Raw genomic sequence first — 56,238 nt, 5'->3', positions numbered from 1 at the left:
AAGCTGAAAGCCGCGTAATACGCGGCTTCAAGGTTGGTGGGCCCACACGGACTCGAACCGTGGACCAAAGGATTATGAGTCCTCTGCTCTAACCAACTGAGCTATAGGCCCCAGAGGTGGCCGGGATTATAACGAGGGTTTGAGGTGGGTGCCATCTGAAAGATCTGATAGTGCTATGCGAAGGAAGGTGGTGGCGAATTCCTCTGGCGGCAGGGGCAGGCTGACGATGTAGCCCTGGATCTGCTCGCAACCTTCGCAGGCGAGGAAGTTTTGTTGCGCCTGGTTCTCCACGCCTTCGGCAATGATGGTCAACTGCATGCTGCGCCCCAAGGCGATGATCGCGCGGGTGATGGCGACATCATGGGGGTCGTTCGGCAGGCCGCGAATGAAGGACTGATCGATCTTGAGAATGTCCAAGGGCAGGCGTTTCAGGTAGCTCAGGGACGAATAGCCGGTGCCGAAGTCGTCGATGGCCAGTTGCACACCCAGTGCCTTGAGCTGGTGAAGGATGGCCAAGGCTTCCTCGGCCTGGCTCATGATGAAGTTCTCCGTGATTTCCAGCTGCAGGTCCCCGGCCTTGAGCTGGTAGGTCTTGAGCAGATGCTCGATGCGTCTGGCCAGGTTGGGCTGGCGGAGCTGGGCGCCGGCGAGGTTGATCGACAAGGGGCCGAACGGCTCGTAGGCGCTCTTCCAGGCGTACATCTGCCGGCAGGCCTGCTCCAGTACCCAATCGCCCAACTGCAAGATGGTGCCGTTCTCTTCAGCCAGGTGGATGAACTGTTCCGGCGGGACGTCGCCAAGGGTGGGGTGACGCCAGCGGATCAAGGCCTCGGCGCCGACAAGGTTCTGGGTCTTGAGGCTGAACTTGGGCTGGAAGCACAAGCTCATTTCGTTGCGCTCGATGGCGCGGCGCAATTCATGTTCCAGAGCGATACGCTCGCTGGCCTGGGCGGTGAGGTCGCGGGTATAGGCCTCGACCCGGTTGCGGCCCTTGGCCTTGGAGCGGTACATGGCCGCGTCGGCGTTGCGGATCAGATTGGCGACATCGGTGCCGTCCTGTGGATAGAGGCTGATGCCGATACTGGCGCTCGTGAAGAACTCATGTTCCCCGGCCTCGAACGGGGCGTGGAAGCAGGCCAGCAATTTATTGGCGATGGCGCTGGCATCGCTCGGACGATGCAGGCCAGGCAGAAGGATGATGAATTCATCGCCGCCCAGCCGCGCCACGGTGTCCAGGTCGCGGACTTGCTCTTTGAGGCGCTGGGCGATGCCTCTGAGCAGCAGGTCGCCGACCGGGTGGCCGAGGCTGTCGTTGATGTGCTTGAAGCGATCCAGGTCAAGGAACAGCACCGCGCCTTGGCGGTTGGCCACCTGTGTGCAAGTGAGGGCGGCCTGCAGGCGTTTTTCGAACAATGCACGGTTGGGCAGGCCCGTGAGCGGGTCGTGATGAGCCTGGTAGTCGAGCTTGGCCTGGGCGAGCTTGAGGCTGGAGATGTCGGCGAATACGGCCACGAAGTGAGTGATTTCGTGGTCGCGATTGCGCACTGCGCTGATGGTCAGCCAGCCGGGGTAGAACTCGCCATTCTTGCGCTTGTTGTTGATCTCGCCTTGCCAGTGGCCTTCGGCGGTCAATTGATGCCACATGGCTGCATAGAAGGCGCTGTCATGCTGGCCGGAAGCGAGCAGGCGCGGGGTTTGCCCAAGGGCTTCGATCTCGCTGTAACCGGTGATCTCGCTGAAGGCGCGGTTGACGGCGCTGATGCGCTGGTCGGGATCGGTGATCAGCACGCCTTCGGCGGTGTTCTCGAACACGGTGGCGGCCAGTTGCAGTTTTTCCTGCATCAGGTGGCGCTCGGTGATGTCCCGGGCGATGGTCAGCATGCAATCGGTACTTTCGATCGGTAGCGGCCTTGCAGACAGCTCGCACAGACGAATCTGCCCGTCGCTGCGTCGAATATGGCAGCTGAAGTCCCGCACGAAACCGTCGCGTTGCAGTTGCTCGATCAGCCGCTTGCGTTCGTTGAGGTCGACCCAGATGCCCAGGTCCAGGGAGGTCTGGTCCAGGGCTGGATTGATGTCGTAGCCGGTCAGGCGGCAAAACCCTTCGTTCACTTCGAGCAACAAGCCGTCGCTCTGGCGCGACAACAATAGGCCGTCGGGGGAGGCATGGAAGGCCTTGGCGAACTTTTCCTCGGAGGTCTGCAATTGCTGCTGGGTTTCTTTCAGTTGGCTGATGTCGCGCACCGCCACGACCATGGCCCGGGTGCCGTCGAGGTCGAAGGTCTCGGCCGAGGTCAGGCCGGTGAATACCTGGCCGTTGCTGCGGCGAAAGCTCATTTCCAGGTTGCGTATGCCACCTTGCTGCAGGCGTTCGAGCAGGGCCGGCCCTGCGCCGGCCACGGCCCACAGGTCTAGTTCGGTCGCGGTGCGGCCGATTACTTGGCCGGGGCTCAGGCCGATCTGTTCCTCGAAGGCTTCGTTGACCTCCAGCAGGCAGCCGTCGCTGTGGCGGGCGATCACCAGGATGTCCGGGCATTGCTGGAACACCGAGGCGAACTTTTGCTCCGACAGGCGCAGGGCGTCCTCGGTGCGTTTGGTTTCGCTGATGTCGATCATCAAGCCCCGCAGCAATGGGCGGTGGCCGTGCTCGATCATGCTGACGATATTGCGCACCCAGAGGGCGTGACCGTCGGCACGGATCACCCGGTAGTCGAGGCTGTGGTCACGCCCGGCGGCGGTTTCGCTGTCGCAATAGGCTTGGGCCCAGAGCGCATCCTCAGGGTGCAGGATGCTGCGCCAGAAGCCGGGGCGTAGCCAATCGCTCAGCGGATAGCCCAGGAGGTCTTCGGCATGGGGTGAGACATAGCTGTAGGTGAAGTCGTTGGCATCGGCCTCCCAGGCGATGGCGGACAGGCTTTCGACCAGGCTGCGGTAGTGATACTCGCTGCTGCGCAGCTCCTGTTCGAGAGCGATACGCCGGGAAATTTCCGAACTCAGGCGGCGATTGATGCGGATGACTACCGCCAGGCCGGCAAGCAGCAGCAGGACCGCAGGCAGCCCGTAGAGCAGCATGTCGTTCCAGAACGACCGTTGATCGACCACATTGCCAACCCAGCGTTGCTGGATGTGGCTGATTTCAGCCGTGGTCATGTCGGCCATGACCTTGTCGAGAATGCCGACCAGAATCTTGTTGTCCTTCTGGACGGCCATGGCCAGTTGATAGCGGTAGGGCGTCTCACCGCTGACGTACAGGCCATCGAGCTTGAGCTGGCGCAGGGCCCAGATGCTCGAGGCGAGGTCGCCGACCACCGCGTCCACTTCATCTGTCGCCAGGGCCTGGAGGGAGGAGCTGACGTTGGGCAGCGCCACCAGGTTCAGGTCCGGGTGTTGGGTGCGCAGTAGTTCATGGGGGGCGTAGTTCTCCACCACGGCCACTTTCAACCCGTACAGGTCTTCCAGGGTACGAGGCTGCGGACCGCCTTTGTGGGCCAGGATGACGATGGGGAAGTCGAGGTAGGGGCGGGAGAAGGCGAGGTATTTCTGACGCTCCGGGGTCGACATGATGCCTGGAAGCACGTCGAGCCGATTTTCCTTGGCCTGTTGAAGCACCTCGGTCCAGTTGCTGGGCTCGATCGGTTTGAGCGATATGCCCAGACGCTCCTGGATCAGGCTGATGTAATCGGCGGCCAATCCCTGGTAACGGCCGTCTTGGTCGCGGAACTCGAAGGGCGGCCAGGAGGCATCGACGCCCAGGCGCAGGTGTGGGTGAGCGCTGAGCCAGGATTTTTCTTCATCGGTCAGGGTCAGGGCGCCGGCCGTTGTGTTCCACGCAAGCAGAATCAGCAACAGAAGGGCCGGCACAAAGGACATAGCGGCCTCTCATTCAGGTGGTCTGCCTTCGAGTGTAGACGGGCAATGGCCGAGCGGAGAGGCGATCGCGTCGGGATTGTCACTTGCCTGAAAAGAAAAACCCCGGCCTGGGCCGGGGTTTGTCATCACTCGTCGAGGAAGGAGCGCAGATGCTCGCTTCGCGTCGGGTGGCGCAGCTTGCGCAGCGCCTTGGCTTCGATCTGACGGATCCGCTCGCGGGTCACGTCGAACTGCTTGCCTACCTCTTCGAGGGTATGGTCGGTGTTCATGTCGATACCGAAACGCATGCGCAGCACCTTGGCTTCGCGTGCGGTCAGGCCCGAGAGCACGTCGCGGGTAGCTTCCTTGAGGCTTTCGACCGTGGCCACGTCGATCGGGGACTGCATGGTCGAGTCCTCGATGAAGTCGCCCAGGTGCGAATCTTCGTCGTCACCGATCGGAGTCTCCATGGAGATCGGTTCCTTGGCGATCTTCAACACCTTGCGGATCTTGTCCTCAGGCATTTCCATGCGCTCGCCCAGCTCTTCCGGCGTCGGTTCGCGACCCATTTCCTGCAGCATCTGGCGGGAAATACGGTTGAGCTTGTTGATCGTCTCGATCATGTGCACCGGAATACGGATGGTGCGCGCCTGGTCGGCGATCGAGCGGGTGATCGCCTGGCGAATCCACCAGGTGGCGTACGTCGAGAACTTGTAGCCGCGACGGTATTCGAACTTGTCCACCGCTTTCATCAGGCCGATGTTGCCTTCCTGGATCAAGTCCAGGAATTGCAGGCCACGGTTGGTGTACTTCTTGGCGATGGAGATCACCAGACGCAGGTTCGCCTCGACCATTTCTTTCTTGGCGCGCCGGGCCTTGGCCTCACCGATCGACATGCGACGGTTGATTTCCTTGATCTCGGCGACGGTCAGACCGGTTTCGTTCTCAAGGTCGATCAACTTCTGCTGGCAGGCGACGATCGCAGCGTCTTTCTCACCCAGGGCGGCAGCCCACTTGGTGTTGCGCTTGGACAGGTCACCGCTCCAGGTCTGGTCGGTCTCGTTGCTCGGGAACAGGCGCAGGAAGTCGGCGCGAGGCATGCGAGCGTCACGGACGCACAGCTGCATAATGGCGCGTTCCTGGGCACGCAGGCGTTCCAGGGCGCTGCGCACGCGCTCGACCAGAACGTCGAACTGCTTGGGCACCAGTTTGATGGGCATGAACAGGTCTGCCAGCGCCTGGAGGGCTTCGATGCTCTCCTTGCCGCTGCGACCGTGTTTCTTCAGAACCTTGCCGGTGGCCTGGAGCTGATCGGCGACGGCGCCGAAACGCTGGCGGGCGACTTCTGGATCCGGGCCGCTTTCGCCCTCGTCCTCGCTGTCGTCGCTGCTTTCTTCGCTTTCTTCTTCTTCGTCGTCGTCTTCCTTGGCGGCTGCGGCCTTGGCGCCGGGGATCGGCACTTCTTCGGTCGGCGCGGCAATGTTGTCGTCAGGGTCGATGTAACCGCTGAGGACATCGGACAGACGGCCACCTTCGGTGGTGACGCGATCGTATTCGCTGAGGATGTAGTCGACAGTCCCCGGGAAATGGGCGATGGCGCCCATGACTTCGCGAATGCCTTCCTCGATGCGCTTGGCGATTTCGATCTCGCCTTCGCGGGTCAGCAGCTCGACGGTACCCATTTCGCGCATGTACATGCGCACCGGGTCGGTCGTGCGGCCGATATCGGTTTCGACTGCTGCCAACGCTGCGGCGGCTTCTTCGGCTGCGGCTTCGTCGGTGTCGGCTTCCGCCAACAGCAGGGCATCCGCATCCGGAGCACTCTCGAATACGTTGATCCCCATGTCGTTGATCATGCGGATGATGTCTTCCACCTGTTCCGGATCTGAAATATCCTCAGGCAGGTGGTCGTTGACCTCCGCGTAAGTCAGGTAGCCCTGCTCACGACCACGGGTGATCAACTCTTTGATACGAGATTGCTGTTGCGCTTTTCCGGACATAACACCCTATCCACTGAAGGTCTTGGCGGGCAAAAAACAAGCCGAGGATTATACCCGAGCATGGACCTCACGCGCCAGATGAGGTCGGGGTTTGTGCGGGAACATTCCGGCTCAGCAGGGCGAGGAGCTGCGATTTTTCCTCGGTGCTCAACTCGCTTTGACGTGCTTTCCTGAGCAGATGTTCCAGGCTGCGCTCGCGTTGGCGGGCGGACAAGCTAGTTATAGTGTCGAAAAACTGTTGTTCAAGGTTGTCGGCATCGATCAGCCATTCCTTTTCCGCCAGGGCCCGCAGCAGGCGGCCTTGTTCGGTGCCGTGCCAGCGTGCGATCAACTGCATTGAGCTTAGCTTAGGATTCTTCTGTGCGGCTTCGATCAGGGCCACCAGCAACTGGCTGTAGAGATGCTCTTCGTCGGCAAAATGGCTGGCATCTTCCACCTTTCCGGCCAGCAACGGGTAATGCAGCAGGGTGCGCAGGGCCGACAGGGTCGGCGGCTCGACCGGCGCCGGGACACGCGGCGGCGCTTCGCCACGCTGGCCGTCGCGTTGCCAAGGCTTGCCGCCTTTCTTGTCCCAGGGCTTGCCCTCCCACGGTTTCTTTGCGCCCTTGTTCGGGGTCCATGGTCGCTGTTCCTGCTGGGCGGGCGCGTAGTCAGGCTGATGCGCATCGCTGTAGTCAGGGGCGTAGCTGGCCATGGCGTCATAGTCATAGCCTGGGTCGTAGTCCGGCACGCTGGGCGCTGGCGTGTGTTGTGCCAGTTGCTCGACCTGCTGAGGGTCGAGGCCGGTGATTTCCTTCAGGCGATTGCGCATGAGCTGACGCAAGTTGGCGCCCGGAATCTTTTCTATCAGCGGTGCGGCCAATGTGGCCATATGCGCCTTGCCTTCCAGCGAGCGAGGGTCTGCCTCGTTGCTCAATTGCTCGAAGAAGTAGTCCGCCAGCGGCTGGGCGTGCTGATTGATGCGCGCCATGAAGGCGTCGGTGCCTTCGGCGCGGACCAGGCTGTCCGGGTCCTCACCTTCGGGCAGGAACAGAAAGCGCGCCCGACGCCCGTCCTGCAGGCTGGCCAAGGTGGACTCCAGGGCGCGCCAGGCGGCCTTGCGGCCTGCCTGGTCGCCATCGAAGCAGAACAGGACACTCGGTACCACGCGGAACAGGCGTTTGAGATGCTCTTCGCTGGTCGCCGTGCCGAGAGTTGCCACCGCGTTGCGCAGGCCTTGCTGGGCGAGGGCGATGACGTCCATGTAGCCCTCTACCACGATGATTTCATCGAGGTTGCGGTTGTGTTTTCGTGCTTCGAACAGGCCGTAAAGTTCTTGGCCTTTGTGGAAGACCGGGGTTTCCGGGGAGTTCAGGTACTTGGGTTTGTCATCGCCCAAGACCCTGCCGCCAAAGGCGATGACCCTGCCGCGGCTGTCGCGGATCGGAAACATCACTCGGTCGCGGAAGCGGTCGTAGCGCTTGCCGCTCTCGGCGTTCTCGATCAGCAGGCCTGCGTCGATCATCACTTTCTGTTGCAGGCTGTCGGCACCCAGGTGTTTGAGCAGGTTGTCCCAGCCCGGAGGTGCGAAGCCCAGGCCGAAGTCGCGGGCGATCTCGCCCGACAAGCCGCGGCCTTTGAGGTAGTCCACCGCCGCTTTGCGGGTCGGGTGAGCGCGCAACGCCTGGCGATAGAACTCGGCAGCGGCTTCGAGCAGCGGGTAGAGCGGTGAGTCGGTGGGCTGGCGGGGCTTCTGCCCGCGGCGGCCTTCCTCTCGCGGTACTTCCATGCCCGCGGCGCGGGCCAGTTCCTCCACGGCCTGGGGAAAGTCCAGGTTGTCGTGGTCCATGATGAAGCCGAGCGCGTTGCCGCCGGCGCCGCAGCCGAAGCAATAATAGAATTGCTTGTCGGGGCTGACGGTGAAGGAGGGGCTTTTCTCCTTGTGGAACGGGCAGCAGGCGGAGAGATTCTTGCCGGTTTTCTTCAGTTGGACGCGCGAACTCACCACGTCGACGATGTCGGTGCGGTTGAGAAGGTCGTCAATGAAGCTTTGGGGAATCAGCCCGGCCATGGCAGTCTCGTCATCTGGCAGCTGGCAAGTCTAATCGCTACGCGCGGGTTCGGGGCGAGTAGTGCGGTGCGGGAAGTGTGAGGAAAAATGTGCTCGTCAGCCACGGAGGGCTCGTCAGTCACGACGTGCACGACTGGTCGAGGACCAGCTCTGACGTGTTCAGGCAGGTTGCCCCGGAGTTGTTGCAAGGGGCGCCTCGGGCATGAGCCTGAGGTTTGAAACAACCGCTGCCATCAACCCGGCACAGGGCCGGGCGGGGCAGAAGCTTTGCGTAGAACGCCTGTATTAGTACAGACGAACGGCGCGGCGCTGTTCGCGCTGAACCTTCTTGGCGTGACGCTTTACAGCGGCAGCAGCTTTGCGCTTGCGCTCGGCGGTCGGCTTCTCATAAAACTCGCGGCTACGAACTTCAGCCAGTACACCGGCTTTTTCGCAGGAGCGCTTGAAACGACGCAGAGCTACGTCGAAGGGTTCGTTCTCTTTAACTTTGACGGCTGGCATCCAGGGCTACCTTCATTCATTACCGGGGTAGACGTGCTCCTGGCAAAACAAAAAGGTGTGCTGGAGAACGTCGGTTTTCAAGGGTTGCGGATGTTAACCCTTAGCTGGCCGGAATGCAAAGCCTCTGATCGAAAACCGCTGGTCGGCATGGGGTACGAGGACTATCATGCGCGCCTTCGAATTCAGCCTCGACAAGGCACGGACCCATGCTAGTACTGGGATTGGAAACATCCTGCGACGAAACCGGCGTCGCATTATATGACAGCGAACGCGGCCTGCTGGCCGATGCACTGTTCAGTCAGATCGACCTGCACCGCGTCTATGGCGGCGTTGTGCCTGAGCTGGCCTCGCGTGATCACGTCAAGCGCATGCTGCCGTTGATCCGCCAGGTGCTGGCTGAGGCCGACTGCGTGGCTACCGAGATCGACGCGATCGCCTACACCGCGGGCCCCGGCCTGGTCGGCGCCCTGTTGGTGGGGGCTTCCTGCGCCCAGGCGCTGGCGTTCGCTTGGGACATCCCGGCGATCGGCGTGCATCACATGGAAGGCCATCTGCTGGCGCCCATGTTGGAAGAAACCCCGCCACAGTTCCCGTTCGTCGCCTTGTTGGTCTCTGGCGGGCATACCCAGCTGGTACGGGTCGATGGCATCGGCCAATACGAGCTGCTCGGCGAAAGCCTGGACGATGCGGCAGGCGAGGCGTTCGACAAGACGGCCAAGCTGATCGGCCTGAACTACCCCGGCGGCCCGGAAATCGCGCGCCTGGCCGAGAAAGGCGTGCCGGGGCGTTTCGTGTTCCCGCGGCCGATGACCGATCGTCCGGGCCTGGAATTCAGCTTCAGTGGTCTGAAGACCTTCGCCCTGAATACCTGGCAGCAATGCCGGGACGCGGGCGATGACAGCGAGCAGACCCGTTGCGACCTTTCGCTGGCGTTCCAGCAGGCGGTGGTCGAGACATTGACCATCAAGTGCAAGCGCGCGCTCAAGCAAACGGGCCTCAAGCGTTTGGTCATCGCTGGCGGCGTGAGCGCCAACAAGGCCCTGCGCGCCTCGCTGGAAACCATGCTCGCCAGTCTCCATGGCAACGTTTACTACGCGCGCCCCCAGTTCTGCACCGACAATGGCGCGATGATCGCCTATGCCGGTTGCCAGCGGCTGCTGGCCGGGCAACGTCAGGATCTGGCGATCAGCGTGCAGGCGCGCTGGCCGATGGAGCAGTTGTCGGCTGTGTGAGGCGGGGTATTGCCGGGCAGATCATTCAGAAATGTCGTTCGCGCCCGGCAAACAGGTCGCGTAGATTGCTGCGGTGGCGCCAGACGATGAGTACTGTAAGCACGGTGATGGGCAGCAGTGCCTCGGGCTCGCGCCACGCCAGCAATGGCAGCGTCAGTGGTGTGGCTATCAATGCGGCGAGCGAGCTGGTGCGGGTGAGGTAGAAGGTCAGCAGCCAGGCCGCGATGGCCAGCAAGGCGGCCGGGAAGTAGAGCCCCATGAGCATGCCGGCCGCGGTGGCCACACCCTTGCCGCCCTTGAAGCAGAAATACAGCGGGAACAGATGGCCGATGACCGCGCAAAGGCCGATCCAGGCTTGCTCTTGCAAGCCGAGGCCGGCCAGTTGGGCGAGCAGCACGGGCAACAGCCCCTTGCACAGGTCGCCCAGCAGGGTCAGGATCGCCAGCTTGCGGCCCGCCAGGCGTAGCATGTTGGTCGCGCCGGCATTGCCTGAACCGCTTGAACGCGGGTCCGGGCTGCCGCTGAGGCGGCTGAGGACGATGGCGAAGGACAGAGAGCCGAGCAGGTAGGCGAGCAGCGCCAATAACCAAAACATGCTAACTATTCCGGGCGAGGACGCCTTGATTCTAACGGCGCCAGTCGCCCTTGTCGTGCTGTGGAGAGAAGTGCTTGGACAGAGTGTTCATCGAAGGCCTGGAAGTCGATACCGTCATTGGTGCCTATGACTGGGAGCGGGATATTCGCCAGTGCCTGCGCCTGGACCTGAGTTTCGCCTGGGACAACCGCCCGGCGGCGGCAGGTGACGATCTGAGCCTGGCCCTGGACTATGCCAGCGTGAGTGCGCGTATCCAGGCATTCGCCGAGCAGGCCCGTTACGAACTGGTGGAAACCTTCGCCGAACGCCTGGTTGCGGCGCTGATGGAAGAATTCAACATCCCTTGGGTACGCCTGAAACTGACCAAGCCGGGCGCCGTGCCGGCGGCCCGTGGCGGTGTTGGCGTGGAGATCGAGCGCGGATGTCTTTAAGCACGGTTTACCTGGGCCTTGGCAGCAACATCGACCGACAAGCGCACCTGTGCGCCGGTCTCGATGCCCTGGCGGGCTGTCTGCAGGACATGCATTGCTCGCCTGTGTTCGAGAGCCAGGCGGTAGGCATCAAGAGCGGGCCTTTCTACAACCTGGTGGTGACCGGCAAGACCGACCTACCGTTGCTGGAGTTGGACCGTCGGCTCAAGTTCATCGAGGCGGACAACGGCCGCTACGCGCCTGAGCGCAAGGGCCTGCCCCTGGATATCGACGTGTTGATGTACGACGACTTGCTGGGGACGTTCAACGGCCTGGTGTTGCCGAGGGCTGAAATCCTCAAGAACGCTTTCGTGCTGTGGCCGCTGTCGTTGATTGCGCCTGAGTTGGTGCATCCCAGCGAGGGCAAGAGCATGGCTCAGCTGTGGCAGGAGGCCCGTATCGATCAAGTGCTGGCGCCTGTTCCGTTCGAGTGGCGCGGGTTGCAATTGACGCCTGCGTAGCGCCTCTAGCACCACGCTGTGTGAGCGCGGGTCCGCTCACACAGCACGCAATTCAGCGCTGCGTGTAGGCCTCGAGTGCCGTCAGGCGCGCTTGCTTCAGCGCTTCCCCCAGTGCCTGCCCCGTCAGGCCTTTTTCCACCAACGCCTTCACATCGACCGCCTTGGCCACTGCCGCCGCACCGCGCAGGTAGTCGGCCTGTGGATAGACCTGTTCGCCTCGGCTGAGCGCTTGCGCCTGGCAGGCGGCGATGAAGTCTTCGAAGCGCTGGGGGCGCCGATAGACGTCGAACTTCTGCAGCAACTCCAGTAAACGGGTCGCGCTCAGTTGCAGGGCTCCATGGCACAGAGCCTGGCATTCCACGACCAGCAGGGCCAGTTCCTGGCATTCCCGGGGCGCCTTGAAACGCTGGTTGAGTGCCTTGGCGTGGTTCAGGTCGGCAAGCTCATGCAGCAGACAGGCCCAGCGCACATTGAGCGGTTGCTGCGAGCGGGCTGCCTGTTCCAGCACTTGCAGGGTGTGACTTTGCTGTTGGTCCAGCAGCGCGTTCACCTCCGGCATCAGTACCTTCAGGGCGCCGCATTCACGTAGCACCTGGATGAACACCTGGGGTTGATCTTCCATCAACGCCCGCTCGATCTCCTTCCAACTGCGTTCGGCGGTCAGCGCCTGCAGCTCGCCCGATGCGCTGATCTGGCGCATCAGTTCGAGCGTTTCGTCGGCGACATGGAAGCCCAGCGGGGCATAGCGGGCGGCGAAGCGGGCCACGCGCAGCACGCGCAGGGGATCTTCGGCGAATGCTGGAGAAACGTGACGTAATAGGCGAAGATCGAGATCATTCTTGCCATGGTAGGGGTCGTACAGGTTGCCCTGTTCATCTTCGGCCATGGCATTGATGGTGAGGTCCCGACGGATCAAGTCCTCTTCTAGCGTCACCTCGGGGCTGGCATGGAAGGTAAAACCACCATAGCCCCGCCCGCTCTTGCGTTCGGTACGCGCCAAGGCGTACTCCTCGCCCGTACGTGGATGGATGAACACCGGGAAATCTGCCCCGACCGGGCGATAGCCCAGGGCCTGCATCTGTTCGACCGTGGCACCGACCACCAGCCAGTCGATATCGCTGACCGGGCGCCCGAGCAGGCGGTCGCGCACCGCGCCACCGACTTTGTAGATCTGCATGTAGAACCTCCATTACTGCCGACAGGATAACCTGTCGGCAGTAATGGAGGTGGCTCTCAGAGGTGGTGGACCACCGCCAGGTCCATGCGACCGTATTCGCCCGCTTCGCTCTGGTCGCCCCGGGGCGGCATGTGATGGGTTTTCATCACCTGGTCGCCTTGCACGGTTTCCAGGTGGATATCGAAGCCCCACAGGCGATGCAGGTGCTTGAGCACTTCTTCGGTAGAGTCGCCCAGCGGTTTGCGATTGTGTTGCTGGTGGCGCAGGGTCAGGGAGCGATCGCCGCGGCGGTCGATGCTCCAGATCTGCACGTTGGGCTCGCGATTGCCCAGGTTGTACTGGGCGGCCAGTTGTTCACGGATGATCCGGTAGCCGGCTTCGTCGTGGATCGCCGGTACCAGCAGGTCGTCGCGCTGGTCGTCATCGAGGATGCTGAACAGCTTGAGGTCACGCATCACCTTGGGCGAGAGGTACTGCAGGATGAAGCTTTCATCCTTGAAGCTGCTCATGGCGAACTTGAGGGTGGAAAGCCAGTCGCTGCCGGCGATGTCGGGGAACCAGCGTCGATCTTCCTCAGTAGGGTTTTCGCACATGCGCCGGATGTCCGTATACATGGCAAAGCCCAAGGCATAGGGGTTGATGCCGCTGTAGTAAGGGCTGTCGAAGCCGGGCTGGAAGACCACGCTGGTGTGCGACTGCAAGAACTCCATCATGAAGCCTTCGGTCACCAGGCCTTCATCGTACAGGTCGTTCATCAGGGTGTAGTGCCAGAACGTCGCCCACCCTTCGTTCATCACCTGGGTCTGACGCTGTGGATAGAAGTACTGGGCGATCTTGCGCACGATGCGCACTACTTCGCGCTGCCAGGGCTCGAGCAGGGGAGCGTGTTTTTCGATGAAATAGAGGATGTTTTCCTGCGGTTCGGCGGGGAAACGCACATCATCGCGCTCGTTGCCTTTTTCCGAGCCCTTGGGAATGGTGCGCCACAGGTCGTTGATCTGGCGTTGCAGGTGCTCCTCGCGCTCCTTCTGCCGGCGACGTTCTTCCTCGGCGGAGATGGGATAGGGGCGTTTGTAGCGGTCGACGCCATAGTTCATGAGGGCGTGACAGGAGTCGATGAGGTCTTCGACGGCATCGATGCCATGGCGCTCCTCACACTGGGCGATGTACTGCTTGGCGAACACCAGGTAGTCGATGATCGAGCTGGCGTCGGTCCAGGTGCGGAACAGGTAGTTGCCCTTGAAGAAACTGTTGTGGCCATAGCAGGCATGGGCGATCACCAGTGCCTGCATGCACATGGTGTTCTCTTCCATCAGGTAAGCGATGCACGGATCGGAGTTGATCACGATCTCATAGGCCAGGCCCATCTGACCGCGGCTGTATGACTTTTCCGTGCTGAGGAACTGCTTGCCGTAGGACCAGTGGTGATAGCCCAGCGGCATGCCGACGGAAGCATATGCATCCATCATCTGCTCGGCGGTGATCACCTCGATCTGGTTGGGGTAGGTGTCCAGGGCGTAACGCTCGGCCAGGCGGCTGATTTCGCGGTCATAGGCCTGGATCAGCTCGAACGTCCACTCGGACCCGGTGGAAATGGGTTGGCGTCTCTGCTCTCTGGCGGTCATGTGGCTAACCTGCGCTGGAAGAGTTCACGGAAGACCGGGTAGATGTCACCGGCCGATACCAACTGCTGCTGGGCGAAGGTATCTGGGAATGCCTCGCCGATGCGCTCGTATTCGTACCACAGCGCCTGGTGCTCGCGAGGGGTGATCTCGACGTAAGTGTAGTACTGCACATGCGGCATGATTTGCTTGGAGAGGATCTCGCGGCAGATCGGCGAGTCGTCGTTCCAGTTGTCACCGTCCGAGGCCTGGGCGGCGTAGATGTTCCAGTCGCTGGCCGGGTAGCGTTCGGCCATGATCTCCTGCATCAGCTTGAGCGCGCTGGAGACAATGGTGCCGCCGGTTTCACGGGAATAGAAGAACTCTTCCTCGTCCACTTCGCGCGCGCTGGTGTGATGGCGAATGAACACCACCTCGATGCGGTCGTAGTTCCGCTTGAGGAAGAGGTACAGGAGGATGAAGAACCGCTTGGCGATGTCCTTGGTGGCCTGGGTCATGGAGCCGGAGACGTCCATCAGGCAGAACATCACAGCCTTGGAGCTGGGGTTGGGCTGTTTGACCAGCAGGTTGTACTTAAGGTCGAAAGTGTCGAGGAAGGGCAGGCGGTTGATGCGTGCTTTCAGGCGTTCGATCTCGGCTTCGGTGGCCTGGATATCCGTGAAGTTGTCCGGCTCCTCGACCTTAAGGCGGGCGAGTTCTGCCTGGGCTTCGCGCAGCAGGGCGCGGCTGCTGCCGGTCAGGGCGATGCGCCTGGCGTGTGCCGAGCGCAGGGTGCGCACGATGTTGATGCGCGAGGGGTTGCCCTCGTTGGCGATGCCTGCGCGCACGGTCTTGAAGGTGTCGGCGCCGGTCAGGTGACGTTTGACCAGGTTAGGCAGCTCCAAGTCCTCGAACATGAATTCAAGGAACTCTTCCTGGGTGATCTGGAACACGAAATCATCCATGCCCTCCCCGGAGTTGCCGGCCTTGCCGCGTCCGCCACCCCCTCCGCCGCCCTGTGGCCGGGGGATATGCTCGCCTGCGGTGAACTCTTTGTTGCCGGGGTGGATAATGGTCTGTTTGCCGCCACGACCATGGTGCAGCACGGGTTCGTCGATATCACGACCCGGAATGCTGATCTGCTCGCCATGCTCCATGTCCATGATGGAGCGGCGGCTCACGGCCTCTTCGACGGCTTTCTTGATGTGCTCACGGTACCGCCGCAAAAAACGTTGGCGGTTGACCGTGCTCTTGTTCTTGCCGTTCAGGCGTCGGTCGATTACGTAGCTCATGGTCCCTCCGGTGACTGGATGCAGCCGCAAGCCTCAAGCTTCAAGCTGCAAGAATGAGCAGCCACCGCTGCCGCAAGCTGGGGCGCGAGCCTGAGCCCTGCGCCGTACAGCTTGCAGCGTGCGGCTTGTCGCTTGCCGCTTTATTGCGATTTCCTGACCCGCAGATACCATTCCGACAGCAGGCGAACCTGTTTGTCGGTGTAGCCACGTTCCACCATCCGGGTGACGAAGTCGTTGTGCTTCTGTTGATCCTCCTTGCTGGCCTTGGCGTTGAAGCTGATAACCGGCAGCAGGTCTTCGGTGTTGGAGAACATTTTCTTCTCGATCACCACGCGCAGCTTCTCGTAGCTCAGCCAGCTCGGATTCTTGCCGTTGTTGTTGGCTCGGGCCCGCAGCACGAAGTTGACGATCTCGTTGCGGAAGTCTTTCGGGTTGCTGATGCCCGCCGGTTTCTCGATCTTCTCCAGCTCTTCGTTGAGGGCGATGCGGTTGAGGATCTCGCCGGTTTCCGGATCGCGGTATTCCTGGTCCTGAATCCAGAAGTCTGCGTACAGCACGTAGCGGTCGAAGATATTCTGGCCGTACTCGCTGTAGGACTCGAGATAGGCAGTCTGAATCTCCTTGCCGATGAACTCGATGTAGCGCGGCGCCAGGTATTCCTTGAGGTAGCGCAGGTAACGCTCGCGCACTTCGGCAGGGAACTGCTCCTGTTCGATCTGCTGTTCGAGCACATAGAGCAGGTGCACCGGGTTGGCGGCGATTTCGTGCGGATCGAAGTTGAACACCTTGGAGAGGATCTTGAAGGCGAAGCGGGTCGACAGGCCGTTCATGCCTTCATCGACACCGGCCGCGTCGCGATACTCCTGGATCGACTTGGCCTTCGGATCGGTGTCCTTGAGATTCTCGCCGTCGTAGACGCGCATCTTCGAATAGATGTTGGAGTTCTCAGGCTCCTTCAAGCGCGACAGCACGGTGAACTGCGCAAGCATCTTGAGGGTGTCCGGTGCGCAGTGCGCTTTGGCCAGCGAACTGTTGATCAGCAGCTTGTCGTAGATCTTCACTTCGTCGCTGACGCGCAGGCAGTAAGGCACCTTGACGATGTAGATCCGGTCGATGAACGCCTCGTTGTTCTTGTTGTTACGGAAGGTGTGCCACTCCGATTCGTTGGAGTGGGCCAGCAGGATCCCGGAGTAGGGGATCGCGCCGAGGCCTTCGGTGCTGTTGTAGTTGCCTTCCTGGGTGGCGGTGAGCAGTGGGTGCAGGACCTTGATCGGGGCCTTGAACATCTCGACGAATTCCATCAGACCCTGGTTCGCCCGGCACAGCGCCCCCGAGTAGCTGTAGGCGTCGGCGTCGTTCTGCGGGAATTCCTCGAGCTTGCGGATATCCACCTTGCCGACCAGGGCGGAGATGTCCTGGTTGTTCTCATCGCCGGGTTCGGTCTTGGCGATGGCGATCTGGTTCAGTATGGAGGGGTAGAGCTTGACCACCCGGAACTTGGAGATGTCCCCGCCGAACTCCTGCAGGCGCTTGGTGGCCCAGGGGGACATGATGGTGTTCAGGTAGCGGCGCGGGATGCCGAATTCTTCTTCGAGAATGGCGCCGTCCTCGCTGGCGTTGAACAGCCCCAGGGGCGATTCGAACACCGGAGAGCCCTTGATGGCATAGAAGGGGACTTTCTCCATGAGCTGCTTGAGCTTCTCGGCCAGGGACGACTTGCCACCGCCCACAGGGCCCAGCAGGTACAGGATCTGTTTCTTCTCCTCCAGGCCCTGTGCGGCATGGCGGAAGTAGGAGACGATCTGGTCGATGCATTCTTCCATGCCGTGGAAGTCGGCAAAGGCCGGATAGCGGCGGATCACTTTGTTGGAGAAGATTCGCGACAGCCTGGAGTTCGTTGAGGTATCGACCAGCTCTGGTTCGCCGATGGCCAGCAACAGCCGTTCGGCCGCCGATGCATAGGCACTGCGATCCTCTTTGCACAGCTCGAGGTACTCCTGCAGCGAGAATTCTTCCTGGCGGGTTGACTCGAAACGTTGTTGGAAGTGGCTAAAAATGCTCATGACGTCACCTCGCTCGATACGTGGAGCCGACGCCGGATCAGTCAGCATGATGCTGGCATGCAACCGGGCTGGCCGATTGCTGTATACCCCCCAGAACACCCGTAGAAACGCTACCGATGACCCGCACGCCGGTGTACCGGCTCTCCCCTTTTTTGGATGGCCTGGGCTTAAGGATAGTTGGTTATACGGGAGGTCAAGGGCGCGAGGCCGAGAAGATACTCACGACCGTTCGTCAGGAAAGGCCCAAGCCCGCACGTGGCGCGGGCTGCGGGAAAATGAAAAAAATTATTCGGCGCCGCCTTGAGCGGTTTCGGCCGGGTAGGTGCTGCGCCACAGCTCGAAGCCGCCGTCGAGGCTGTACACCTCGGAAAAGCCCTGGCCCACCAGATAGGCCGCCGCGCTCTGGCTGGAATTGCCGTGGTAGCAGACCACCAGGGTCGGTGCATCGAGGTCGGCATTGCGGATGAACTCCGCGACCGAATGGTTATCCAGATGTGTGGCGCCGCTGATATGGCCGGCGGCAAACGCCTGTGGGTCGCGAATGTCGACGACCACCGCACCTTGCTCACGCAAGGCCAGGGCCTGCTCGGGAGGGATGCGCTTGAATTCGCTCATGGGGCGGTTTCCTTCGGGGCTGATCGTTAAGTCTAGTCGGTTATGCCGGTTGGCGTGGGGTGCCGTCGTCGGCGCACTCGCAGCGGTGGAATTCGCCGCTGTCGACGTTGTACAGGGTCATGGCGCCGCCCCATACACAGCCGGTGTCCAGGCCGATGACGTCGGGAACATCGACACGCCCTTCCAGGGCGGCCCAGTGGCCAAAGAGGATCTTCACATGACGTGAGCGTCGGTCCTTGTGGGCGAACCAGGGCTTGTAGCCCTTGGGGGCGGTATCCAGGCCTTCCTTGCTCTTGAGATCGAGCTTGCCCTCGGCGGTACAGAAGCGCATGCGGGTGAAGTAGTTGGTGATCACCCGCAGGCGGTCGACGCCGGTCAGGTTCTTGCTCCACTTGTTCGGTTCGTTGCCGTACATGCCATCGAGGTAGAGCTTCAGGCGGGTGTCGTCGCGCAGCACTTCCTCCACCTCGGCCGCCAGTTCCAGGGCCTTGCCCAGTGTCCACTGGGGCGGGATGCCGGCGTGGACCATGGCGATGCCGCGTGACTCGTCATAGTGCAGCAGCTTTTGCTGGCGCAGCCAGTCGAACAGCTGATCGGCGTCTGGCGCTTCGATGATCTCGCGCAGGGTGTCGCTCTTCTTCAGGCGCTCGACATTGTGCCAGGCCGCCAGCAGGTGCAGGTCATGGTTGCCCAGTACGCACACCAGCGATTGGCGGATCGAATAAAGAAAGCGCAGGGTCTCGAGCGACTCGGGGCCGCGGTTGACCAAGTCGCCCACCAACCACAGACGGTCCACCGCTGGGTTGAAGTGCACGCGTTCGAGCAGGCACTTGAGCGGCTGCAGGCAGCCCTGCAGGTCGCCGACCGCGTACACCGCCATCAGTGCAGTGCTCCAGGTACGGCCAGGCGGAACGGCGCGATGGGGGCGTCGAAGTGTTTGCCGTCCTCGGCGAACATCTGGTAGCTGCCCTGCATGGTGCCGACGCGGGTCGTGAGCACCGCCCCGCTGCTGTAGGTGTGGCTGTCGCCAGGCTCGATGAGTGGCTGCTGGCCGACCACGCCTGCTCCACGAACCTCTTCGACTTCCCCGTCACCATTGGTGATCAGCCAGTGGCGCGAGACCAGCCGGGCCTTGAGCGTGCCGTTGTTCTGCACCGTGATGGTGTAGGCGAAGGCAAAGCGGTCGTTGTCGGGATCGGATTGTTCTTTGAGGTAACGGGTCACGACGCTGACGTCGATCTGATAGCGGGGGTCTGACATGCAAAGGCCTTGGACGAGCGGACGCAAATACTGCAATGGTTGCAGTCTAGGCCATGGACAGGGCTGTAGGCCAGTTGTGTCGGGCTTGGCGTCGCTTGTAGACATTACCGGCCCTGTCGTAGGCGTATCCCACGACAGGTGGCGGTAAGGCGTCCTCAGCTGGCGCTTGGCTGTTCGGCCAACTTGTCGGCCAGGCGTACGAACGCCGCCAGGTCCAGTTGTTCCGGGCGCAGGCTGCCATCGACGCCCGCAGCCTCGATGGCCTGGCTGTCGAGCAGGCCCTTGAGGGTATTGCGCAGGGTCTTGCGGCGCTGGTTGAAGGCTTCGCGGACGACGCGTTCGAGCAGGCGCGGATCCTTGGCCGGGTGTGGCAGGGTCTCGTGCGGCACCAGTCGGACGATGGCCGAGTCCACTTTCGGTGGAGGATTGAAGGCGCCGGGGCCGACGTTGAACAGGTGCTCCACGCGGCAATGGTACTGAACCATGATCGACAGGCGGCCCCAGTCACCGCCACCTGGGCCGGCGGCCAAACGCTCGACCACTTCCTTTTGCAGCATGAAGTGCATGTCGCGGATCAGGTTGGCATGGTCCAGCAGGTGAAAAATCAACGGCGTGGAGATGTTGTAGGGCAGGTTGCCCACCACCTTGAGGCTGCGCGCAGGCACGCCCAGCTGGTTGAAGTCGAACTTCAGGGCGTCGCCTTGGTGCAGGCGGAAATTGTCGCGGCCGGCGAACTTGTGCTGGAGGATCGGCACCAGGTCCTTGTCCAGTTCGACGACGTCCAGTTGGGCGCCGCTGCCCAGCAGGCCTTCGGTCAGCGCCCCTTGGCCTGGGCCGATTTCCAGCAGGTGCTCACCGGGCTTGGCGTTGATGGCGCGCAGAATGCGGTCGATGATGCCCGCGTCATGCAGGAAGTTCTGGCCGAAGCGCTTGCGCGCCCGGTGTTGGTATTGCTCGTTCATGGTCGGTTCTCGGCCATCTGGTAGGCGGTTTCCAGGGCGACGCGCAGGCTTCCGGTGTCGACGTTGCCGCTGCCGGCCAGGTCCAGGGCGGTGCCGTGGTCGACCGAGGTGCGGATGATCGGCAGGCCCAAGGTCACGTTGACCGCAGCGCCAAAGCCTTTGTACTTGAGCACCGGTAGGCCCTGGTCGTGGTACATCGCCAGCACCGCGTCGCAGTGCTCCAGATATTTGGGGGTAAACAGGGTATCGGCCGGCAGCGGACCGCGCAGGTCCATGCCTTGGCTGCGCAAGCGCTGCAAGGCAGGCTCGATGATGTCGATTTCTTCGCGGCCCAGGTGGCCGCCTTCGCCGGCATGCGGGTTGAGGCCGCAGACCAGGATACGGGGCTGGGCAATGCCGAATTTGTCACGCAGGTCGGCATGCAGGATCCGCGTGACCCGCTCCAGGCGCTCGGCGGTGATGGCGTCGGCGACGTCGCGCAGGGGCAGGTGAGTGGTCACCAGGGCCACGCGCAAGCCATGGGTGGCCAGCATCATCACCACTTGGGTGGTCTGGGTCAGGTCAGCCAGGAATTCGGTATGGCCGGAGAAGGCGATGCCGCTTTCGTTGATCACGCCCTTGTGCACAGGCGCAGTGATCATGCCGGCGAAATGCCCATCCAGGCACCCTTGACCTGCGCGTGTCAGGGTCTGCAGCACGAAGGCAGCATTGGCCTTGTCCAGTTGTCCAGGCACTACCGGAGCGGCCAGTGGCGTATCCCAGACGTACAGGCTGCCCGCGGGGGCAGGCTGGTCGGGCCAGGCGCCTTGGATGACCGGCAGCAGGGTGACGGACAGCCCCAGCTGCGTGGCCCGCTCGGCGAGCAGGTCACGGCTGGTGATGGCGATCAGGGGATGGGGCTGGGCCTCGGCGGCCAGCAGCAGGCACAGGTCGGGGCCTATGCCGGCCGGCTCGCCGGGCGTGACGGCGAAGCGCAGGGGCTTCACTGGGCAGCCTGGTCAGCGCCAGGCAGCTTGATTTCAACGTAGGCTTCGTCGCGGATCTGACGCAGCCAGGTCTGCAGTTCTTCGTCGTACTTGCGGTTGCGCAGCACGCTCAGGGCCTGCTGTTCGCGCGCTTGCTCGGTGCTGTCGGTGGCGCGGCGGCCCAGTACTTCCAGCACGTGCCAGCCGTACTGGGTGCGGAACGGACGGGTCACTTCGCCCTGGGGCGCATTGGCCATCTGCTCGCGGAACTCAGGTACCAGGCTGTTGGGGTCGACCCAGTTGAGGTCGCCACCGTTGAGCGCGGAACCTGGGTCTTCCGAGAAGCTCTTGGCCAGTTCGCCGAAGTCTTCGCCGTTCTTGATGCGCTCGTAGAGACGCTCGGCCAGTTGCTCGGTGGCCGCATCGCTGCGGATCTCGCTTGGCTTGATCAGGATGTGGCGCACATGGACTTCGTCGCGCAGCACGCTGGCATTGCCCCCGCGCTTTTCCTCGAGCTTGAGGATGATGAAGCCGTTGGGGATGCGGATCGGCTGGGTGATGTCGCCGTCGGCCATGCTGCTCAGCATCTTGGCGAAATCAGGTGGCAGTTGGCCGGCTTTACGCCAGCCCATCTCGCCGCCTTCCAGGGCGTTTTCGCTGGCGGAACGTGCGATGGCCATCTGGCCGAAGTCCGCGCCTTGCTTGAGCTGCTGGTAAACGTCACCGGCTTGGCGGGCGGCCGCCTGAATGGCCTCGGAGTTGGCGCTTTCCGGGGTCGGGATCAGGATGTTGGCCAGGCGGTACTCTTCGGACAATTGCATCTTGCCCAGGTCCGAGTTCAGGTAGTTCTTCACCTCCTGCTCCGAGACCTGGATGCGCTCGGCCACACGGCGCTGGCGCACGCGGCTGATGATCATCTCGCGCTTGACCTGGTCACGGGCGTCGTCGAACGACAGGCCATCGTGGGCCAGGGCTGCACGGAACTGATCAAGGCTCATGCCGTTGCGCTGGGCAATGGTGCCGATGGCCTGGTTGAGTTCCTCGTCGGTGATGCGGATACCCGAACGCTCGCCGATCTGCAGTTGCAGGTTCTCGACGATCAGGCGCTCCAGTACCTGCTGCTCCAGGGCGCCCGCCGGCGGTACACCACCGCCGCGCTTGGCGATGGTCTGCTGTACTTCGCGGATGCGCTGGTCCAGCTGGCTTTGCATGACCACGTCGTTGTCGACGATAGCCACCACGCGGTCCAGGGGTTGTACCGCGGCATGCACCGCGCCACTCAGCAATACAGCGCCCAGCAGCAGCGGGCGCAGGCGATCAATAAGCTTGGTCTTCACGTGTACGGTAACCTTGAATGCCTTCGTCGAGGAACGTCTCGACCTTGTTGCCCACAACGCCGCCGAGGCCTTTGAGGACGATTTGCAGGAAGACGCCGTGGTCGCCTTTTTCGTTATCTGGCACTGCCTGGCTGAAATCGTCGTAGTCGATCCAGTAACGGTTGATCAGACGCAGCTTCCAGCAGCAGCTGTCATACTCGAAACCACCCATGGCTTCCAACGTGCGATTGCGGTTGTAGTCATGTTGCCAGCGGGCGATAACGCTCCATTGCGGCACGATCGGCCAGATAACCGAGAAGTCGTGCTGCTGGATCTTGTAATAGTTTTTGATGTAGTTGGGGTCGCCTGGAACGCCGTAGTCGCCGCCGGTCTTCCAGGTACCGCTTAGCTGATCATAGATGATCAGGTCGTTGCGGTAGCGATAGCCGATGTTGACGATCTTGTTGGGATTGTCCTCAGGCTGGTAGTGGAACATGGCGCTACCCGAGCGTGGCTTGCGGCTGTCCGGATCCCAGTTGTAGTCGGAGTTGAAGCGCCAGTCGCGGTTGAAGGCATACTGATACTCAAGCGCGTAAGGCGATACGTCTGCCTGCGAGTCGGCACGGGTACGCCAGTCGATACCTGGCATCTGCACCTTGCGGTCGCGGAAGTACAGGGCCTGGCCGACGCTGAAGCGCTGGCGCTCGAAGCCGTTTTCCTCGATCCAGCGGTTGGTCACGCCCAGCGACAGCTTGTTCTCGTCGCCGATGCGGTCGGAGCCGCTGAAGCGGTTGTCGCGGAACAGCGAGGCGTAGTTGAAGTAGGTCTCGCCGGTGTCGAAGACCGGGATGTCCTTCTGGTCCTCATACGGGACGTAGAGGTAGAACAGGCGCGGTTCGAGGGTCTGGCGGTAGTTCTTGCCGAACCACTGGGTGTTGCGGTCGAAGTACAGGCCGCTGTCTACGCTGAAGACAGGCACGCTACGGTCCTGCGAACTGGAGAAGTTGCCTTGCAGGTCGCGTACTTCCGGCGTCGCGGTGGCCAGGTCATTCTTGCCCTTGCCGTCCAGGTCAAGGTCGTAGTGGGTATAGACGTACTTGAGCTTCGGCGTCAGGAAACCGTAGCTGGCCTTCATGGGCAGGCTGATCGCCGGCGCCAGGTTCAGACGGGTGCCGTTGGACCGGGCGATCCCGAAGACGTTTTCGTCGAGCCTGCGCCCATCGGGGCCGGCAGAGGTATCCAGCTCGCCGTCCTCGTTGAACACGGTGTCGTTCTTCAGGTCGCGTTCGAAGCGGACTGCCTCGGTATCATAAGTGAAGTCAAACCCGCCCGGATGGTACGGCAACATGCCGTTCAAGGTGATCTGCGGCAGCTTGTCGTACGGGGTAACGCGCGAAATGGTCGCCATCTCATACGCGTGGAGATTCAACCGTGCCTGGTAACTATCACCGCGATAGGTAAGCGTACCGCGCTGGTTAACCACATCCCGACTTTCAACACCAATCTGACCGGTTTCCAGATCCTGGAAGTAGAACGGGTCGCTGATGTCGGTGTAGTCCACCTCGCTCATCAAGCGCGAATCCAGCCCGCCCTTGTGCTGCCAGTTGTACATCCAGCGCTGTTCTTTGTAGTCGGTCTGGTCTTTACGATCGTCGTTCTTGTCGTTCAGGTACGCAGCACCGAGCTGGCCTTCGCTGGACTTGGTGAGGTAGCGGAACTCGCCTTCCATCAACATGCCGCGTTTGGCCATGTAGCGCGGGTACAACGTGGCGTCGTAGTTCGGCGCCAGGTTGAAGTAGTACGGCGTGACCAGCATGAAGCCGGTGTCGCTGCTGGTGCTGAACGACGGCGGCAGGAAGCCGGACTGGCGACGGTCGTCGATCGGGAAGTAGATGTACGGTGTATAGAACACCGGGAAATCCTTGACCCGCAGGGTGACGTTGGTCGCGGTACCGAAGCCGGTGGCCGGGTTCAGGGTGATGTTGTTGCCCTTGAGCTGCCATGCGTTGCTGCCCGGCTCACAGGTGGTATAGGTACCGTCCTTGAGGCGGATGATGGCGTTTTCGCCACGCTTGGCGTACAGCGCGTTGCCGCGAATGTGTGACTTGTGCATCACGTATTCGGCGTTGTCGACCTTGGCCTCGCCGGTGTCCAGCTGGATCTCGGCCTGGTCGCCGACGACCAGCGAGCCATTGTCGCGCAGCTTGACGTTGCCCTTGAGCTCGCCGCGGTTCTCGGCCTGGTACAGGTTGGCCTCGTCGGCCTGGACCTGCATGCTGCCTTGGCGCATGACCACATCACCAGCGAGGGTGGCGATCTGCTGCTCCTGCTGATAGCGGGAGACCTTGGCGTTCAGGTAGGTCGGTGCTTCGTCCTTGGGCGTGGTGTCGTCCATGCCCGGACGCGACGGCTCGATGTACGCGCCGCCGCAGTACGGACCGGTCTCGGCCAATTGGGCGGCGGTGAGTTTTTCGCGGGGAACCCAGTCAAGGTGGCTGTAGTCTTCGCTACGCGATTTCAGGCCACGGCCTTTGCTTTCGGTGACCAGCACCGGCTTGGGTTCGCCATCGGCGTCGGTCTCGGCGACCTGGGCGTCACCGCCCGAGCTCAGCGCGGCGCCTTCATGCACTGGGCGTGGAGGGAGGTTGCTGACCGTGGTCTTGGGCTTGCAGTCCCAACCACCGGAGGCGGACACTTGGCAGTCGAACTGCTCGGCTGCCACCACGTAGGACGTGGCCAGAGGTTGCAGGGCCAGCAGACCGCCAGTCACCAGCAACGGAAACTTTCTACGAAACGCGGGGGATTTCAATGCCATCTTATTAGTCCGGGCTTCCTGCGTGCCATCTGCCCGCGTGTGGGGCCGCACGCCTCTCGATGGTCTGAAAAAGATGCTGGATAATAAAGCATGACCCGCTTGACGGCTAGGGCCGTCGGAGACCCTTGTAATGCCCGATCACGATGTACGCCTGCAACAACTGACCGCTTGGCTCGATGAGCAGCTTGACCGTCTTTTCCGTGAAAACGCCTGGGGCGTGGTGCCCGAAGGCAGCCTGACCGCCGCCAGCAGCGACGCGAGCTTCCGTCGTTACTTCCGCTGGCAGGGGGACGGACGCAGCTTCGTGATCATGGACGCACCGCCGCCCCAAGAGAACTGCCGCCCCTTCGTCGACATCGATCATCTGCTGGCCAGTGCAGGGGTGCACGTGCCGGTCATCCACGCCCAGGACCTGGATCGCGGCTTCCTGTTGCTGGGGGATCTGGGCCACCAGACTTATCTGGATATCATCGATGCAGACAATGCCGACGCACTGTTTGCCGATGCCATCGATGCCTTGCTGGCGTTCCAGCGCGTGCCGATGGAAGAACCGCTGCCCAGCTATGATGTCGCCCTGCTGCGCCGTGAAGTGGAACTGTTCCCCGAATGGTACGTCGGCCGGGAACTGGGCCTGACATTCACCGAGGCGCAGCAGGCGACCTGGCAGCGGGTGAGCCAGTTGCTGATCGACAGCGCCCTGGCCCAGCCCAAGGTGCTGGTGCATCGCGACTATATGCCGCGCAACCTGATGCAGAGCACACCGAACCCTGGCGTGCTGGATTTCCAGGACGCGGTCTACGGCCCGGTGACCTACGACATCACCTGCCTGTTCAAGGACGCGTTCGTCAGTTGGCCCCAAGCACGTGTCGAGGGCTGGCTGCGCGATTACTGGCAGAAAGCCCAAGCGGCCGGCATCCCGGTGCAGGCAGACTTCGAGACCTTCCACCGCGCCAGTGACCTGATGGGCGTGCAGCGCCACCTGAAGGTGATCGGCATCTTCGCCCGTATCTGCCACCGCGATGGCAAGCCGCGATATCTGTCTGACGTGCCGCGTTTCTTCGCCTATATAGATGAAGTGATCAGCCGTCGTCCGGAGCTGGCCGAACTGGGGCAGTTGATCGCCGAGCTGAAGGCCGGAGCGTATTCATGAAGGCAATGATCCTGGCGGCGGGCAAGGGCGAGCGCATGCGCCCCCTGACCCTGCACACTCCCAAGCCACTGGTGCCGGTGGCGGGCCAGCCATTGATCGAGTACCACCTGCGGGCGCTGGCCAAGGCGGGCTTTACCGAGGTGGTGATCAACCATGCCTGGCTTGGCCAGCAGATCGAGGATCACTTGGGCGATGGCGCACGCTTTGGCCTGAGTATCCGCTATTCGCCCGAAGGCGAGCCGCTGGAGACCGGTGGCGGGATCTTCAAGGCATTGCCGCTGTTGGGTGATGCGCCGTTTTTGTTGGTCAATGGCGATATCTGGACCGACTACGACTTCGCCCGTTTGCGCACGCCCCTCAAAGGCCTTGCGCACCTGGTGCTGGTCGACAACCCTGGTCATCACGGTCGTGGTGACTTTCGCCTGGACGGCCAGCAAGTCGTCGACGGCGACGAGGCGCCTGGCACCTTGACCTTCAGCGGCATCTCCGTACTCGATCCCGCGCTGTTCGAAGGCTGCCAGCCCGGTGCCTTCAAGCTGGCGCCACTGTTGCGTCATGCGATGGGCGAGGGGCGGGTGAGCGGTGAGCACTTCCAGGGGCACTGGGTCGATGTCGGCACCCTGGAGCGCCTGGCCGAGGTCGAGCGCTTGATCGGCGAGCGCGCTTAAGATGTGGTGGCCAAGCACATTGATAGGTGCCGGTGCCGGTTTCGCCGTAGCCAGCATTCCCGGTGCGTTGCTCGGGGCCCTGCTTGGCCAGGCCATGGACCGTCGCCTGCGTCTTGAGGGTTGGGACGATTTGCGTGAGCGCCTGGGTGGACGCCCGGCATTGCGTGACGAGGAGTTGCTGTTCGTGCTGCTCGGGCGACTGGCCAAGAGCGATGGTCGGGTCGTCGATGGGCATATTCAGCAGGCCCGCCATGAAATGACCCGGTTGGACATGGCCGAGCCGGCGCGGCTACGGGCAATCGCGGCCTTCAATCGCGGCAAGTCGGGCAAGGTCCGCGTAGGGCGCTACCTGCAACGGATCAAGCAACAGCCCCATGCTGCCGAGGGTACCTTGCGTGCCTGCTGGCGGATGGTCTGGGCGGATGGCAAGGCGGGCATGCGCGAGCGTGAGCTGTTACTGGAGTGGGGGCGCCGGCTAGGCTTGTCGCGGACCCAGATCCAGGCGCTGGCCCTTGAGTACGAGCCGCGCAAGGCGGCGCCGGAGGGGGCTGTGATGACCTATGCCGGGGCCCTGCGCCTGCTTGGGGTCGAGGCGGACAGCGAGATCGAGCACATCAAACAGGCCTATCGCCGGCTGGTCAGCAAGCATCATCCGGACAAGCTCGCCGGCAGCGGGGCCAGCGAAGCGCAGGTGCGCGAGGCGACCGAGCGCACCCGTGAGCTGCACCAGGCCTATGCCATGGTGCGCAAGCGGCGCGGGCTTTAAGGGCCGGAAGCAGGGGCTGCACGGCAGCCCCACCGCCTCATTCCTGCGGCATCAACCACCCACGCACCCGGCGGAACAGTTGCTCCTGCTGCGCCGCCGCATTACCCGGCATGGCGATCAGCGCCAACTGCCGATACTGGCTGTCCTTCTGCCGCTTGCTGGCCTGCAGGCGCAGCTCGGCAGCGCGACGGTCGCGTGGCTGGGTGCTGTAGTAGACATCGGCGGTCGGCACCTTGACGGTGGGCGCCAGGGCTTCGAGGTCCTGCTCTACCTGGGCCGGTGTCTGCGCGGCGATCATCACCAGCTTCTGTACCTGTGGCGGTTGCCGCTCGCTGAGGTAGCGCGCGGCCCAATAGGCACCACTGCCATGGCCGACCAGCGCGATGGTGCGGACACTGTGTTGCTGGGCAAAGGCGACAGCGGCATCGAGGCGGGCGAAGATGCGCTCGGCGTCGGCCGGGTCGTTTTGCTCGCTGGCGTCCTTGGCATCGGTGCTTTCGGCCGCGTCGGCTTCGGCGGCAGTGGCCTGGGCGACGTTCGCGTTGGCATCCTCAGGGGTATCCTTGGCGGGCGCGGACTCGCCCTTGCCCTTTTCAGGTTCCGGAGCAGGCTTGCTCTCGACACGCGCTTGCGGGCTGTCGCTGACAAGGTCCGGTAGGCTAACGCTCAAACTGTGCCAGCCGACATCGGGGAACTTGCGTCGCAGCGGGCCGACAGCGTCAGGCCAGTCGGCGTTTTCACCGGCGCCGGGGACGATGATCACTGCGCCTTTGGGGTCGGCGTCGTTGGCCGGCTTCCACAAGGCGAGGAAGTTTTCGGCGCCCGCCTGCAAGGTTTGTTGTTCGGCTTTGGGCACGGTTCGTTCGAGCGCCTGGGCGTCTTCCTGGCTTCGTTCGGCCAGGGGCGGGCGAGGCGCGGGCGCGGTGGGCGACTCTGCGGCGGCCGGAGGTGTTTGAGGCTCGGCGGCCTGTGTGCCGAGCGGTAGGAGCGTGGCCATGCAGCAAATGGCCAGCGTCGTGCGATAAAGTGTGAACATGAATCAACCCAAGGCCAGAATGATACCGGCAGCCTAATAGTATTTGTCCGTGACGGCCATGCGCGTCGGCCGTCCTTGCCCAGACGAGCGTATAGATGAAGCGAATGCGTTGCCTGTGGGTTATCGGCTGGTTGCTGCTGCCCTTGATCGCCTTGGCAAGACCCGAGCCTGAGCCTTCGGTGGTCTTGGAGCCGGTCCAGCAACAATGGCTCGATGGCCATCGCAGCCTCAGGGTGGGTGTGGTGTTGCAAGCGCCCTATGCCCAGTTCGATCGTCGGCTGCAGCAGTTGTACGGCGCCAATGTCGAAGTGGTGAACGCGCTGTCCCGGGTGCTCAGGTTGGACCTGACTTGGCGCAACTTTGCCGATCAGCAGGCCCTTGAGCACGCACTGCGAGCCGGTGAGATCGACTTCGCGCCGGGCCTCACGCAGACCCCGGCCAGCCTGCGGCTGTGGTCATTCAGCGATCCGTACATGCGTGTGCCGCAACTGGTCGTGGGGCCGCGCACCGGGGCGATGGCGGTCGAACTGGAGAAGCTGGGCGTCAACGACCGGGTGGCGGTGCGCATGCCCAGTGCCTTGGCCGATTACCTGCGGGCCAACTACGTCAACCTGAACCTGCAGGGCGTGCCCGATGAGCGTCAGGCCCTGCAACTGGTACTGGGTGGCCAGGCCAGCTTCGCGGTCATGGACGAGGCGCGCCTGAGTGGGTTGTCCCGGGAAAGCGAGTTTGGCGAGCTGGCGGTGGTCGGCGACATTGGTCTGCCGCAATTGCTTCGCGTCGGCTCGCGGCGCGACTGGCCGATCCTGGCGGATGTCCTGGAGCGGGGCCTGCAAGCCATTCCTGCCAAGGAGCTGGAGCAGTTGCACCAGCGCTGGCTGCAACCCAAGTATCCACGGCTGAGCGACACCGCAGGCTTCTGGCAGAACCTGGCATTGTTGTTCGGCCTGTTGCTGATCTGCGCTGTTGCCACGCTGCTCTGGCAACGGCGTCAGCAGCATCAACTCGAGCGCAACCTGCTGGCGACACGGGAGACCCTGGCCGAGCGCCAGACGCGCGAGGAGGCGCTGCGACTGAGCCAGTTCTCCATCGACCAGAGCACGGTCGGCATTCTCTGGGTCAACTGGGACAGCCATGTGCGCTACGCCAACCACGCCGCCGAGCGCATGCTCGGCAGGGGCGAGGGCGAGTTGCTGGACCGGCCGCTGATCGACGTCGAGCCCAACCTGCACATGGACCGCTGGTTGCAGTTGTGGAAGCGCGTGCGCACCGGCGACGGCGGGGTCGAGCCGTTCGAAACCCAATGCCTGCGCAGCGATGGCAGCCTGTTGCCGGTGGAACTGTCGCTGAGCTTTCTGCGTTTTCGCGATGCCGAGTACCTGGTGATGTTCGTCACCGACATCACCGAGCGCCGACGCGCCCTGGCGGCCATGCGCGAAAGCGACGCGCGGCTCAAGGGCATCGCCGGCAATGTGCCCGGGCTGGTGTTTCGCCTGGAGCGCGACCCGGCCGAGGGGGACCTGGAGTTCCCGTATATCAGCGAGGGCAGCGAAGCGTTGGTCGGCTATGCGCCGGCGCAGATCCAGCACCCGGACATGGGGCTGCGCAACTTGGTCCACCCCGAGGACCGCGCGGATTACCACCGGGTCCAGGACCTGGCACTGGCCACCGATCAGGATTGGTCCTGGCAGGGACGGATCCTCACCCGCCAGGGCGAGCAGCGCTGGGCCGACATCAAGGCCAGTACCCGGCGCCTGGCCGATGGCCGGGTGGTGTGGGACGGCGTTGTCTGGGACATCACCCAGAGCAAGCGCGTCGAGTTGGAGCTGGCGCGCTCCCAGGAGCAGTTGCGCGAACTCTCGGCGCACCTGGAGAGCGTGCGCGAAGAAGAAAAAGCGCGGATCGCCCGGGAAGTCCATGATGAACTGGGGCAGATGCTCACGGTGCTCAAGCTCGAGGTGTCCATGTGCGAACTGGCCTACGCCGAACTCGACCCCGGACTGAACGAACGCCTGGACAGCATGAAACGCCTGATCGCGCAGTTGTTCCAGTTGGTGCGTGACGTGGCCACCGCCTTGCGCCCGCCCATTCTCGATGCGGGCATCGCCTCGGCCATCGAATGGCAGGCCCGGCGCTTCGAGGCGCGTACGCAGATCCCCTGCCTGGTACAGGTGCCGGATAATCTGCCAGCATTGAGTGAGGCCAAGGCCACCGGTCTGTTCCGGATCCTGCAGGAGGCGCTGACCAATGTGATGCGTCATGCCCAGGCGCATACCGTGCAGATCGAGCTGGCATGCGCTGAGGGCTGTCTGCGCATGACGGTCATCGATGATGGCGTGGGGTTCAGCTGCGATCAGGCCCGGCCTACGTCCTTCGGCCTGGTGGGCGTGCGCGAGCGGGTCCTGATGCTGGGCGGCGGCATGACACTGGACAGCGAGCCAGGTGAAGGTTGTAGCCTGAGTGTGACCATTCCGTTGGGGTAGGGGAGAACGACCGTGATACGCGTGCTAGTGGCCGAAGACCACACGATTGTCCGCGAGGGCATCAAACAGCTCATCGGCCTGGCCAAGGACATGCAGGTGGTGGGCGAAGCCGGTAACGGCGAACAGTTGCTCGAAACCCTGCGTCACACGCCCTGTGAGGTGGTGCTGCTGGATATCTCCATGCCCGGTGTGAACGGCCTGGAGGCGATCCCTCGGATTCGGGCACAGTCCAACCCGCCGTCGATCCTGATGCTGTCGATGCATGACGAGGCGCAGATGGCCGCCCGCGCCCTCAAGGCCGGCGCCGCAGGCTATGCCACCAAGGACAGCGACCCGGCCCTGTTGCTCACGGCCATCCGGCGTGTGGCCAGCGGTGGTCGCTACATCGACCCGGCGCTGGCTGACCGTATGGTCTTCGAGGTCGGCCTGACCGAGACTCGGCCCTTGCATACGCTGCTCTCGGAGCGGGAGTTCTCGGTGTTCGAGCGTCTGGCCCAAGGGGCCAATGTCAACGACATCGCCCAGCAACTGGCGCTCTCGAGCAAGACCATCAGCACCCACAAGGCGCGCTTGATGCAGAAGCTCAAGGTCAATTCCCTGGCGGAGCTGGTGAAATACGCCATGGAGCACAAGCTGGTGTGACTGTTCTGGTTGCGACAGTTGCGACCTTCAGCACACCTCTTAGCTTGTGGGCGCGGGCAGGCCCAAGAAAGGGCCGGGCCTGCGATCCGTGCTGCCTGGGCTGGCCTCTCGCGGGTAAACCCGGCCTCACACGAGGTGCGCAGGGCTGGCGCGCTATCCCAATCCCGCCATTGTTGTAGGGATCGCCCTACAACAAATCTTCCATACGGATGATGGCATTCTCTCAGCACCCCCGATTTTCCGGGGCTTGCGCCTTCTCTAGTCTTTGCCTACGCAGTCATTCCAACAAGAAGGTGCAGGCATGAGCGAGGCGAATTCGAACGCTGCCACCGGCGAGATCCTGGTCAGCTTCCGCGGTGTGCAGAAAAGCTACGACGGCGAATCGCTGATCGTCAAAGACCTCAACCTGGACATCCGCAAGGGCGAGTTCCTGACCTTGCTCGGCCCGTCCGGCTCGGGCAAGACCACCAGCCTGATGATGCTGGCCGGCTTCGAGACCCCCACCGCGGGTGAAATCCAGTTGGCCGGGCGCTCGATCAACAACGTGCCGCCGCACAAGCGCGACATCGGCATGGTGTTCCAGAACTACGCGCTGTTCCCGCATATGACCGTGGAAGAGAACCTGGCCTTCCCTCTGACCGTGCGCAACCTTAGCAAGACCGACATCAGCGAGCGCGTCAAACGGGTGCTGACGATGGTCCAACTCGACGCCTTCGCCAAGCGCTATCCGGGCCAGTTGTCCGGTGGCCAGCAACAGCGCGTGGCCCTGGCTCGCGCCTTGGTGTTCGAGCCGCAGCTGGTGTTGATGGACGAACCGCTCGGCGCGCTGGACAAACAGCTGCGTGAACACATGCAGATGGAGATCAAGCACATCCACCAGCGTCTGGGCGTGACCGTGGTCTACGTGACCCACGACCAGGGCGAGGCGCTGACCATGTCTGACCGGGTGGCGGTGTTCCACCAGGGCGAGATCCAGCAGATCGCGCCGCCGCGCACCCTCTACGAAGAGCCGCGCAATACCTTCGTGGCCAACTTCATCGGCGAGAACAACCGCCTCAACGGCACCTTGCTGTCGCGCAATGGCGAACGCTGCCAGGTCCAGCTGGCCCGTGGAGAGCGGGTGGAGGCCTTGGCGGTGAACGTCGGCGAGGCGGGTGATCCGGTGACGCTGTCGATCCGCCCGGAGCGCGTGTACCTCAATGGCCACAGCGAGCGCTGCGTGAATCGCTTCTCCGGCCGCGTGGCCGAGTTCATCTACCTGGGCGACCACGTGCGGGTTCGCCTGGAAGTCTGCGGCAAGGGTGACTTCTTCGTGAAGCAGCCGATCGCCGAACTCGACCCGGCCCTGGCCGTGGGGGATGTGGTACCGCTTGGCTGGGAGGTGGAGCACGCCCGCGCGCTCGATCCGATTGCCGAAGCCCATTGATGGTTTGCTTCACCAACCCTTAACTGTGGAGAGAACAATAATGCACAAGCAGTTGAAACTGACCGCCCTGGCCCTCGGCTTGTTCGCCGCCGGCCAAGCCCTGGCCGCGGACCTGACCGTCGTGTCGTTCGGCGGTGCCAACAAGGCTGCCCAGGTCAAGGCGTTCTACGAGCCATGGGAGAAGGCAGGCAAGGGCAAGATCGTCGCCGGTGAGTACAACGGCGAGATGGCCAAGGTCAAAGCCATGGTCGACACCAACAGCGTCTCCTGGAACCTGGTGGAAGTGGAATCGCCGGAACTGGCCCGCGGTTGCGACGAAGGCATGTTCGAGGAACTGGACCCGGCCCTGTTCGGCAACGAGGCCGACTACGTGCCAGGCGCAATCCAGCCGTGCGGTGTGGGCTTCTTCGTATGGTCCACGGTACTGGCCTACAACGCCGACAAGCTCAAGACCGCGCCCACCAGCTGGGCCGACTTCTGGGATACCCAGAAATTCCCGGGCAAGCGAGGCCTGCGCAAGGGCGCCAAGTACACCCTGGAATTCGCTCTGATGGCCGACGGCGTGGCGCCGAAGGACGTGTACAAGGTGCTGGGCACCAAAGAAGGCCAGGACCGCGCCTTCAAGAAACTCGACCAGATCAAACCCAGCATCCAGTGGTGGGAAGCGGGCGCCCAGCCGCCGCAGTACCTGGCTTCCGGCGACGTGGTCATGAGTTCGGCCTACAACGGTCGGATCGCTGCAGTGCAAAAAGAAAGCAACCTCAAGGTCGTCTGGAACGGCGGCATCTACGACTTCGACGCCTGGGCCATTCCGAAAGGCGCGAAGGATACGGATCTGGCGAAGAAGTTCATCGCCTTCAGCGTTCAGCCCGAGCAGCAGAAGACCTATTCCGAGAACATCGCCTACGGCCCGGCCAATGCCAAGGCTGTCAGCCTGCTGTCGGACACGGTGAAGAAGGACATGCCGACCACGCCTGAGAACATCGCCAACCAGGTGCAGATCGACGTGGCCTTCTGGGCCGACAACAGCGAGCAGCTGGAGCAACGCTTCAACGCCTGGGCGGCGAAGAAGTAAGCCGCGTTGACGGAGCGCCGGCCCGTATGGCGGCGCTCATCGTTCCCCAGATTTTCGGAGTTCGCCATGGCCATTGCAGTGCCCCTGAACGAAGGCGCAGGTAAAAGCCTCAAACAGCGCCTCAAGCATGCCGAGCGGGTCAACCGTTGGAAGGCGCAGGCGTTGATCGCGCCACTGGCGCTGTTCCTGTTGCTGGTGTTTCTGGTGCCGATCGCGGCACTGCTGTACAAGAGCGTCGGCAACCCCGAGGTGGTCAACGGTCTGCCGCGCACCGTCGAGGCCATCGCGCAATGGGATGGCAAGGGCCTGCCGGGCGAGGACGTGTACAAGGTGCTCAGCCAGGATCTGGCCGAGTCGCGCAAGAAACAAACCCTGGGCGATCTCTCCAAACGCCTGAACATGGAGCTGGCCGGCTACCGCAGCCTGCTGGCCAAGACTGCAAGGGCGTTGCCGTTCAAGGCCGAGCCCACTTCTTATAAAGACGCCCTGCAGACGCTCGACGAGCGCTGGGGCGATCCCGCGTACTGGCAGGCGATCCGTCGCAACACCAGCGCGGTGACGCCGTTCTACCTGCTGGCGGCGCTGGACCACCGCATCGACGACCTGGGCGAGCTGGCCAAGGCCACCCCGGACCAGGCCATCTACCTGGACATTTTCACCCGCACCCTGTGGATGGGCGTGGTCATCACCGCGATCTGCCTGGTACTGGCCTACCCGCTGGCCTATCTGCTGGCCAACCTGCCGACCCGGCAGAGCAACCTGCTGATGATCCTGGTGCTGCTGCCGTTCTGGACCTCGATCCTGGTACGCGTGGCGGCCTGGATCGTGCTGTTGCAGTCCGGAGGCCTGATCAACAGCGCGTTGATGGCCGTGGGCATCATCGATGAGCCGTTGGAGCTGGTGTTCAACCGCACCGGCGTGTACATCGCCATGGTGCACATCCTGCTGCCGTTCATGATTCTGCCGCTGTACAGCGTGATGAAGGGCATTTCGCCCAGCTACATGCGTGCGGCAATCTCCTTGGGCTGCCACCCGTTCGCCAGCTTCTGGCGTGTGTATTTCCCGCAGACGTACGCGGGCGTCGGGGCCGGCTGCCTGTTGGTGTTCATCATTTCCATCGGCTACTACATCACCCCGGCGCTGCTGGGCAGCCCGAACGACCAGATGGTCAGCTACTTCGTGGCCTTCTATACCAACACCAGCATCAACTGGGGTATGGCCACTGCCCTGGGTGGGTTGCTGCTGCTGGCCACCGTGGTGCTGTACCTGATCTATAGCTGGCTGGTCGGCGCCAGCCGCCTGCGCCTGAGCTGAGGAGCCCTGTCATGCTGAGCCCTTACATGTCGCCCGTGGAGCGGGTCTGGTTCTACAGCCTGCGTATTCTCTGCGGTCTGATCCTGCTGTTTTTGGTGTTGCCGGTGCTGGTGATCGTGCCGCTGTCGTTCAACAGCGGCAGCTTCCTGGTGTATCCGCTGCAAGGCTTCTCCTTGCATTGGTACCAGGACTTCTTCGCCTCGGCCGAATGGATGCGTTCGCTCAAGAACAGCATCATCGTCGCCCCGGCGGCCACCGCGCTGGCCATGGTGTTCGGCACCCTGGCCGCCATCGGCCTGACCCGTGGGGACTTCCCGGGCAAGTCGCTGGTCATGGCGCTGGTGATTTCGCCCATGGTGGTGCCGGTGGTGATCATCGGTGTGGCCAGCTATCTGTTCTTCGCGCCGCTGGGCATGGGCAACAGCTTCATTTCGCTGATCCTGGTGCATGCGGTGTTGGGTGTGCCGTTCGTCATCATCACCGTGTCGGCGACATTGCAGGGCTTCAACCAGAACCTGGTGCGCGCGGCGGCCAGCCTCGGTGCTTCGCCATTGACGACCTTTCGTCGGGTGACGCTGCCCCTGATCGCGCCTGGGGTGATCTCCGGGGCGTTGTTCGCCTTCGCGACGTCCTTCGATGAAGTGGTGGTGACGCTGTTCCTGGCCGGCCCCGAGCAAGCGACCCTGCCACGGCAGATGTTCAGCGGTATCCGCGAGAACCTCAGCCCGACCATCGCCGCCGCTGCGACCTTGCTGATTGCCTTCTCGGTGGTGCTGCTGCTGACCTTGGAATGGCTGCGCGGGCGAAGCGAGAAACTGCGGACCCAGCAGCCAGCGTGAGGTCCTTCCATCGCGGCGCAAGGCCGCTCCTACAAAGGTTTGCGATCTTCTGTAGGAGCGGCCTTGCGCCCCGAAGGTTCACCAAGCAGTCGCAAAACCAGATTGACAGCGATTGATACCAATCAGCCTTCATTCGTTTGCCTGAGTTACAATGCGCGCCACCGTGATTTCTGCCAACAGGTGCGCCATGCAGCCCTACGCTATTGCCCCCTCCATCCTCTCCGCCGATTTCGCCCGCTTGGGCGAGGACGTCGACAAGGTGCTGGCCGCCGGGGCCGACATCGTTCACTTCGATGTAATGGACAACCACTACGTGCCCAACCTGACCATCGGTCCGATGGTCTGCAGCGCACTGCGCAAGTACGGCGTGACCGCGCCGATCGATGTGCACCTGATGGTCAGCCCGGTCGACCGCATCATCGGTGACTTCATCGAAGCGGGCGCCACCTACATCACCTTCCACCCTGAAGCGTCCCAGCACATCGACCGCTCTCTGCAGCTGATCCGCGACGGTGGCTGCAAGGCTGGCCTGGTGTTCAACCCGGCCACCAGCCTGGAAGCGCTCAAGTATGTGATGGACAAGATCGACATGGTGCTCTTGATGAGCGTCAACCCAGGCTTCGGCGGCCAGAAGTTCATTCCGGGCACCCTCGACAAGCTACGCGAAGCCCGCGCGCTGATCGACGCCAGCGGCCGTGATATCCGCCTGGAGATCGACGGTGGCGTCAACGTCAACAACATCCGCGAAATCGCCGCCGCCGGTGCCGATACCTTCGTGGCCGGCTCGGCGATCTTCAATGCGCCGGACTACCAGGAAGTCATCGCCAAAATGCGCGCCGAACTGGCTCAGGCCCGCCCATGAGTGGCTTCGAGCAGCTGTTCCCGGGGGCGCTGCCAAGGCTGGTGATGTTCGATCTGGATGGCACCCTGATCGATTCTGTCCCTGACCTTGCCGCCGCCGTGGATCGCATGCTGCTCCAGATGGGGCGCCCGCCCGCAGGCCTGGAGGCAGTACGCCACTGGGTCGGCAATGGCGCCCAGGTCCTGGTCCGCCGCGCCCTGGCCGGTGGCCTGGACCACGCTGCTGTCGATGACGCCTTGGCCGAGCAGGGCCTGGCCCTGTTCATGGAGGCCTACGGCCAAAGCCATGACCTGACGGTGATCTACCCCGGCGTGCGCGATACCCTGCGCTGGCTGCGCAAGCGCGGCGTGGAAATGGCACTGATCACCAACAAGCCCGAGCGCTTCGTCGGGCCACTGCTCGATCAGATGAAGATCGGGCGCTACTTCCGCTGGATCATCGGCGGCGACACGCTGCCTCAGAAAAAGCCCGACCCGGCAGCGCTGTTGTTCGTCATGAAGATGGCCGGCGTGCGTCCCGAGCAGGCGTTGTTTGTCGGCGACTCGCGCAGCGATGTGCTGGCGGCCAAGGCGGCGGGCGTCAAGTGTGTAGGCCTGACCTATGGCTACAACCATGGCCGGCCGATCGACGAGGAGTCCCCCAGCCTGGTCATCGATGATCTGCGCGCTCTGCTGCCAGGTTGCTTAGTCCCGGCCACTGGGATAACGTTGGCGGACCTTCAAGCCTCACAAGACAGAGAATCCACCGTGGCGGTTACCGGCAAGTTCTGGATGAAAGTCATCAAGGCCCTGGCCCGCTGGCGCTGGCGCGCCTGACTTCTGCCCGCCGGCGCCTGCCGGCCCGTCCGCTTGCCCGACCCCATTGCTGCTTGCCACGAGGCTACCCATGACCCGCGAAGAATTCCTGCGCCTGGCCGCTGCCGGCTACAACCGCATTCCCCTGGCCTGTGAAACCCTGGCCGACTTCGACACGCCGCTGTCGATTTATCTGAAACTGGCCGACCAACCCAACTCCTACCTGCTCGAGTCTGTGCAGGGCGGTGAGAAGTGGGGCCGTTACTCGATGATCGGCCTGCCGTCGCGCACCGTGCTGCGCGTGCATGGCTACCACGCCAGCATCCTGCAGGACGGTGTGCAGGTGGAAAGCCACGACGTGGAAGACCCGCTGGCCTTCGTCGAGGCGTTCAAGGATCGCTACAAGGTCGCTGATATCCCGGGGCTGCCGCGCTTCAACGGCGGCTTGGTCGGCTACTTTGGCTATGACTGCGTGCGGTATGTGGAAAAGCGCCTGGGCGCGTGTCCGAACCCGGACCCGCTGGGCGTGCCGGACATCCTGCTGATGGTCTCCGACGCGGTGGTGGTGTTCGACAACCTGGCCGGCAAGATGCACGCGATCGTGCTGGTGGACCCCGCCCAGGAGCAAGCCTATGAGCAAGGCCAGGCGCGACTGCAGGGCCTGCTGGCCAAGCTGCGCGAGCCGATCACCCCGCGCCGCGGCCTGGACCTGAGCGGCCCGCTCGCCGCCGAGCCTGCGTTCCGCTCCAGCTATACCCGCGAGGACTACGAGAACGCAGTCGGACGTATCAAGGAATACATCCTGGCCGGCGACTGCATGCAGGTGGTGCCGTCCCAGCGTATGTCCATCGATTTCAAGGCCGCCCCTATCGACCTGTATCGGGCGCTGCGCTGCTTCAACCCGACGCCTTACATGTACTTCTTCAACTTCGGTGATTTCCATGTCGTGGGCAGCTCGCCGGAAGTGCTGGTACGTGTCGAGGATAATCTGGTCACCGTGCGGCCGATCGCCGGGACCCGACCACGCGGCGCCACCGAGGAAGCCGACCGGGCACTGGAAGACGACCTGCTGTCCGACGACAAGGAAATCGCCGAACACCTGATGCTCATCGACCTGGGCCGCAACGATGTGGGCCGGGTGTCGTCCACCGGCAGCGTGCGTCTGACCGAGAAGATGGTCATCGAGCGCTACTCCAACGTCATGCACATCGTCTCCAACGTCACAGGCCAATTGCGTGAGGGCCTGACAGCGATGGACGCCCTGCGCGCGATCCTCCCGGCCGGTACCCTGTCGGGTGCGCCGAAGATCCGTGCCATGGAGATCATCGACGAGTTGGAACCGGTCAAGCGTGGCGTCTACGGCGGTGCCGTGGGCTACCTGGCCTGGAATGGCAACATGGACACCGCTATCGCCATCCGTACTGCAGTGATCAAGGACGGCGAGCTGCATGTGCAGGCGGGTGGTGGCATCGTCGCTGACTCGGTGCCAGCGCTGGAGTGGGAAGAAACCATCAACAAGCGCCGGGCCATGTTCCGCGCTGTGGCCTTGGCGGAGCAGACGCCACAAGCCTGATGAACGATGGATCGAACGGCGCCCCAATGGCGCCGTTTTTCTTTGGCGTGCCGTGCAGCCCTCGCGCAGGCCGGTTCGCGGGCTCTCCTGTCCCCTTGATGACACCGCAGATCCTGTAGGAGGGGGTTTACCCGCGAAACAGGCGACGCGACGGTCCGCAGACTGCCCCCTCCATTCAGAAGTCCATGCTCAGCGCCAGGCCGATGCCTTGCTGTGTCACTGCATCGCTCTTGCGCCAGTTGTAGTTGCCCCGCAGGTGCACCCCAGGTACCAGCTCATGGGTCAGCCCCAGGCTGGCGCGTGTCAGGTTGCTGTCCGGTGTATAGCCCGTGAGTGTGAAGTCATGGGCCGGCAGGCTGGCGAGGTTCAGGGTCAGGTCCTGGCGATCGTCTTCGAACTCGTGCTCTCGAGCGACTTCGGCAAACAGCCGGGTACCCGCTGTGAGCAGATAGCCACCCTGCAGGCCAACGCCCAGGCGCCGTGAGGTTCTGTCTTGGTCATCGTAGGCCAGGGCGGTGGAGCGTCCGCTCTTTTCCTCGTAACCGTCGACTTTGACCCGGGCATAGTCGGCGCTGACGAAGGGCGACAGCTGCCAGGCACTCTGCTCGACCGTCAGGTCGTAGCCCAGCCGGCCGGTAACCGCCCAGGCCTCGCCATCGGTGTCGCCTTTCTCGCTGCGCTCACCCACGCCGAGCGCAAATGTACGCTTGAGGTCGTGATAGTCCAGGTGCCCTGCGGTCAATGCCGCGTCGGCCCACCAGCGGTGCTGGCGATACTGGGCAAAAACCGTGGCGAGGTAGCTGTCGAGCTTGTAGTCCGAGTCGTATTCGCCGGCTTCGAGCTTCTGTCGGTTCACGCCTGCCGCGAGGCCGATGCGCCACGCGTCGTCGACTCGATAGCTGCCACCTAGGGTCAGGTTGTAACCGCGCCCGTCTGCACTGACGGCTCCGCGCTGATTATCGAAGTCCAGGTCCTGAGCGCCAGTGGCGACAAAGGGTTGCCATTGACCGATGGCCTGCCATGGTGTCTGCCATTGGTTGCGAAGCTCGTCCTGATGGGCCCGCAGGTTGCCGTGGGCCATTTCCGGCAGCAGAGTCAGCTCCCATGGCGCGGCGAGGATCGAGTAGCCGTAGTCGGCGATCAGTTTCTGGCCGGCGATGGTGGGGTGTACCGAATCGTTGAACAGCAACTTGGTGGGATCCGGTGTGGTGCCGTTGGCCCCGTACACCGGGTTGCCCACACAGCCTTCGCCGCTGTAGCAAGTGCCGACCAGATTCTGCCCGGCGGCCAGCCCGAAGTCGGCAGGGTTCGCCAAGGCCTCCTGGAGCAGGCCTGGAATGTTAAGGGGGATGATCTGCGCGTCGATCCGGCCAAGTTGGCTCAGCAACGACTGATTGAACACACCGGACAGTTGCGACAGTGGGCCTTGCAATGGCGTGCCACTGTAGTTGGGTGTCTGTCCCAGGTCCGGCAACAGCCAGACCATGATGTAGCGCGCCCCGCCTTGTTGCAGGGCTTGGGCACTCGCTGCCAGGCGTGCGCCAGCGGCTGCGGCGTCAGCCGGTGTATTGACCAGGCCTTGGAGGAAGTCGTTGCCGCCTCCGGTCAGGTAGTACAAGGCGTTTGGATCGGCGCGCAAACCATTGGCCAGGTAGCCGTCACGCTCGCGCAGCACCGTTCCCGCCCCGGGGCGTCCCGGAGGGATGACGGTCCGTGAGGTCTCGGTGATCGAGTCGAGTATCTGTTGCGTGGTATAGCCGCCGACGGCCCAGTTGTTGCCATCGGGCCGGGTGCCGATGGAGGTGGAGGGGTTGAGCTCATCGGACGGAACACCCAGCCGGTTGCCCAGGATCATTGGTGTGACCGGCGCATAGCTGCCATCGGCATTGCGGTTGGTGAAGCGCAGGCCGAACTGTCCGGCATCGCTGAGGCTGTCGCCGAACACGATGAGGGAGGAGTAGGGCGAGGGCGCTGCCATGGCCTGGCTGCAGGAAAGGGCCAGAAGCCCCATCAGAGGACGAAGAAAGCGTGGTTTGCGCATCGCAGAAGGTCCTTTTCTTTATTTTTGTCGGAACAACCCGATTGACCTTAACAAAGCTGAGGGAATTCGATCCAAGTGGATTCGTTTCTCCGTATTTACGGGCATATTGCACCCGTCGTCCCGGTAGGCTACTGTGCCGTGACGTATAAGCGAGACCTATCCTGTGTTGATCGTCAGCAAACTCTTGATGCGCGTTATCAAGGCCCACGCCCGTTGGCGTTGGCGCGCCTGACTTTATCTCCTGCCGGCCTGTCCGGCCCGCCCCGTTTGCCTTCCAGTCGCTTCACCCACCGCCCGCTGCGGACAGCCCGCGCTTGCGACCGACATTGGAAGGTTCGAATTCAAAGTCAGTAGATTCAAGAGGTTCAGCCCGATGTTACTGATGATCGACAATTACGACTCCTTTACCTACAACGTCGTCCAGTACCTGGGCGAGCTGGGCGCCGAGGTCAAGGTCATTCGCAACGATGAAATGACCATCGCCCAGATCGAAGCCCTCAACCCTGAGCGCATCGTCGTTTCCCCTGGCCCTTGCACGCCGAGCGAGGCGGGGGTTTCCATCGAGGCCATCCTGCATTTTGCCGGCAAGCTGCCGATCCTCGGCGTCTGCCTGGGGCATCAGTCCATCGGCCAGGCCTTCGGCGGCGACGTGGTCCGTGCCCGCCAAGTGATGCATGGCAAGACCAGCCCGGTTCATCATCGTGACCTGGGTGTTTTCGCCGGTCTGAACAATCCACTCACCGTGACTCGCTACCATTCGCTGGTGGTCAAGCGCGAAACCCTGCCCGACTGCCTGGAAGTCACCGCCTGGACGGCCCACGCCGACGGCTCGGTCGACGAGATCATGGGCCTGCGCCACAAGACGCTGAACATCGAAGGGGTGCAGTTCCACCCTGAGTCGATCCTCACTGAGCAGGGCCACGAACTGTTCGCCAACTTCCTCAAGCAGACCGGCGGCCACCGCTAAGGAGCGAGCATGGATATCAAGAGCGCGTTGAGCCGTATCGTCGGCCACTTGGACCTGACCACCGAAGAAATGCGCGCTGTCATGCGCCAGATCATGACGGGCCAATGCAGCGAGGCGCAGATCGGTGCCTTCCTGATGGGCATGCGCATGAAGAGCGAGAGCATCGACGAGATCGTCGGTGCCGTGTCGGTGATGCGTGAGCTGTGCAACAAGGTAGAGCTGCAGACCCTCGACGGCGTGGTCGACATCGTCGGCACCGGCGGTGATGGCGCCAACATTTTCAACGTTTCCACCGCTTCGGCCTTTGTCCTGGCGGCGGCGGGCTGCCCGGTCGCCAAGCATGGCAACCGCGCGGTATCCGGCAAGAGTGGCAGCGCTGACCTGCTGGAGGCCGCTGGCATTTACCTGAACCTGACGCCGGTTCAGGTCGCCCGCTGCATCGACAGCCTTGGGATCGGCTTCATGTTCGCCCAGACCCACCACAGTGCCATGAAGCATGCTGCCGGTCCGCGCCGTGATCTGGGGCTGCGTACCCTGTTCAACATGCTGGGCCCGCTTACGAATCCGGCCGGTGTGAAACATCAGGTGGTCGGGGTGTTCACCCAGGCCCTGTGCCGTCCACTGGCCGAGGTGCTGCAGCGCCTGGGCAGCAAGCATGTGCTGGTAGTGCACTCCAAGGACGGGCTGGACGAGTTCAGCCTGGCCGCACCGACCTTCGTGGCAGAGCTGAAGAATGACCAGATCACCGAGTATTGGGTCGAGCCTGAAGACCTCGGCATGAAGAGCCAGAGTCTGCATGGCCTGGCTGTCGAAGGCCCGCAGGCTTCGCTGGAGCTGATCCGCGATGCCCTTGGCCGGCGCAAGACCGAGAATGGCCAGAAGGCCGCCGAGATGATCGTGCTCAATGCTGGCGCGGCGCTCTATGCCGCCGACCATGCCATGAGCCTCAAGAGCGGTGTGGAACTCGCCCATGACGTGCTGCACACCGGCCTTGCCTGGGAGAAGCTGCAGGAGCTGGGTGCCTTTACCGCGGTATTCAAGCAGGAGAACGAAGCATGAGCGTACCGACGGTGCTGGAGAAGATCCTCGCCCGCAAGGTCGAGGAAGTGGCCGAACGCAGCGCCCGGGTCAGCCTGGCCGAGTTGGAGCGCATGGCCAAGGCAGCCGACGCTCCGCGAGGCTTTGCCAACGCCTTGCTCGAGCAGGCCAAGCGCAAGCAGCCGGCGGTGATCGCCGAAATCAAGAAAGCCTCGCCCAGCAAGGGCGTGATCCGCGAGCACTTCGTACCGGCCGACATCGCCGTCAGCTACGAAAAGGGCGGGGCCACCTGCCTGTCGGTACTGACCGACGTGGATTATTTTCAGGGCGGCGATGCCTACCTGCAGCAGGCCCGCGCGGCGTGCAAGCTGCCGGTGATCCGCAAAGACTTCCTCATCGATCCTTACCAAGTGGTCGAGGCCCGTGCCTTGGGTGCCGATTGCGTCTTGCTGATCGTTGCCGCGCTGGACGACGTACGCATGGCTGAACTGGCGGCCACCGCCAAGTCTGTCGGGCTCGATGTCCTGGTGGAAGTGCATGATGGCGATGAGCTGGAGCGTGCGTTGAACACCCTTGATACGCCGCTGGTCGGTGTCAACAACCGCAACCTGCACACCTTCGAGGTGAGCCTGGAGACCACGCTGGACCTGTTGCCGCGCATTCCACGGGATCGTCTCGCCATCACCGAGAGCGGCATTCTCAACCGAGCCGACGTGGAGCTGATGGAAATCAACGAGGTCTACTCGTTCCTGGTCGGTGAAGCGTTCATGCGCGCCGAGCAGCCGGGGCTGGAGCTGCAGCGACTGTTCTTCCCCGAGCGTGCGGTGAAAACCGTGGTTCAGGAACTGGACTGATCGATTCGAAGCCGGCGTTTGCCGGCTTTTTTGTATGCCTGTTCTGGCCTTTTCGTAAGTTTGCTCGCGAAAGGGCTTATGCAAACGACATCTTTAGGTGGATCAATGACCGACCAACCCCTGGCGCTGACCGTCGAACAAGGCCTGCATGCCGAGCAGGAACTGCTGGCCGAAGTGTGCCGCGGTGAACGTGATGCCGGCGTGCTGTTCTGGCGCCCCACTGACCATGCCTTGGTGATGCCGCGACGCATGAGCCGTCTCGAGCATTTCGAGACGGCTTGCGCCGAGTTGGCCATTGCAGGCTGGCCTGTGTTACTGCGCGAGACAGGCGGTGAGCCAGTGCCGCAGTCCCATTCCACGGTGAACGTGGCACTGGTCTACGTTGCCCCACGCAGTGAAGGGGATCATGGACGTATCGAGAATGCCTACGAGCGTCTGTGTCTGCCGCTGTGCGATGTGCTGCGCGAGTGGGGCGGTGTGGCTTCGGTGGGCGAGATCGACGGCGCGTTCTGTGACGGTCGATACAACGTCAATCTCAATGGCCGCAAGCTGGTCGGCACTGCCCAGCGCTGGCGCCAGGGTTTGGGGGGTAAGCGCGCCGTCGTGCTGGTGCATGGCGCATTGCTGCTGGACAACGAGCGCGAGTCGATGGTCGCGGCGGTCAACCGCTTCAACGAATGCTGTGATCTGGAGCAGCGTTGCCGAGCCGACAGCCACATCGCCCTGCATGAAGTGGTGCCCGAGGCGCCATGGTTCGAGCGCCTGAGCCAGGCCTACAACGAGACGATCGCGGCGATCCCTCGCGACTAGCGGGTGCCGTGGACCACCATGGTCTTGCCTTTGACCTGGACCAGGCTGCGCTCCTCGAGGTCCTTGAGCACACGCCCGACCATCTCCCGTGAACAGCCGACGATGCGCCCGATCTCCTGACGGGTGATCTTGATCTGCATGCCGTCCGGGTGGGTCATGGCGTCGGGCTGCTTGCACAGGTCGAGCAGGCAGCGGGCAACGCGACCAGTGACATCGACGAAAGCCAGATCACCCACCTTGCGCGTGGTGTTGCGCAGGCGCTGGGCCATCTGGCTGCCCAGGGCGTAAAGAATGTCCGGGTCCTGGCGGGCCAGTTCACGGAACTTGTCGTAGCTGATTTCAGCCACTTCACACTCGGTCTTGGCACGGACCCAGGCGCTGCGCTGCTGTTCTTGCCCTGCGGACTCGAACAGACCCAGTTCACCGAAGAAGTCTCCGCTATTGAGGTAGGCGATGATCATTTCATGGCCATCGTCATCCTCGATCAAGATGGTCACCGAGCCCTTGATGATGAAGGACAGCGTTTCCGCCCGGTCTCCGGCGCAAATGATGTTGCTCTTGGCGGTATAGCGGCGGCGCTGACAGTGCGCTAACAGCTTGTCGATGTTCTTGATCTTGGCGGGTAGGGCGGAGGCAACCATCACGAAGTCCTGTTCGAGGCGAGGCAATGCAGTTTTTATAGGACGCAGGCGTCGAGCGCCAGTCATTTGGCGTCAGCTTATCAGACACGGCCGCTTGCAATGGTAATAAAGCCGCGCGTGTTGCGCTTTTCCGAGAGCGCCACAAGGACTAAGCTGACGACCTTTTCTCAAGCATCTTGGAGTCCAGATACATGAAGGCACGCATCCAGTGGGCCGGTGAAGCGATGTTCCTCGGCGAGTCGGGGAGCGGCCATGTCGTGGTCATGGATGGCCCGCCCGAGGCAGGTGGTCGGAACCTGGGCGTGCGCCCCATGGAAATGCTGCTGCTCGGCCTGGGCGGCTGCAGCAGCTTCGATGTGGTGAGTATCCTCAAGAAGTCCCGCCAGGCCGTGGAGAGCTGTGAGGCCTTCCTGGAAGCCGAGCGCGCCAGCGAAGACCCCAAGGTGTTCACCAAGATCCACCTGAACTTCGTGGTCAAGGGCCGTGGGCTGAAGGAAGCCCAAGTCAAGCGTGCGGTGGAGTTGTCGGCGGAAAAATACTGCTCGGCCTCGATCATGCTCGATCGCGCCGGTGTGGAAATCACCCACGGCTACGAGATCGTCGAGCTGGGTTGAATGGCCGCCTGGGGGCTGCTCTGTAGCCCTCGGCGTCGACTCTGCGGGCTGGCGTAGCCCTCGATGGGCCGCGTCACAGCCCGGGAATCGTTCAGTTACGAAGCGCGGGCAACGCTTGCTGCAACCATTGTGGCAGGCGTGCCCGCAGCGACTGGCTCAGCTGTTCGCGCTTTTTTTGGTACAGCAAGCCCAGCCCGATCACGCCTAGGCCGATCACGGTCAGCACCAGCGGGAAGAGCAGCGAGTCGGCGAATACGTCGTAGGAGAGGTAGCCCAGATAGGCTGCCACGCCCATGGAGCCAAAGACCATGAACACCGGACGGCGCAACAGCACCGCCAGGCCCATCAGGCAAAGGTTGATTACGCAGTACAGCGCCTTGCCCAGCTCGCTGCCGCTGTCCATCAGCGTCAGGCCGCCCCAGAATGCCGCCAGCCCTGCTAGGTAGCCCCAGCCTGCATAGTCCCGGCGGGTGCGCCCATCGATCACGATGAACACTGCCAGTAGCGCCATACCGAACCACAGCGAGACCGTGCGGCGCTGTTCCCAGCTGAACGGCGAGCCGAAAAACCATTCGCTCAGGTCCATGGACATGAACCACAGGGCCACGGCCATTGGCATCACGATAAAGGGGAAGGGAACCAGGCGCAGCATCAGCAGGCCCGCGACCACCGTGGCTGCCTCCATCAACACCCAGCCGCCCTGCACGTATGTGTAGTACTGGTGATAGTCGCTTTGGATATCGTCCAGAGGCCACCAGCCAGCGAGGCGCTCGATGGCGAACACAGCCAAGGGCACAATGCTCACCGCGACCGCCGCCAGCACGCCGGCGGCGATGGGCTGGTCCTGGCGTTGCAGCTTCAGGGCAATCAATGTCAGCAGGATGATGTAGAGCGAGGTGACGGCCAACAGCGCCGAATCGCCGATGCTCATCCAGGCTTCTGTGAGCAGCCAGCCCATGGCGCCCATGATCAGCAATGCGCCGAAGTAGAACGCCACATGGGCAAGCTGGAAAGTGCCGCGGGTTTGCGGTTGCTGGCGCAGGAAGGCCAGTAGGGCTTGGTCCTGTCCCGGTTGGAGAATGCCGGCGCCCACGGCGCGAGCCAGATCCTTGGCGTCGAAACGTTCCGTCATGTTCGTGCCCTTCAGATGCGGTAGGTGCTCTTGGTCATCACCTTGGCCATCAGGCTCATGCCGAAGCGCACAGGGGCCGGGAAGCGGTAGCCGCCGGCTTCGAGCGCGGACTCCGCGTGCTGCTCTTCATCGACCCGCATCTGTTCGAGGATCGCCCGGGATTTTTCGTCTTCCTGGGGCAGTTGTTCAAGGTGCTCATCCAAGTGTTTGCACACTTGGTGCTCGGTCGCCGCGACGAAGCCCAGGCTGACCTTGTCGCTGACCAGGCCGGCGAGTGCGCCGATGCCGAAGGACATGCCGTAGAACAGTGGGTTGAGCACGCTCGGGTGACTGCCCAGCTGGCGGATGCGTTGCTCGCACCAGGCCAGGTGGTCGACTTCTTCCTCGGCGGCATGCTCCATGGCCTTGCGCACTTGGGGCAACTTGGCGGTCAGGGCCTGGCCCTGATAGAGCGCCTGTGCGCAAACCTCGCCGGTATGGTTGATACGCATGAGGCCGGCGATATGGCGCGTTTGGCTTTCGTCCAGTTCGGCATCGGGTTGGACGATGGCCGGGGATGGACGGGCAGGTTGGCCGCTGAAGGGCAGCAAGGTGCGCATGGCGGTATCGGCCTGCAGCAACAAGCGGTCGAGCGGCGAGTAGTGACGTTCGGTAGCCATCGGGCACCTCCGCTAGAGTGTGCCCGACAGTTTACCGCAATCGGGAAGGGGGCGGTTGCCCTGGATCAGCCCGGCGGCCAGTGCATCTGACGCTGGCCGAGCACGTGCATGTGGATGTGATAGACCGTCTGGCCGCCCTGCTCATTGCAGTTCATGACCACGCGGAAGCCATCCTCGCAGCCGAGCTCCTTGGCCAGACGCTGGGCTGTGAACAGGATATGACCGGCCAGGCCTTTATCTTCTTCGGTCAGATCGTTGAGGGTGCGGATGTGCTTTTTCGGGATGACCAGAAAATGCACGGGTGCCTGCGGGGCGATATCGTGGAAGGCCAGAACCTGGTCGTCCTCGTAGATGATCTTCGCCGGGATCTCCCGGTTGATGATCTTGGTGAAGAGAGTCTCCACAGCTCGTACTCCATGGTGAGTGTCCGGGCCGAGTGTACCCAGCGCGACGACGCTCGCCCAGTGGCTATTCGACGCCGATCGGGCAGTAGCGTCGGTGGATGACGCCTGCCAGCTTGCGTGTCAGCCAGCGCGGCATGAGGCGGGGGAGACGCGCCAGCCAGCGATTGCGCCGTCCGGGCATGATCAGCGCGCGATTTTTGTCCAGCGCACGCACGGTATAGAGCGCAACTTCCTCTGGGCTCAGGCAGCGTGAGCTGTTGTCCAGGCGAGGAATGCGTCGTCGTGGGGAGCGGATCGGCCCGGGACACAGGACCGAGACTTTGATCCCGGCGCGCTTGAGCTCTTCGCGAAGCGCCTCGGAGAAGCTCACCACATAGGCCTTGCTGGCCGCGTAGGTGGCCATCCATGGGCCGGGCGCGGCGCTGGCCAAGGCTGCGATATTGAGGATCTGCCCGCCGCCGTGCAACGCCATCAGGTTGCCAATGGCATGACACAGGCGGCTCAGGGCAAGGACGTTGACTTCCAGCAGATCCTGCTCGTCGGCCCATTCATGGGCAAGGAACGGCCCATAGGTCCGCTGGCCGGCACAGTTGACCAGCAGGTCGATGTGTCGTTCGCCTTCTTCGAGCTCCAGCACGAAACCCGACAGGCGCAGGGGTTGGCTCAGGTCACAGGCCCGGAACAGCACTTCGACGCCAAAGCGCTGGGTCAGCTCGATGGCGACCGGCTCCAGGGTCTCGCGGTGGCGGGCCACGAGGATCAGGTTGCGCCCGCGCCGTGCCAGGGCTTCCGCCAGGGCAAGCCCTAGGCCGCTGGAAGCACCGGTGATCATGGCGTAACGGGTCATGCAAGGCTCCTGGGGCCGAAAACGGGCGCCTAGTGTACAGCGTGCCCGGGGAAGGTGTTGCCTTTTGCTACCCGTTCAAGCTGGCGTCTGAGAGACGCCTGCCAGCGCACGTTCCCTCGGGCTCAGAACGGCTTGACCACCACCAGCATCACGATGCCCAACAGGAACAGCACAGGCACTTCGTTGAACCAACGGTAGAACACATGCCCGCGCGTATTGGTGCCAGTGGCGAAGCGCTTCCGCTGGGCGCCGCACATATGGTGGTAGACCGTCAGCAGGGCCACCAGGGTGAGCTTGGCGTGCAGCCAGCCCTGGCTCAGCCAGCCGGGAGTGAGGTAGAGCATCCAGGCGCCGAAGACATAGGTTGCGATCATCGCCGGGTTCATGATGCCGCGGTACAGCTTGCGCTCCATGGTGACGAAGCGCTCCTGGCTGAGGCTATCCTGGCTTTGGGCGTGGTAGACGAACAGGCGCGGGAGGTAGAACAGCCCGGCGAACCAGCAGACCACACTGACGATATGCAGGGCCTTGATCCATAGATAAAGCATGGGGGAGTTCCTTCAGGATTCACGGTCGTCAGATAGTAGCGGTCAAGTGTCCAATGGGGTATCCGAAGAGTTGTTACAGAGGCCCCAGGCCCCTATTATCGTGCGCTTTCCAGTGGGCTCGTTGATAAGGGGCAAGCGTTATGATCAAGGTCGGTATCGTCGGCGGCACGGGTTACACCGGTGTCGAACTGTTGCGTCTGCTGGCGCAGCACCCACAGGCTGAGGTCGCGGTCATCACGTCGCGCTCCGAGGCGGGCGTTGCGGTCGCCGACATGTATCCGAACCTGCGCGGTCATTATGATGGCCTGGCCTTCAGCGTGCCGGACAGCAAGACCTTGGGCGCCTGTGACGTGGTGTTCTTCGCCACCCCCCACGGTGTAGCCCATGCCCTGGCTGGCGAGCTGCTGGCTGCCGGAACCAAGGTCATCGACCTCTCGGCCGACTTCCGCCTGCAGGATGCCGTGGAGTGGGGCAAATGGTACGGCCAGCCTCACGGCGCCCCTGAACTGCTGAAGGATGCGGTGTATGGCCTGCCGGAGGTCAACCGCGAGAAGATCCGCCAGGCGCGCCTGATCGCGGTGCCCGGTTGCTACCCGACCGCCACCCAGTTGGGCTTCCTGCCGCTGCTCGAGGCGGGCTTGGCCGACCCATCGCGACTGATCGCCGACTGCAAATCCGGCGTGAGCGGCGCCGGTCGTGGCGCTGCCGTGGGCTCGCTGTTCTGCGAGGCCGGCGAAAGCATGAAAGCCTACGCGGTCAAAGGCCATCGCCATTTGCCGGAGATCAGCCAGGGCCTGCGCTTGGCCGCAGGCAAAGATGTCGGACTGACGTTCGTGCCGCACCTGACACCGATGATCCGTGGTATTCATGCCACCCTTTACGCGACCGTCGCCGACACCTCTGTCGATCTGCAGGCGCTGTTCGAGAAGCGCTATGCCGATGAGCCGTTCGTCGACGTGATGCCTGCTGGCAGCCATCCCGAGACCCGCAGCGTACGTGGTGCCAACGTCTGCCGCATTGCCGTGCATCGTCCGCAGGGGGGCGATCTGGTGGTGGTGCTGTCGGTCATCGACAACCTGGTCAAGGGTGCTTCCGGCCAGGCGGTACAGAACCTGAACATCCTGTTTGGCCTGGACGAGCGCATGGGGCTTTCCCATGCGGGTCTGTTGCCGTAAGCGGTTCTTGCACGAAAAGGCCCGCCTTCGTGCGGGCCTTTTCATTTGGCGCGACTAAAGCCGCACAATTCTTGACCAATTTTCTCGGAGAAGCGGATAATGCGCGTCATCGAGTTTTATGGCGGCACTGCGCCGGGAGAGTCAACATGAGCGTCGAAACCTTCACCCCCACGGCTTTGGAATTCACCCAAGGTGCTGCGCACAAGGTGAAGACCCTGGTCACCGAGGAAGGCAATGATCGCCTGAAGCTGCGCGTGTTCGTGACCGGCGGTGGTTGCTCGGGCTTCCAGTATGGCTTCACCTTCGATGAAGAAGTGGCCGAGGACGACACCATTGTCGAGCGCGAAGGTGTATCCCTGGTAGTGGACCCGATGAGTTTCCAATACCTCGCAGGCGCCGAGGTGGACTATCAAGAAGGCCTGGAAGGTTCGCGCTTCGTGATCAAGAACCCCAACGCCACGACGACCTGCGGTTGCGGTTCCTCGTTCTCGATCTGAGGTCGCCCCTGCTACGAAAACGCCGCGCAATTGCGCGGCGTTTTGCATTCTATGGAATTGTCAGGCCGGATAGATCGCCCCGAGAACGCGCAGGCCCCGGGCGGCGGTCACGCTGGGGCGGTTGGCTGGGATGTGCTCGAGGCAGCAATGAGCCAGCCAGGCGAAGGCCATGCCCTCTACCCAGTCCGGGTCCACCCCATGGACGGCGGTGCTGCTGACCTGGGCTGAGGGCAGCAGCGCTGCCAGGCGACCCATCAATGCTCCGTTGCGAGCGCCGCCGCCGCAGACCAGCAGGGCCTCGGTGCCCGATTGAGCGCCAAGCAACGAGTCGATGATGCTGCGGGCGGTCAGCTCCAGCAGAGTGGCCTGTACATCTTCGTCTCGATAGGCCGGCAGTTGCGCCAGGTGAGCATCCAGCCAGGGGAGGTTGAACACTTCTCGACCGGTGCTCTTGGGGCCGCTCCCGGCAAAGAAGGGGTCGGCCAGAAGCTTGGCCAGCAACGTATCGATGACCTGACCGCTGGCCGCCCAGGCGCCGTTGGCGTCATAGGTCTGACCGCGCTTGCGTTCGATCCAGGCGTCAAGAAGTACGTTGCCTGGGCCGCAGTCGAAACCGCGGACGGGCTTGTCTTGCTCGATCAGGCTGAGGTTGCTGAACCCGCCAACGTTCAGAATGGCCACGCGTTGGCCCACATGGCCGAACAGCGCTTCATGGAATGCGGGGACCAGCGGGGCACCCTGGCCACCTGCGGCCACGTCGCGACGGCGAAAGTCACCTACCACGCAGACGCCGGTCAGCTCGGCCAGCAGTGCGGGGTTGCCGATCTGTACAGTGAATCCGCGGGCCGGCTCGTGGCGGATGGTCTGGCCGTGGCTGCCGATTGCGCGGATGGCCCTGGCGTCCAGGCCTTGGTTTGCCAGGAGTTGGCGTACACCTTCCGCAGCCAGGCTTGCCCAGCGGTTCTCCGCCAGTGCGGCACGGGCGATCTCGTCAGGGCCGCTGGCGCAGAGCGCGAGCAGTTCCTGACGTAGGTCAGAAGGCATGGGGGTGTAATGAGTGGCGAGCAGACGGGGCTGCTCGCTTTGTTCGATCAGTGCGATGTCCAGGCCATCGAGGCTGGTTCCGGACATCACACCCAGATAAAGCGCCATGGATCAGCGCTTGTTGGCGGCGAGCAGGGTGGCTTTTTCCTGATCCATACGGGCGATCAGGGGTTGACTCTGCTGCAAGAAGCGTTGGCGCTCGGAGCGGGCGATCGGGTCGGCCATGGGCACCTTCTGGCTCAACGGGTCGACATGCACGCCATTGACCTGGAACTCATAGTGCAGGTGTGGGCCGGTAGACAGGCCGGTAGTGCCGATGTAGCCGATCACCTGGCCTTGCTTGACCGAACTGCCGGTCTTGACACCCTTGGCGAAGCCCTGCATGTGACCATAGAGCGTCTTGTAGGAGTTGCCGTGGGCAATGATCACAGTATTGCCGTAACCGCCACGACGGCCCGCCAGGAGTACTTTGCCATCACCTGCGGCCTTGATTGGCGTGCCGCGGGGTGCTGCGTAGTCCACACCTTTGTGGGCGCGGATCTTGTTGAGAATCGGATGTTTGCGGCCGGCAGAGAAGCGCGAGCTGATGCGGGCGTAGTCCACCGGCGTACGGATGAATGCCTTGCGCAGGCTGTTGCCATCGGCGGTGTAATAGCTGGTATTGCCCTGCTTGTTGGTGTAGCGCACCGCAGTGTAGGTCTTGCCGCGGTTGGTGAAGCGTGCGGACAGGATGCTGCCGGTGCCGACGACCTTGCCGTCCATGACCTTCTGCTCGTAGACCACGTCGAATTCATCGCCAGGGCGGATGTCCTGGGCGAAGTCGATGTCGTAGCCGAGGACGCGGGCCATGTCCATGGTCATGCTGTGTGACAGGCCGGCGCGCTTGGCGGAGGCCGACAGCGAGCTCTTGATCACGCCATGGGCATATGCGGTACGCACCACTGGCTTGCTGATCTCCCGATTGAAGCTGTAGCCCTTGGCGGTCTTGGTCAGGCGAATGGTTTCGAGGTTGCTGACCTTGCTGTGCAGGCTGGCCAGTTGGCCATCCTTGTCGAGTTCGAACTGCAGCACCTGGCCATGCTTGAGTTGGCTGAACTGCTTGGCCTGCTTTCCGCTGGCCAGGACGTCATGGACCACATTGGCAGGCAAGCCGACCTTGGCGAACAGTGTCGAAAGGGTGTCGCCGCGCGCAACCGCGACTTCACGATGGCCAGGCAGCTTGGCCTCGACGGTTTCCTTGGCTTTTTCCTCTGCGGCTGGCGCTTGCTGCTCAGCCTGCTTGGTTGCAGGTTCGGCCTCTTCGACCTGGGCAAAAGGGGAGCTTTGGTCGTTCTCGGCTTGAACCAGGGGGGCGGCCTTGGACTCGTCCTTCAACTGCTCGGCCGGGGTTTCCAGCTCCAGGTTGAGGGTGGTCTTCTTGGCTTCGACTTCGCTGGAGGGAAATACCAGCAAAGCCAGGCTGAGCAAGGCGGCGATGCCGCTGGCGGCCAACAAATGGCTTTTCGGATAAAGCGGGGGCGCTTTAGGCGTCTCGTTGGTCATAGGTGAGGTGACTTTGAAAAAGGTGAAATGGAAAAGATGAATGACATGATGAAGATGAAATAACTGTATAAAATATAACCAAATCCAGTTTCGCGCAAGGGCGCGTAGACGCCGCAATGCGCCATCTGGGTCACATTCCTTTGCGAAACTTGTAATTGATGGCCGATCTTGTATGGTTGGCTCCCCTTGAATCTGAGCCTTGCGGGTCTGTCTATGAAGTCGGTTGAAGAGCAGCTGGCGCTTATCAAGCGCGGTGCGGAAGAGGTATTGGTCGAGTCGGAACTGGTGGAGAAGCTCAAGCGCGGCCAGCCCCTGCGTATCAAGGCGGGCTTCGACCCGACTGCGCCGGACCTGCACCTTGGCCACACTGTGCTGATCAACAAGCTGCGCCAGTTCCAGGATCTTGGTCATCAGGTCATTTTCCTGATCGGTGACTTCACCGGCATGATCGGTGATCCGAGTGGCAAGAGTGCCACCCGCCCGCCGCTGACTCGTGAGCAGGTGCTGGATAACGCCGAGACCTATAAACAGCAGGTGTTCAAGATCCTTGATCCGGCCAAGACCGAAGTCGCGTTCAACTCCACGTGGATGGACAAGCTGACGCCGGCCGACTTTATTCGTCTGGCCTCCCAGTACACCGTTGCGCGCATGCTCGAGCGCGATGACTTCGACAAACGCTATAGCAGCAACCAGCCGATCGCGATCCATGAGTTCTTGTATCCGCTGGTACAGGGGTACGACTCGGTTGCGCTCAAGGCGGATGTCGAGCTCGGTGGTACCGATCAGAAGTTCAATCTGCTGATGGGGCGCGAGCTGCAGCGTGCCTACGGTCAGGAGGCGCAGAACATCGTCACCATGCCGCTGCTCGAAGGGCTCGATGGCGTGAAGAAGATGTCCAAATCCCTGGGCAACTATGTCGGTATCCAGGAAGCCCCGGGTGTGATGTACAGCAAGCTGGTCTCGATTCCGGACACCTTGATGTGGCGCTATTTCGAATTGCTGAGCTTCCGCTCTATGGAAGAGATCAACCAGTTCCGTGCTGACGTGGAGAAGGGCGCCAATCCGCGCGATATCAAGATCAAGCTGGCTGAAGAGATCGTGGCGCGCTTCCATGGTGAAGAGGCTGCAGCCAATGCGCACCGTGCAGCAGGCAACCGCATGAAGGATGGCGAGCTGCCGGAGGATCTGCCTGAGGTTGAAGTGGTCGCCCAGGAAGACATGCCGATCGCGGCAGTATTGAACAAGGCTGGCTTGGTGAAGAACTCCGCCGCCGCTCGCGACCTGCTCAATGCTGGTGGTGTGAAGGTGGATGGCGCGGTAGTCGACCGCGGGTTCGTCTTCGCTCTGGGGGCAACCCACGTTTGTCAGGCAGGTAAGAAGGCATTCGCTCGCATTACCTTGAAAGCTGAGTAATGGTGTCTTCCAGTTATCTGGAGGAGACTATATAGAAGCGGGGAGGCCATCAGGCCTCCCCGCTTTGCTTTTCAGCGATATGAAAGTTTTTTGAAAATAAGTGTTGACGGGGTTTCGAATCCCCTTATAATGCGCCCCACTTCCGACGCAGTCGAAACGC

49 protein-coding genes and 1 tRNA gene are annotated in these 56,238 nt (G+C 62.6%); 23 read left to right on the top strand and 27 right to left on the bottom strand.

What is annotated here, in order from left to right; translation table 11 throughout:
* Window positions 1-34: 34 nt before the first annotated feature.
* The 5 genes from ACNFCH_RS22575 to rpsU form a co-directional block, all read right to left on the bottom strand.
* Window positions 35-111 (bottom strand) — tRNA-Ile (locus tag ACNFCH_RS22575).
* Between the two features lie 15 nt (window positions 112-126).
* Entirely contained in the window at window positions 127-3,870 is a 3,744-nt protein-coding gene (locus tag ACNFCH_RS22570; RefSeq protein WP_416743908.1) for a bifunctional diguanylate cyclase/phosphodiesterase, read from the bottom strand.
* Window positions 3,871-3,995: 125 nt separating this feature from the next.
* Window positions 3,996-5,849: an RNA polymerase sigma factor RpoD gene (gene rpoD, locus ACNFCH_RS22565; protein WP_416743906.1), complete on the bottom strand. Its 1,854-nt coding sequence runs from the start codon at window positions 5,847-5,849 to the stop codon at window positions 3,996-3,998.
* Between the two features lie 67 nt (window positions 5,850-5,916).
* Window positions 5,917-7,899: a DNA primase gene (dnaG, locus tag ACNFCH_RS22560; protein WP_337159230.1), complete on the bottom strand. Its 1,983-nt coding sequence runs from the start codon at window positions 7,897-7,899 to the stop codon at window positions 5,917-5,919.
* 285 nt (window positions 7,900-8,184) lie between these two features.
* Window positions 8,185-8,400, bottom strand: coding sequence for a 30S ribosomal protein S21 (rpsU, locus tag ACNFCH_RS22555; RefSeq protein ID WP_003255575.1), 216 nt, complete (start codon window positions 8,398-8,400; stop codon window positions 8,185-8,187).
* A gap of 206 nt (window positions 8,401-8,606) precedes the next feature.
* On the opposite strand from rpsU, the gene tsaD reads away from it, so the two are divergent.
* Window positions 8,607-9,632 carry a tRNA (adenosine(37)-N6)-threonylcarbamoyltransferase complex transferase subunit TsaD gene (gene tsaD, locus ACNFCH_RS22550; protein WP_323115307.1) on the top strand — a complete coding sequence of 342 codons (1,026 nt, stop codon included), beginning with the start codon at window positions 8,607-8,609 and terminating at the stop codon, window positions 9,630-9,632.
* Between the two features lie 25 nt (window positions 9,633-9,657).
* On the opposite strand, the gene plsY is transcribed toward tsaD, so the two are convergent.
* Complete coding sequence (plsY, locus tag ACNFCH_RS22545; protein ID WP_043210374.1) at window positions 9,658-10,227, bottom strand: glycerol-3-phosphate 1-O-acyltransferase PlsY; 570 nt, start codon at window positions 10,225-10,227, stop codon at window positions 9,658-9,660.
* Between the two features lie 74 nt (window positions 10,228-10,301).
* Between plsY and folB the strand changes: the two genes are divergently transcribed.
* Complete coding sequence (folB, locus tag ACNFCH_RS22540) at window positions 10,302-10,658, top strand: dihydroneopterin aldolase (protein ID WP_337159231.1); 357 nt, start codon at window positions 10,302-10,304, stop codon at window positions 10,656-10,658.
* Complete coding sequence (gene folK / locus ACNFCH_RS22535) at window positions 10,649-11,158, top strand: 2-amino-4-hydroxy-6-hydroxymethyldihydropteridine diphosphokinase (RefSeq protein ID WP_337159232.1); 510 nt, start codon at window positions 10,649-10,651, stop codon at window positions 11,156-11,158. The genes folB and folK overlap by 10 nt, the downstream gene beginning before the upstream one ends.
* A 52-nt stretch (window positions 11,159-11,210) precedes the next feature.
* Here the strand turns inward: folK and ACNFCH_RS22530 are convergent, their stop codons facing one another.
* From ACNFCH_RS22530 to ACNFCH_RS22480, 11 genes are all read right to left on the bottom strand, one after another.
* Entirely contained in the window at window positions 11,211-12,335 is a 1,125-nt protein-coding gene (locus ACNFCH_RS22530; RefSeq protein WP_416743902.1) for a multifunctional CCA addition/repair protein, read from the bottom strand.
* 56 nt (window positions 12,336-12,391) lie between these two features.
* Window positions 12,392-13,960 carry a SpoVR family protein gene (locus ACNFCH_RS22525; RefSeq protein ID WP_070090660.1) on the bottom strand — a complete coding sequence of 523 codons (1,569 nt, stop codon included), beginning with the start codon at window positions 13,958-13,960 and terminating at the stop codon, window positions 12,392-12,394.
* Window positions 13,957-15,228 carry a YeaH/YhbH family protein gene (locus tag ACNFCH_RS22520; protein WP_196165390.1) on the bottom strand — a complete coding sequence of 424 codons (1,272 nt, stop codon included), beginning with the start codon at window positions 15,226-15,228 and terminating at the stop codon, window positions 13,957-13,959. Before ACNFCH_RS22520 ends, ACNFCH_RS22525 begins: the two co-directional genes overlap by 4 nt.
* A 140-nt stretch (window positions 15,229-15,368) precedes the next feature.
* Window positions 15,369-17,291, bottom strand: coding sequence for a PrkA family serine protein kinase (locus ACNFCH_RS22515; protein ID WP_043210384.1), 1,923 nt, complete (start codon window positions 17,289-17,291; stop codon window positions 15,369-15,371).
* Between the two features lie 285 nt (window positions 17,292-17,576).
* The gene (gene glpE, locus ACNFCH_RS22510) at window positions 17,577-17,906 is read right to left on the bottom strand and encodes a thiosulfate sulfurtransferase GlpE (RefSeq protein WP_196167830.1); all 330 of its coding nucleotides are present in this window, start codon (window positions 17,904-17,906) and stop codon (window positions 17,577-17,579) included.
* Window positions 17,907-17,946: 40 nt separating this feature from the next.
* A complete protein-coding gene (locus ACNFCH_RS22505; RefSeq protein WP_337159234.1) occupies window positions 17,947-18,786 on the bottom strand; it encodes a symmetrical bis(5'-nucleosyl)-tetraphosphatase in 840 nt (279 codons plus the stop codon).
* Window positions 18,786-19,166, bottom strand: coding sequence for a Co2+/Mg2+ efflux protein ApaG (gene apaG, locus ACNFCH_RS22500; protein WP_043210391.1), 381 nt, complete (start codon window positions 19,164-19,166; stop codon window positions 18,786-18,788). The genes ACNFCH_RS22505 and apaG overlap by 1 nt, the downstream gene beginning before the upstream one ends.
* A gap of 155 nt (window positions 19,167-19,321) precedes the next feature.
* Window positions 19,322-20,128, bottom strand: a complete 807-nt coding sequence (gene rsmA / locus ACNFCH_RS22495; protein ID WP_416743898.1) for a 16S rRNA (adenine(1518)-N(6)/adenine(1519)-N(6))-dimethyltransferase RsmA — start codon at window positions 20,126-20,128, stop codon at window positions 19,322-19,324.
* Window positions 20,125-21,114, bottom strand: coding sequence for a 4-hydroxythreonine-4-phosphate dehydrogenase PdxA (pdxA, locus tag ACNFCH_RS22490; RefSeq protein ID WP_337159236.1), 990 nt, complete (start codon window positions 21,112-21,114; stop codon window positions 20,125-20,127). Before pdxA ends, rsmA begins: the two co-directional genes overlap by 4 nt.
* The gene (gene surA / locus ACNFCH_RS22485) at window positions 21,111-22,430 is read right to left on the bottom strand and encodes a peptidylprolyl isomerase SurA (RefSeq protein WP_070571937.1); all 1,320 of its coding nucleotides are present in this window, start codon (window positions 22,428-22,430) and stop codon (window positions 21,111-21,113) included. The genes pdxA and surA overlap by 4 nt, the downstream gene beginning before the upstream one ends.
* Complete coding sequence (locus tag ACNFCH_RS22480) at window positions 22,411-25,224, bottom strand: LPS-assembly protein LptD (RefSeq protein ID WP_416743896.1); 2,814 nt, start codon at window positions 25,222-25,224, stop codon at window positions 22,411-22,413. Before ACNFCH_RS22480 ends, surA begins: the two co-directional genes overlap by 20 nt.
* Before the next feature lie 130 nt (window positions 25,225-25,354).
* On the opposite strand from ACNFCH_RS22480, the gene ACNFCH_RS22475 reads away from it, so the two are divergent.
* Genes ACNFCH_RS22475 through ACNFCH_RS22465 form a run of 3 tightly spaced genes read left to right on the top strand, consistent with a single transcriptional unit; the run spans window position 25,355 to window position 27,808 of the window.
* Window positions 25,355-26,374, top strand: coding sequence for an aminoglycoside phosphotransferase family protein (locus ACNFCH_RS22475; protein WP_416743893.1), 1,020 nt, complete (start codon window positions 25,355-25,357; stop codon window positions 26,372-26,374).
* Window positions 26,371-27,042, top strand: coding sequence for an N-acetylmuramate alpha-1-phosphate uridylyltransferase MurU (gene murU, locus ACNFCH_RS22470; RefSeq protein WP_337159239.1), 672 nt, complete (start codon window positions 26,371-26,373; stop codon window positions 27,040-27,042). The genes ACNFCH_RS22475 and murU overlap by 4 nt, the downstream gene beginning before the upstream one ends.
* 1 nt (window position 27,043) lies before the next feature.
* Window positions 27,044-27,808 carry a TerB family tellurite resistance protein gene (locus ACNFCH_RS22465; protein ID WP_070090649.1) on the top strand — a complete coding sequence of 255 codons (765 nt, stop codon included), beginning with the start codon at window positions 27,044-27,046 and terminating at the stop codon, window positions 27,806-27,808.
* Window positions 27,809-27,845: 37 nt separating this feature from the next.
* Here the strand turns inward: ACNFCH_RS22465 and ACNFCH_RS22460 are convergent, their stop codons facing one another.
* Window positions 27,846-28,844 carry an alpha/beta hydrolase family protein gene (locus ACNFCH_RS22460; protein WP_416743890.1) on the bottom strand — a complete coding sequence of 333 codons (999 nt, stop codon included), beginning with the start codon at window positions 28,842-28,844 and terminating at the stop codon, window positions 27,846-27,848.
* Window positions 28,845-28,939: 95 nt separating this feature from the next.
* Here ACNFCH_RS22460 and ACNFCH_RS22455 point away from each other — a divergent pair, with 95 nt between their 5' ends.
* From ACNFCH_RS22455 to trpE, 9 genes are all read left to right on the top strand, one after another.
* Window positions 28,940-31,327, top strand: a complete 2,388-nt coding sequence (locus tag ACNFCH_RS22455; protein ID WP_416743889.1) for a PAS domain S-box protein — start codon at window positions 28,940-28,942, stop codon at window positions 31,325-31,327.
* A gap of 12 nt (window positions 31,328-31,339) precedes the next feature.
* Window positions 31,340-31,969 (top strand): response regulator transcription factor, encoded by a 630-nt coding sequence (locus ACNFCH_RS22450; protein WP_337159242.1) that lies wholly within the window; start codon window positions 31,340-31,342, stop codon window positions 31,967-31,969.
* A gap of 301 nt (window positions 31,970-32,270) precedes the next feature.
* On the top strand, window positions 32,271-33,395 hold the full coding sequence (locus ACNFCH_RS22445; protein ID WP_070090645.1) for an ABC transporter ATP-binding protein: 1,125 nt from the start codon (window positions 32,271-32,273) through the stop codon (window positions 33,393-33,395).
* Between the two features lie 40 nt (window positions 33,396-33,435).
* Complete coding sequence (locus tag ACNFCH_RS22440; RefSeq protein ID WP_070090644.1) at window positions 33,436-34,470, top strand: ABC transporter substrate-binding protein; 1,035 nt, start codon at window positions 33,436-33,438, stop codon at window positions 34,468-34,470.
* Window positions 34,471-34,536: 66 nt separating this feature from the next.
* Window positions 34,537-35,784 carry an ABC transporter permease gene (locus ACNFCH_RS22435; protein ID WP_337159243.1) on the top strand — a complete coding sequence of 416 codons (1,248 nt, stop codon included), beginning with the start codon at window positions 34,537-34,539 and terminating at the stop codon, window positions 35,782-35,784.
* An 11-nt stretch (window positions 35,785-35,795) separates the two neighbouring features.
* Window positions 35,796-36,623 carry an ABC transporter permease gene (locus ACNFCH_RS22430; RefSeq protein WP_337159244.1) on the top strand — a complete coding sequence of 276 codons (828 nt, stop codon included), beginning with the start codon at window positions 35,796-35,798 and terminating at the stop codon, window positions 36,621-36,623.
* A gap of 187 nt (window positions 36,624-36,810) precedes the next feature.
* On the top strand, window positions 36,811-37,485 hold the full coding sequence (gene rpe / locus ACNFCH_RS22425) for a ribulose-phosphate 3-epimerase (RefSeq protein ID WP_196165403.1): 675 nt from the start codon (window positions 36,811-36,813) through the stop codon (window positions 37,483-37,485).
* Window positions 37,482-38,300: a phosphoglycolate phosphatase gene (locus ACNFCH_RS22420; RefSeq protein WP_337159245.1), complete on the top strand. Its 819-nt coding sequence runs from the start codon at window positions 37,482-37,484 to the stop codon at window positions 38,298-38,300. The genes rpe and ACNFCH_RS22420 overlap by 4 nt, the downstream gene beginning before the upstream one ends.
* Window positions 38,301-38,370: 70 nt before the next feature.
* Window positions 38,371-39,852, top strand: a complete 1,482-nt coding sequence (gene trpE, locus ACNFCH_RS22415) for an anthranilate synthase component I (RefSeq protein WP_196165405.1) — start codon at window positions 38,371-38,373, stop codon at window positions 39,850-39,852.
* Between the two features lie 175 nt (window positions 39,853-40,027).
* Here the strand turns inward: trpE and estP are convergent, their stop codons facing one another.
* A complete protein-coding gene (gene estP, locus ACNFCH_RS22410) occupies window positions 40,028-41,893 on the bottom strand; it encodes an esterase EstP (RefSeq protein WP_337159246.1) in 1,866 nt (621 codons plus the stop codon).
* Between the two features lie 373 nt (window positions 41,894-42,266).
* Between estP and ACNFCH_RS22405 the strand changes: the two genes are divergently transcribed.
* The 4 genes from ACNFCH_RS22405 (at window position 42,267) to ACNFCH_RS22390 (ending at window position 45,562) form a co-directional block, all read left to right on the top strand.
* Entirely contained in the window at window positions 42,267-42,860 is a 594-nt protein-coding gene (locus ACNFCH_RS22405) for an aminodeoxychorismate/anthranilate synthase component II (protein WP_016497723.1), read from the top strand.
* A gap of 9 nt (window positions 42,861-42,869) precedes the next feature.
* On the top strand, window positions 42,870-43,919 hold the full coding sequence (trpD, locus tag ACNFCH_RS22400; protein WP_070090637.1) for an anthranilate phosphoribosyltransferase: 1,050 nt from the start codon (window positions 42,870-42,872) through the stop codon (window positions 43,917-43,919).
* Window positions 43,916-44,752: an indole-3-glycerol phosphate synthase TrpC gene (trpC, locus tag ACNFCH_RS22395; RefSeq protein WP_196165408.1), complete on the top strand. Its 837-nt coding sequence runs from the start codon at window positions 43,916-43,918 to the stop codon at window positions 44,750-44,752. The genes trpD and trpC overlap by 4 nt, the downstream gene beginning before the upstream one ends.
* A 105-nt stretch (window positions 44,753-44,857) precedes the next feature.
* Window positions 44,858-45,562, top strand: a complete 705-nt coding sequence (locus tag ACNFCH_RS22390; protein ID WP_196165409.1) for a lipoate--protein ligase family protein — start codon at window positions 44,858-44,860, stop codon at window positions 45,560-45,562.
* Here the strand turns inward: ACNFCH_RS22390 and crp are convergent.
* Entirely contained in the window at window positions 45,559-46,203 is a 645-nt protein-coding gene (gene crp, locus ACNFCH_RS22385) for a cAMP-activated global transcriptional regulator CRP (protein WP_416743883.1), read from the bottom strand. The genes ACNFCH_RS22390 and crp overlap by 4 nt on opposite strands.
* A gap of 191 nt (window positions 46,204-46,394) precedes the next feature.
* Here crp and ACNFCH_RS22380 point away from each other — a divergent pair, with 191 nt between their 5' ends.
* Window positions 46,395-46,817, top strand: a complete 423-nt coding sequence (locus ACNFCH_RS22380; RefSeq protein WP_028689009.1) for an OsmC family protein — start codon at window positions 46,395-46,397, stop codon at window positions 46,815-46,817.
* A 91-nt stretch (window positions 46,818-46,908) separates the two neighbouring features.
* Here ACNFCH_RS22380 and ACNFCH_RS22375 read toward each other — a convergent pair whose 3' ends face one another.
* The 5 genes from ACNFCH_RS22375 to hemJ form a co-directional block, all read right to left on the bottom strand.
* Window positions 46,909-47,949 carry a DUF2157 domain-containing protein gene (locus ACNFCH_RS22375; RefSeq protein ID WP_416743880.1) on the bottom strand — a complete coding sequence of 347 codons (1,041 nt, stop codon included), beginning with the start codon at window positions 47,947-47,949 and terminating at the stop codon, window positions 46,909-46,911.
* An 11-nt stretch (window positions 47,950-47,960) separates the two neighbouring features.
* Window positions 47,961-48,608 carry a 2-polyprenyl-3-methyl-6-methoxy-1,4-benzoquinone monooxygenase gene (gene coq7 / locus ACNFCH_RS22370; protein WP_070090632.1) on the bottom strand — a complete coding sequence of 216 codons (648 nt, stop codon included), beginning with the start codon at window positions 48,606-48,608 and terminating at the stop codon, window positions 47,961-47,963.
* 65 nt (window positions 48,609-48,673) lie between these two features.
* On the bottom strand, window positions 48,674-49,012 hold the full coding sequence (locus ACNFCH_RS22365) for a histidine triad nucleotide-binding protein (RefSeq protein ID WP_070090631.1): 339 nt from the start codon (window positions 49,010-49,012) through the stop codon (window positions 48,674-48,676).
* A gap of 64 nt (window positions 49,013-49,076) precedes the next feature.
* Window positions 49,077-49,859 (bottom strand): SDR family oxidoreductase, encoded by a 783-nt coding sequence (locus tag ACNFCH_RS22360; RefSeq protein ID WP_337159248.1) that lies wholly within the window; start codon window positions 49,857-49,859, stop codon window positions 49,077-49,079.
* Window positions 49,860-49,981: 122 nt separating this feature from the next.
* Entirely contained in the window at window positions 49,982-50,407 is a 426-nt protein-coding gene (gene hemJ, locus ACNFCH_RS22355; RefSeq protein ID WP_416743877.1) for a protoporphyrinogen oxidase HemJ, read from the bottom strand.
* A 140-nt stretch (window positions 50,408-50,547) separates the two neighbouring features.
* Here hemJ and argC point away from each other — a divergent pair, with 140 nt between their 5' ends.
* Window positions 50,548-51,582 (top strand): N-acetyl-gamma-glutamyl-phosphate reductase, encoded by a 1,035-nt coding sequence (gene argC, locus ACNFCH_RS22350; protein WP_368830267.1) that lies wholly within the window; start codon window positions 50,548-50,550, stop codon window positions 51,580-51,582.
* Between the two features lie 146 nt (window positions 51,583-51,728).
* Entirely contained in the window at window positions 51,729-52,079 is a 351-nt protein-coding gene (erpA, locus tag ACNFCH_RS22345) for an iron-sulfur cluster insertion protein ErpA (RefSeq protein ID WP_196165416.1), read from the top strand.
* A gap of 60 nt (window positions 52,080-52,139) precedes the next feature.
* Here erpA and ACNFCH_RS22340 read toward each other — a convergent pair whose 3' ends face one another.
* Window positions 52,140-53,231 carry an anhydro-N-acetylmuramic acid kinase gene (locus tag ACNFCH_RS22340; protein WP_416743874.1) on the bottom strand — a complete coding sequence of 364 codons (1,092 nt, stop codon included), beginning with the start codon at window positions 53,229-53,231 and terminating at the stop codon, window positions 52,140-52,142.
* A gap of 3 nt (window positions 53,232-53,234) precedes the next feature.
* Entirely contained in the window at window positions 53,235-54,665 is a 1,431-nt protein-coding gene (locus tag ACNFCH_RS22335; protein ID WP_337159252.1) for a peptidoglycan DD-metalloendopeptidase family protein, read from the bottom strand.
* Between the two features lie 213 nt (window positions 54,666-54,878).
* Here ACNFCH_RS22335 and tyrS point away from each other — a divergent pair, with 213 nt between their 5' ends.
* Window positions 54,879-56,078 (top strand): tyrosine--tRNA ligase, encoded by a 1,200-nt coding sequence (gene tyrS / locus ACNFCH_RS22330; protein ID WP_416743872.1) that lies wholly within the window; start codon window positions 54,879-54,881, stop codon window positions 56,076-56,078.
* Window positions 56,079-56,238: the final 160 nt, after the last annotated feature.

The organism is Pseudomonas sp. NY15354 (assembly GCF_048068075.1).
Classification (GTDB): Bacteria; Pseudomonadota; Gammaproteobacteria; order Pseudomonadales; family Pseudomonadaceae; genus Aquipseudomonas; species Aquipseudomonas guariconensis_C.
This window is presented reverse-complemented; position numbering and strand designations above follow the sequence as displayed.

What these genes read in the sequence shown, in the direction of transcription:
- apaG (WP_043210391.1), bottom strand. Translation starts at nt 19,166, where the DNA reads ATGTCAGACCCCCGCTATCAGATCGACGTCAGCGTCGTGACCCGTTAC.
- crp (WP_416743883.1), bottom strand. Translation starts at nt 46,203, where the DNA reads ATGGTTGCCTCCGCCCTACCCGCCAAGATCAAGAACATCGACAAGCTG.
- trpC (WP_196165408.1), top strand. Translation starts at nt 43,916, where the DNA reads ATGAGCGTACCGACGGTGCTGGAGAAGATCCTCGCCCGCAAGGTCGAG.
- ACNFCH_RS22380 (WP_028689009.1), top strand. Translation starts at nt 46,395, where the DNA reads ATGAAGGCACGCATCCAGTGGGCCGGTGAAGCGATGTTCCTCGGCGAG.
- ACNFCH_RS22405 (WP_016497723.1), top strand. Translation starts at nt 42,267, where the DNA reads ATGTTACTGATGATCGACAATTACGACTCCTTTACCTACAACGTCGTC.
- ACNFCH_RS22435 (WP_337159243.1), top strand. Translation starts at nt 34,537, where the DNA reads ATGGCCATTGCAGTGCCCCTGAACGAAGGCGCAGGTAAAAGCCTCAAA.
- tyrS (WP_416743872.1), top strand. Translation starts at nt 54,879, where the DNA reads ATGAAGTCGGTTGAAGAGCAGCTGGCGCTTATCAAGCGCGGTGCGGAA.
- trpD (WP_070090637.1), top strand. Translation starts at nt 42,870, where the DNA reads ATGGATATCAAGAGCGCGTTGAGCCGTATCGTCGGCCACTTGGACCTG.
- ACNFCH_RS22480 (WP_416743896.1), bottom strand. Translation starts at nt 25,224, where the DNA reads ATGGCATTGAAATCCCCCGCGTTTCGTAGAAAGTTTCCGTTGCTGGTG.
- ACNFCH_RS22335 (WP_337159252.1), bottom strand. Translation starts at nt 54,665, where the DNA reads ATGACCAACGAGACGCCTAAAGCGCCCCCGCTTTATCCGAAAAGCCAT.
- ACNFCH_RS22525 (WP_070090660.1), bottom strand. Translation starts at nt 13,960, where the DNA reads ATGACCGCCAGAGAGCAGAGACGCCAACCCATTTCCACCGGGTCCGAG.
- ACNFCH_RS22530 (WP_416743902.1), bottom strand. Translation starts at nt 12,335, where the DNA reads ATGCAGATCTACAAAGTCGGTGGCGCGGTGCGCGACCGCCTGCTCGGG.
- estP (WP_337159246.1), bottom strand. Translation starts at nt 41,893, where the DNA reads ATGCGCAAACCACGCTTTCTTCGTCCTCTGATGGGGCTTCTGGCCCTT.
- rpsU (WP_003255575.1), bottom strand. Translation starts at nt 8,400, where the DNA reads ATGCCAGCCGTCAAAGTTAAAGAGAACGAACCCTTCGACGTAGCTCTG.
- argC (WP_368830267.1), top strand. Translation starts at nt 50,548, where the DNA reads ATGATCAAGGTCGGTATCGTCGGCGGCACGGGTTACACCGGTGTCGAA.
- ACNFCH_RS22460 (WP_416743890.1), bottom strand. Translation starts at nt 28,844, where the DNA reads ATGTTCACACTTTATCGCACGACGCTGGCCATTTGCTGCATGGCCACG.
- trpE (WP_196165405.1), top strand. Translation starts at nt 38,371, where the DNA reads ATGACCCGCGAAGAATTCCTGCGCCTGGCCGCTGCCGGCTACAACCGC.
- ACNFCH_RS22475 (WP_416743893.1), top strand. Translation starts at nt 25,355, where the DNA reads ATGCCCGATCACGATGTACGCCTGCAACAACTGACCGCTTGGCTCGAT.
- rpe (WP_196165403.1), top strand. Translation starts at nt 36,811, where the DNA reads ATGCAGCCCTACGCTATTGCCCCCTCCATCCTCTCCGCCGATTTCGCC.
- erpA (WP_196165416.1), top strand. Translation starts at nt 51,729, where the DNA reads ATGAGCGTCGAAACCTTCACCCCCACGGCTTTGGAATTCACCCAAGGT.
- ACNFCH_RS22515 (WP_043210384.1), bottom strand. Translation starts at nt 17,291, where the DNA reads ATGAGCATTTTTAGCCACTTCCAACAACGTTTCGAGTCAACCCGCCAG.
- ACNFCH_RS22445 (WP_070090645.1), top strand. Translation starts at nt 32,271, where the DNA reads ATGAGCGAGGCGAATTCGAACGCTGCCACCGGCGAGATCCTGGTCAGC.
- ACNFCH_RS22570 (WP_416743908.1), bottom strand. Translation starts at nt 3,870, where the DNA reads ATGTCCTTTGTGCCGGCCCTTCTGTTGCTGATTCTGCTTGCGTGGAAC.
- ACNFCH_RS22375 (WP_416743880.1), bottom strand. Translation starts at nt 47,949, where the DNA reads ATGACGGAACGTTTCGACGCCAAGGATCTGGCTCGCGCCGTGGGCGCC.
- plsY (WP_043210374.1), bottom strand. Translation starts at nt 10,227, where the DNA reads ATGTTTTGGTTATTGGCGCTGCTCGCCTACCTGCTCGGCTCTCTGTCC.
- ACNFCH_RS22430 (WP_337159244.1), top strand. Translation starts at nt 35,796, where the DNA reads ATGCTGAGCCCTTACATGTCGCCCGTGGAGCGGGTCTGGTTCTACAGC.
- folK (WP_337159232.1), top strand. Translation starts at nt 10,649, where the DNA reads ATGTCTTTAAGCACGGTTTACCTGGGCCTTGGCAGCAACATCGACCGA.
- dnaG (WP_337159230.1), bottom strand. Translation starts at nt 7,899, where the DNA reads ATGGCCGGGCTGATTCCCCAAAGCTTCATTGACGACCTTCTCAACCGC.
- tsaD (WP_323115307.1), top strand. Translation starts at nt 8,607, where the DNA reads ATGCTAGTACTGGGATTGGAAACATCCTGCGACGAAACCGGCGTCGCA.
- ACNFCH_RS22455 (WP_416743889.1), top strand. Translation starts at nt 28,940, where the DNA reads ATGAAGCGAATGCGTTGCCTGTGGGTTATCGGCTGGTTGCTGCTGCCC.
- ACNFCH_RS22505 (WP_337159234.1), bottom strand. Translation starts at nt 18,786, where the DNA reads ATGGCGGTGTACGCGGTCGGCGACCTGCAGGGCTGCCTGCAGCCGCTC.
- rsmA (WP_416743898.1), bottom strand. Translation starts at nt 20,128, where the DNA reads ATGAACGAGCAATACCAACACCGGGCGCGCAAGCGCTTCGGCCAGAAC.
- ACNFCH_RS22420 (WP_337159245.1), top strand. Translation starts at nt 37,482, where the DNA reads ATGAGTGGCTTCGAGCAGCTGTTCCCGGGGGCGCTGCCAAGGCTGGTG.
- ACNFCH_RS22340 (WP_416743874.1), bottom strand. Translation starts at nt 53,231, where the DNA reads ATGGCGCTTTATCTGGGTGTGATGTCCGGAACCAGCCTCGATGGCCTG.
- ACNFCH_RS22465 (WP_070090649.1), top strand. Translation starts at nt 27,044, where the DNA reads ATGTGGTGGCCAAGCACATTGATAGGTGCCGGTGCCGGTTTCGCCGTA.
- ACNFCH_RS22390 (WP_196165409.1), top strand. Translation starts at nt 44,858, where the DNA reads ATGACCGACCAACCCCTGGCGCTGACCGTCGAACAAGGCCTGCATGCC.
- coq7 (WP_070090632.1), bottom strand. Translation starts at nt 48,608, where the DNA reads ATGGCTACCGAACGTCACTACTCGCCGCTCGACCGCTTGTTGCTGCAG.
- hemJ (WP_416743877.1), bottom strand. Translation starts at nt 50,407, where the DNA reads ATGCTTTATCTATGGATCAAGGCCCTGCATATCGTCAGTGTGGTCTGC.
- ACNFCH_RS22440 (WP_070090644.1), top strand. Translation starts at nt 33,436, where the DNA reads ATGCACAAGCAGTTGAAACTGACCGCCCTGGCCCTCGGCTTGTTCGCC.
- rpoD (WP_416743906.1), bottom strand. Translation starts at nt 5,849, where the DNA reads ATGTCCGGAAAAGCGCAACAGCAATCTCGTATCAAAGAGTTGATCACC.
- glpE (WP_196167830.1), bottom strand. Translation starts at nt 17,906, where the DNA reads ATGAGCGAATTCAAGCGCATCCCTCCCGAGCAGGCCCTGGCCTTGCGT.
- ACNFCH_RS22520 (WP_196165390.1), bottom strand. Translation starts at nt 15,228, where the DNA reads ATGAGCTACGTAATCGACCGACGCCTGAACGGCAAGAACAAGAGCACG.
- murU (WP_337159239.1), top strand. Translation starts at nt 26,371, where the DNA reads ATGAAGGCAATGATCCTGGCGGCGGGCAAGGGCGAGCGCATGCGCCCC.
- ACNFCH_RS22360 (WP_337159248.1), bottom strand. Translation starts at nt 49,859, where the DNA reads ATGACCCGTTACGCCATGATCACCGGTGCTTCCAGCGGCCTAGGGCTT.